Annotated in this window: 57 protein-coding genes and 1 pseudogene (1 of these 58 cut by a window edge); 29 read left to right on the top strand and 29 right to left on the bottom strand. The window is 56.0% G+C overall.

Going from position 1 to position 55,870, the window contains the following annotated elements:
• The 3 genes from PGQ95_RS08570 to PGQ95_RS08560 all read right to left on the bottom strand — a co-directional run.
• Positions 1 to 275: 4Fe-4S dicluster domain-containing protein (locus PGQ95_RS08570; protein WP_430917728.1), on the bottom strand; the 275-nt coding region annotated here is incomplete at its 3' end.
• Between the two features lie 10 nt (positions 276 to 285).
• Positions 286 to 2,721: a selenate/tellurate reductase subunit YnfE gene (gene ynfE, locus PGQ95_RS08565; protein WP_430917726.1), complete on the bottom strand. Its 2,436-nt coding sequence runs from the start codon at positions 2,719 to 2,721 to the stop codon at positions 286 to 288.
• 147 nt (positions 2,722 to 2,868) lie between these two features.
• Positions 2,869 to 3,141 (bottom strand): DUF1161 domain-containing protein, encoded by a 273-nt coding sequence (locus PGQ95_RS08560; RefSeq protein ID WP_087860674.1) that lies wholly within the window; start codon positions 3,139 to 3,141, stop codon positions 2,869 to 2,871.
• Positions 3,142 to 3,244: 103 nt separating this feature from the next.
• On the opposite strand from PGQ95_RS08560, the gene PGQ95_RS08555 reads away from it, so the two are divergent.
• The gene (locus tag PGQ95_RS08555; protein WP_087860675.1) at positions 3,245 to 3,955 is read left to right on the top strand and encodes a YnfC family lipoprotein; all 711 of its coding nucleotides are present in this window, start codon (positions 3,245 to 3,247) and stop codon (positions 3,953 to 3,955) included.
• On the opposite strand, the gene speG is transcribed toward PGQ95_RS08555, so the two are convergent.
• Together speG and PGQ95_RS08545 are read right to left on the bottom strand one after the other, a co-directional pair.
• Positions 3,949 to 4,509 carry a spermidine N1-acetyltransferase gene (gene speG, locus PGQ95_RS08550; protein ID WP_015366764.1) on the bottom strand — a complete coding sequence of 187 codons (561 nt, stop codon included), beginning with the start codon at positions 4,507 to 4,509 and terminating at the stop codon, positions 3,949 to 3,951. The two genes, PGQ95_RS08555 and speG, sit on opposite strands and share 7 nt — an antisense overlap.
• 51 nt (positions 4,510 to 4,560) lie before the next feature.
• Positions 4,561 to 4,902, bottom strand: a complete 342-nt coding sequence (locus PGQ95_RS08545) for a DUF1283 family protein (RefSeq protein ID WP_015366763.1) — start codon at positions 4,900 to 4,902, stop codon at positions 4,561 to 4,563.
• A 113-nt stretch (positions 4,903 to 5,015) separates the two neighbouring features.
• Here PGQ95_RS08545 and PGQ95_RS08540 point away from each other — a divergent pair.
• The 7 genes and pseudogenes from PGQ95_RS08540 (at position 5,016) to PGQ95_RS08510 (ending at position 12,958) form a co-directional block, all read left to right on the top strand.
• Positions 5,016 to 5,377 (top strand): annotated as a pseudogene (locus PGQ95_RS08540) (YnfA family protein).
• 132 nt (positions 5,378 to 5,509) lie between these two features.
• On the top strand, positions 5,510 to 6,793 hold the full coding sequence (locus PGQ95_RS08535; RefSeq protein ID WP_047048077.1) for an MFS transporter: 1,284 nt from the start codon (positions 5,510 to 5,512) through the stop codon (positions 6,791 to 6,793).
• A gap of 142 nt (positions 6,794 to 6,935) precedes the next feature.
• On the top strand, positions 6,936 to 8,150 hold the full coding sequence (manD, locus tag PGQ95_RS08530) for a D-mannonate dehydratase ManD (protein ID WP_087860676.1): 1,215 nt from the start codon (positions 6,936 to 6,938) through the stop codon (positions 8,148 to 8,150).
• 10 nt (positions 8,151 to 8,160) lie between these two features.
• Positions 8,161 to 9,180: a Zn-dependent oxidoreductase gene (locus tag PGQ95_RS08525; RefSeq protein WP_430915203.1), complete on the top strand. Its 1,020-nt coding sequence runs from the start codon at positions 8,161 to 8,163 to the stop codon at positions 9,178 to 9,180.
• A gap of 42 nt (positions 9,181 to 9,222) precedes the next feature.
• On the top strand, positions 9,223 to 10,605 hold the full coding sequence (locus PGQ95_RS08520; RefSeq protein WP_430917724.1) for an MFS transporter: 1,383 nt from the start codon (positions 9,223 to 9,225) through the stop codon (positions 10,603 to 10,605).
• 208 nt (positions 10,606 to 10,813) lie between these two features.
• On the top strand, positions 10,814 to 12,277 hold the full coding sequence (locus tag PGQ95_RS08515) for a mannitol dehydrogenase family protein (protein ID WP_430917722.1): 1,464 nt from the start codon (positions 10,814 to 10,816) through the stop codon (positions 12,275 to 12,277).
• Between the two features lie 249 nt (positions 12,278 to 12,526).
• A complete protein-coding gene (locus PGQ95_RS08510) occupies positions 12,527 to 12,958 on the top strand; it encodes a universal stress protein (RefSeq protein WP_430917720.1) in 432 nt (143 codons plus the stop codon).
• Between the two features lie 44 nt (positions 12,959 to 13,002).
• On the opposite strand, the gene PGQ95_RS08505 is transcribed toward PGQ95_RS08510, so the two are convergent.
• A complete protein-coding gene (locus PGQ95_RS08505; protein WP_087860681.1) occupies positions 13,003 to 13,689 on the bottom strand; it encodes a GntR family transcriptional regulator in 687 nt (228 codons plus the stop codon).
• A gap of 93 nt (positions 13,690 to 13,782) precedes the next feature.
• Complete coding sequence (gene ydfG, locus PGQ95_RS08500; protein ID WP_113373456.1) at positions 13,783 to 14,532, bottom strand: bifunctional NADP-dependent 3-hydroxy acid dehydrogenase/3-hydroxypropionate dehydrogenase YdfG; 750 nt, start codon at positions 14,530 to 14,532, stop codon at positions 13,783 to 13,785.
• A 172-nt stretch (positions 14,533 to 14,704) separates the two neighbouring features.
• Between ydfG and dcp the strand changes: the two genes are divergently transcribed.
• The 3 genes from dcp to PGQ95_RS08485 all read left to right on the top strand — a co-directional run bounded on the left by dcp (position 14,705) and on the right by PGQ95_RS08485 (position 18,500).
• Positions 14,705 to 16,744, top strand: coding sequence for a peptidyl-dipeptidase Dcp (gene dcp / locus PGQ95_RS08495; protein WP_430917749.1), 2,040 nt, complete (start codon positions 14,705 to 14,707; stop codon positions 16,742 to 16,744).
• Positions 16,745 to 17,099: 355 nt separating this feature from the next.
• A complete protein-coding gene (locus PGQ95_RS08490) occupies positions 17,100 to 17,360 on the top strand; it encodes a hypothetical protein (RefSeq protein ID WP_015705301.1) in 261 nt (86 codons plus the stop codon).
• A 24-nt stretch (positions 17,361 to 17,384) separates the two neighbouring features.
• The gene (locus PGQ95_RS08485; RefSeq protein ID WP_087860684.1) at positions 17,385 to 18,500 is read left to right on the top strand and encodes an AAA family ATPase; all 1,116 of its coding nucleotides are present in this window, start codon (positions 17,385 to 17,387) and stop codon (positions 18,498 to 18,500) included.
• 4 nt (positions 18,501 to 18,504) lie between these two features.
• Here PGQ95_RS08485 and PGQ95_RS08480 read toward each other — a convergent pair whose 3' ends face one another.
• Complete coding sequence (locus tag PGQ95_RS08480; protein ID WP_087860685.1) at positions 18,505 to 19,770, bottom strand: MFS transporter; 1,266 nt, start codon at positions 19,768 to 19,770, stop codon at positions 18,505 to 18,507.
• Between the two features lie 41 nt (positions 19,771 to 19,811).
• Entirely contained in the window at positions 19,812 to 22,919 is a 3,108-nt protein-coding gene (locus PGQ95_RS08475) for a beta-galactosidase (RefSeq protein ID WP_430917716.1), read from the bottom strand.
• Between the two features lie 207 nt (positions 22,920 to 23,126).
• On the opposite strand from PGQ95_RS08475, the gene PGQ95_RS08470 reads away from it, so the two are divergent.
• The 3 genes from PGQ95_RS08470 to PGQ95_RS08460 all read left to right on the top strand — a co-directional run bounded on the left by PGQ95_RS08470 (position 23,127) and on the right by PGQ95_RS08460 (position 25,820).
• The gene (locus PGQ95_RS08470; protein ID WP_113373451.1) at positions 23,127 to 24,191 is read left to right on the top strand and encodes a LacI family DNA-binding transcriptional regulator; all 1,065 of its coding nucleotides are present in this window, start codon (positions 23,127 to 23,129) and stop codon (positions 24,189 to 24,191) included.
• A 382-nt stretch (positions 24,192 to 24,573) separates the two neighbouring features.
• Positions 24,574 to 24,822 (top strand): hypothetical protein, encoded by a 249-nt coding sequence (locus PGQ95_RS08465; protein WP_045394583.1) that lies wholly within the window; start codon positions 24,574 to 24,576, stop codon positions 24,820 to 24,822.
• Positions 24,823 to 24,863: 41 nt separating this feature from the next.
• The gene (locus PGQ95_RS08460) at positions 24,864 to 25,820 is read left to right on the top strand and encodes a sensor domain-containing diguanylate cyclase (RefSeq protein WP_316423851.1); all 957 of its coding nucleotides are present in this window, start codon (positions 24,864 to 24,866) and stop codon (positions 25,818 to 25,820) included.
• A 120-nt stretch (positions 25,821 to 25,940) separates the two neighbouring features.
• Here PGQ95_RS08460 and mgtS read toward each other — a convergent pair whose 3' ends face one another.
• The 3 genes from mgtS to ftrA form a co-directional block, all read right to left on the bottom strand.
• On the bottom strand, positions 25,941 to 26,036 hold the full coding sequence (gene mgtS / locus PGQ95_RS08455) for a protein MgtS (protein WP_004102377.1): 96 nt from the start codon (positions 26,034 to 26,036) through the stop codon (positions 25,941 to 25,943).
• A 139-nt stretch (positions 26,037 to 26,175) separates the two neighbouring features.
• A complete protein-coding gene (locus PGQ95_RS08450; protein WP_015366741.1) occupies positions 26,176 to 26,391 on the bottom strand; it encodes a DUF4177 domain-containing protein in 216 nt (71 codons plus the stop codon).
• A 61-nt stretch (positions 26,392 to 26,452) separates the two neighbouring features.
• Positions 26,453 to 27,457 (bottom strand): transcriptional regulator FtrA, encoded by a 1,005-nt coding sequence (gene ftrA, locus PGQ95_RS08445; RefSeq protein ID WP_113373450.1) that lies wholly within the window; start codon positions 27,455 to 27,457, stop codon positions 26,453 to 26,455.
• Positions 27,458 to 27,525: 68 nt separating this feature from the next.
• Between ftrA and PGQ95_RS08440 the strand changes: the two genes are divergently transcribed.
• Positions 27,526 to 27,939, top strand: a complete 414-nt coding sequence (locus PGQ95_RS08440; protein ID WP_430917713.1) for a rhodanese-like domain-containing protein — start codon at positions 27,526 to 27,528, stop codon at positions 27,937 to 27,939.
• A gap of 142 nt (positions 27,940 to 28,081) precedes the next feature.
• The gene (locus tag PGQ95_RS08435; RefSeq protein ID WP_015366738.1) at positions 28,082 to 29,185 is read left to right on the top strand and encodes a cobalamin-independent methionine synthase II family protein; all 1,104 of its coding nucleotides are present in this window, start codon (positions 28,082 to 28,084) and stop codon (positions 29,183 to 29,185) included.
• 29 nt (positions 29,186 to 29,214) lie between these two features.
• Here the strand turns inward: PGQ95_RS08435 and PGQ95_RS08430 are convergent, their stop codons facing one another.
• Together PGQ95_RS08430 and ydeE are read right to left on the bottom strand one after the other, a co-directional pair.
• Entirely contained in the window at positions 29,215 to 29,685 is a 471-nt protein-coding gene (locus PGQ95_RS08430) for a helix-turn-helix domain-containing protein (RefSeq protein WP_113373448.1), read from the bottom strand.
• Between the two features lie 116 nt (positions 29,686 to 29,801).
• Entirely contained in the window at positions 29,802 to 30,986 is a 1,185-nt protein-coding gene (gene ydeE, locus PGQ95_RS08425) for an efflux MFS transporter YdeE (RefSeq protein WP_430917710.1), read from the bottom strand.
• 193 nt (positions 30,987 to 31,179) lie between these two features.
• On the opposite strand from ydeE, the gene eamA reads away from it, so the two are divergent.
• Positions 31,180 to 32,079 (top strand): O-acetylserine/cysteine exporter, encoded by a 900-nt coding sequence (gene eamA / locus PGQ95_RS08420; protein ID WP_411324856.1) that lies wholly within the window; start codon positions 31,180 to 31,182, stop codon positions 32,077 to 32,079.
• Between the two features lie 42 nt (positions 32,080 to 32,121).
• Here eamA and PGQ95_RS08415 read toward each other — a convergent pair whose 3' ends face one another.
• The 5 genes from PGQ95_RS08415 to marR all read right to left on the bottom strand — a co-directional run bounded on the left by PGQ95_RS08415 (position 32,122) and on the right by marR (position 34,226).
• The gene (locus PGQ95_RS08415) at positions 32,122 to 32,613 is read right to left on the bottom strand and encodes a YbjP/YqhG family protein (protein WP_308957938.1); all 492 of its coding nucleotides are present in this window, start codon (positions 32,611 to 32,613) and stop codon (positions 32,122 to 32,124) included.
• Positions 32,610 to 32,981 carry a hypothetical protein gene (locus PGQ95_RS08410; RefSeq protein ID WP_430917708.1) on the bottom strand — a complete coding sequence of 124 codons (372 nt, stop codon included), beginning with the start codon at positions 32,979 to 32,981 and terminating at the stop codon, positions 32,610 to 32,612. Before PGQ95_RS08410 ends, PGQ95_RS08415 begins: the two co-directional genes overlap by 4 nt.
• Before the next feature lie 173 nt (positions 32,982 to 33,154).
• Entirely contained in the window at positions 33,155 to 33,361 is a 207-nt protein-coding gene (gene marB / locus PGQ95_RS08405; RefSeq protein ID WP_087860698.1) for a multiple antibiotic resistance protein MarB, read from the bottom strand.
• 29 nt (positions 33,362 to 33,390) lie between these two features.
• Complete coding sequence (gene marA / locus PGQ95_RS08400; protein ID WP_015366733.1) at positions 33,391 to 33,774, bottom strand: MDR efflux pump AcrAB transcriptional activator MarA; 384 nt, start codon at positions 33,772 to 33,774, stop codon at positions 33,391 to 33,393.
• Between the two features lie 17 nt (positions 33,775 to 33,791).
• Positions 33,792 to 34,226 carry a multiple antibiotic resistance transcriptional regulator MarR gene (gene marR / locus PGQ95_RS08395; RefSeq protein ID WP_015366732.1) on the bottom strand — a complete coding sequence of 145 codons (435 nt, stop codon included), beginning with the start codon at positions 34,224 to 34,226 and terminating at the stop codon, positions 33,792 to 33,794.
• Positions 34,227 to 34,488: 262 nt separating this feature from the next.
• Here marR and PGQ95_RS08390 point away from each other — a divergent pair, with 262 nt between their 5' ends.
• Positions 34,489 to 35,157, top strand: coding sequence for a MarC family NAAT transporter (locus tag PGQ95_RS08390; protein ID WP_045394562.1), 669 nt, complete (start codon positions 34,489 to 34,491; stop codon positions 35,155 to 35,157).
• 99 nt (positions 35,158 to 35,256) lie between these two features.
• Here the strand turns inward: PGQ95_RS08390 and PGQ95_RS08385 are convergent, their stop codons facing one another.
• Positions 35,257 to 36,456 carry a sugar transporter gene (locus PGQ95_RS08385; RefSeq protein ID WP_213316010.1) on the bottom strand — a complete coding sequence of 400 codons (1,200 nt, stop codon included), beginning with the start codon at positions 36,454 to 36,456 and terminating at the stop codon, positions 35,257 to 35,259.
• Between the two features lie 194 nt (positions 36,457 to 36,650).
• Here PGQ95_RS08385 and PGQ95_RS08380 point away from each other — a divergent pair, with 194 nt between their 5' ends.
• On the top strand, positions 36,651 to 37,448 hold the full coding sequence (locus PGQ95_RS08380; RefSeq protein WP_430917706.1) for a PhzF family phenazine biosynthesis protein: 798 nt from the start codon (positions 36,651 to 36,653) through the stop codon (positions 37,446 to 37,448).
• Between the two features lie 41 nt (positions 37,449 to 37,489).
• Here PGQ95_RS08380 and PGQ95_RS08375 read toward each other — a convergent pair whose 3' ends face one another.
• The 6 genes from PGQ95_RS08375 to PGQ95_RS08350 form a co-directional block, all read right to left on the bottom strand.
• Complete coding sequence (locus PGQ95_RS08375; RefSeq protein WP_430917704.1) at positions 37,490 to 38,167, bottom strand: SDR family NAD(P)-dependent oxidoreductase; 678 nt, start codon at positions 38,165 to 38,167, stop codon at positions 37,490 to 37,492.
• Positions 38,164 to 38,637: a YhcH/YjgK/YiaL family protein gene (locus PGQ95_RS08370; protein ID WP_430917702.1), complete on the bottom strand. Its 474-nt coding sequence runs from the start codon at positions 38,635 to 38,637 to the stop codon at positions 38,164 to 38,166. The genes PGQ95_RS08375 and PGQ95_RS08370 overlap by 4 nt, the downstream gene beginning before the upstream one ends.
• Positions 38,634 to 39,800, bottom strand: coding sequence for a sialidase family protein (locus PGQ95_RS08365; RefSeq protein ID WP_430917699.1), 1,167 nt, complete (start codon positions 39,798 to 39,800; stop codon positions 38,634 to 38,636). The genes PGQ95_RS08370 and PGQ95_RS08365 overlap by 4 nt, the downstream gene beginning before the upstream one ends.
• 2 nt (positions 39,801 to 39,802) lie before the next feature.
• Positions 39,803 to 41,215: a sodium:solute symporter family protein gene (locus PGQ95_RS08360; RefSeq protein WP_113373440.1), complete on the bottom strand. Its 1,413-nt coding sequence runs from the start codon at positions 41,213 to 41,215 to the stop codon at positions 39,803 to 39,805.
• A 73-nt stretch (positions 41,216 to 41,288) separates the two neighbouring features.
• Complete coding sequence (locus PGQ95_RS08355; protein WP_087860705.1) at positions 41,289 to 42,173, bottom strand: dihydrodipicolinate synthase family protein; 885 nt, start codon at positions 42,171 to 42,173, stop codon at positions 41,289 to 41,291.
• Positions 42,174 to 43,340, bottom strand: a complete 1,167-nt coding sequence (locus tag PGQ95_RS08350; RefSeq protein ID WP_430917697.1) for an iron-containing alcohol dehydrogenase — start codon at positions 43,338 to 43,340, stop codon at positions 42,174 to 42,176.
• Positions 43,341 to 43,515: 175 nt separating this feature from the next.
• On the opposite strand from PGQ95_RS08350, the gene dtnK reads away from it, so the two are divergent.
• The 3 genes from dtnK to PGQ95_RS08335 are packed head-to-tail and all read left to right on the top strand — an operon-like array spanning position 43,516 to position 46,493.
• A complete protein-coding gene (gene dtnK, locus PGQ95_RS08345; RefSeq protein ID WP_430917695.1) occupies positions 43,516 to 44,751 on the top strand; it encodes a D-threonate kinase in 1,236 nt (411 codons plus the stop codon).
• Positions 44,744 to 45,730: a D-threonate 4-phosphate dehydrogenase gene (locus tag PGQ95_RS08340; RefSeq protein ID WP_087860708.1), complete on the top strand. Its 987-nt coding sequence runs from the start codon at positions 44,744 to 44,746 to the stop codon at positions 45,728 to 45,730. Before dtnK ends, PGQ95_RS08340 begins: the two co-directional genes overlap by 8 nt.
• Before the next feature lies 1 nt (position 45,731).
• Positions 45,732 to 46,493, top strand: a complete 762-nt coding sequence (locus PGQ95_RS08335; RefSeq protein ID WP_430917693.1) for a DeoR/GlpR family DNA-binding transcription regulator — start codon at positions 45,732 to 45,734, stop codon at positions 46,491 to 46,493.
• A 10-nt stretch (positions 46,494 to 46,503) separates the two neighbouring features.
• Here PGQ95_RS08335 and ptrR read toward each other — a convergent pair whose 3' ends face one another.
• Positions 46,504 to 47,382, bottom strand: coding sequence for a putrescine utilization regulator PtrR (gene ptrR / locus PGQ95_RS08330; protein WP_015705323.1), 879 nt, complete (start codon positions 47,380 to 47,382; stop codon positions 46,504 to 46,506).
• A gap of 105 nt (positions 47,383 to 47,487) precedes the next feature.
• Here ptrR and sad point away from each other — a divergent pair, with 105 nt between their 5' ends.
• The 7 genes from sad to PGQ95_RS08295 all read left to right on the top strand — a co-directional run bounded on the left by sad (position 47,488) and on the right by PGQ95_RS08295 (position 54,617).
• Complete coding sequence (gene sad / locus PGQ95_RS08325; RefSeq protein WP_430917691.1) at positions 47,488 to 48,873, top strand: succinate-semialdehyde dehydrogenase; 1,386 nt, start codon at positions 47,488 to 47,490, stop codon at positions 48,871 to 48,873.
• Between the two features lie 80 nt (positions 48,874 to 48,953).
• The gene (gene glsB / locus PGQ95_RS08320) at positions 48,954 to 49,880 is read left to right on the top strand and encodes a glutaminase B (protein ID WP_045394518.1); all 927 of its coding nucleotides are present in this window, start codon (positions 48,954 to 48,956) and stop codon (positions 49,878 to 49,880) included.
• Positions 49,880 to 50,248 carry a DUF4186 domain-containing protein gene (locus PGQ95_RS08315; RefSeq protein ID WP_087860711.1) on the top strand — a complete coding sequence of 123 codons (369 nt, stop codon included), beginning with the start codon at positions 49,880 to 49,882 and terminating at the stop codon, positions 50,246 to 50,248. The genes glsB and PGQ95_RS08315 overlap by 1 nt, the downstream gene beginning before the upstream one ends.
• Positions 50,249 to 50,362: 114 nt before the next feature.
• The gene (locus PGQ95_RS08310; protein ID WP_430917689.1) at positions 50,363 to 51,784 is read left to right on the top strand and encodes a diguanylate cyclase; all 1,422 of its coding nucleotides are present in this window, start codon (positions 50,363 to 50,365) and stop codon (positions 51,782 to 51,784) included.
• A gap of 81 nt (positions 51,785 to 51,865) precedes the next feature.
• Positions 51,866 to 52,405: a GNAT family N-acetyltransferase gene (locus tag PGQ95_RS08305; RefSeq protein WP_087860712.1), complete on the top strand. Its 540-nt coding sequence runs from the start codon at positions 51,866 to 51,868 to the stop codon at positions 52,403 to 52,405.
• A 103-nt stretch (positions 52,406 to 52,508) separates the two neighbouring features.
• On the top strand, positions 52,509 to 53,960 hold the full coding sequence (locus tag PGQ95_RS08300; protein WP_430917686.1) for a tagaturonate reductase: 1,452 nt from the start codon (positions 52,509 to 52,511) through the stop codon (positions 53,958 to 53,960).
• A gap of 216 nt (positions 53,961 to 54,176) precedes the next feature.
• The gene (locus tag PGQ95_RS08295) at positions 54,177 to 54,617 is read left to right on the top strand and encodes a GNAT family N-acetyltransferase (protein WP_430917684.1); all 441 of its coding nucleotides are present in this window, start codon (positions 54,177 to 54,179) and stop codon (positions 54,615 to 54,617) included.
• Positions 54,618 to 54,776: 159 nt separating this feature from the next.
• Here the strand turns inward: PGQ95_RS08295 and denD are convergent, their stop codons facing one another.
• Together denD and PGQ95_RS08285 are read right to left on the bottom strand one after the other, a co-directional pair.
• Positions 54,777 to 55,760 (bottom strand): D-erythronate dehydrogenase, encoded by a 984-nt coding sequence (gene denD, locus PGQ95_RS08290; RefSeq protein WP_271032479.1) that lies wholly within the window; start codon positions 55,758 to 55,760, stop codon positions 54,777 to 54,779.
• Positions 55,761 to 55,779: 19 nt separating this feature from the next.
• Positions 55,780 to 55,870, bottom strand: the final stretch of a protein-coding gene (locus PGQ95_RS08285) for an MFS transporter (protein ID WP_430917682.1). 1,226 nt of this gene lie beyond the right edge of the window; 91 of the gene's 1,317 nt are visible here — the last part of the coding sequence; its start codon lies off the right edge, out of view — the gene reads right to left on this strand; the stop codon is at positions 55,780 to 55,782.

Below are 55,870 nucleotides of genomic sequence, written 5' to 3'. Positions count from 1 at the left end.
ACAAAACCATCTTCGCGCTTGTGCATTGCCCCGCTCGGGCAGACCTTGGTGCACGCCGGGTCTTCGCAGTGGTTACAGGCGATAGAGAGGTAGTAGGCAAAAACGTTCTGATTCCAGACGCCGTTGTCCTCCTGCCAGTCGCCGCCGGCATACTCGTAGATACGACGGAAGCTGACGTCCGGCGTCAGGTTCTTGTAGTCTTTACAGGCCAGCTCGCAGGTTTTGCAGCCGGTGCAACGGGCGGAATCGATAAAAAATCCGTATTGAGCGCTCATGGTTTACTCCTTAAACCTTCTCGATTTCGACCAGGTTGGTATGCTGCGGGTTTCCCTTCGCCAGCGGTGAAGGCCGCTGGGTGGTGAGGGTGTTCATGCAGGCGCCATGGTCGACGCGATCGCCGGCCATATTGGCATCGTGCCACGCTCCCTGGCCCATCGCCGTTACCCCTGGCATAATGCGCGGCGTGACCTTTGCCGGAATACGCAGCTCGCCGCGCTGATTAAAGACGCGCACCATGTCGCCGTTTTTAATCCCGCGTTTTTCAGCATCGATGGGGTTAAGCCACACTTCCTGACGGCAGGCCGCTTGTAAGACATCGACGTTGCCGTAGCTGGAGTGGGTACGCGCCTTATAATGGAAGCCAAACATTTGCAGCGGGAACTGGTTGCGCAACGGATCGTCCCAACCTTCAAAGGTGGAGGCATAGACCGGCAGCGGGCTGATGACTTCGCCTTTTTCCAGTTGCCAGCGGGCGGCAATCTCGGCGAGGCGGCTGGAGTAAATCTCAATTTTGCCGGAAGGCGTTTTTAGCGGATGCGCTTCAGGGTCGCGACGGAAATCGCGATAGGCGACGAAATGGCCGTTCGGATCTTTACGCTTGTAGATGCCCATTTTTTTAAGCTCGTCATAGCCCGGCAGCGCTGGGTCTTTGGCGACCATTTTGGCGTACAGATACTGTAACCACTGCTCCTGAGTCCGTCCTTCGGTGAAGCGCTGATGCACATCGTCGCCAAGGCGTTTTGCCACTTCACTTAAGATCCAGTAGATAGGCTTGCGTTCGAACTTCGCCTTAGTGGCGGGCTGGATGAAAATCAGATAGCCCATATTGCCGGCATAGTCGTTAGGAATAATATCTTCCTGTTCTACGGTCATCAGGTCCGGCAGCAGAATATCGGCATATTTTGCCGACGAGGTCATAAAGTTTTCGATAACCACGATCGTCGAGCATTTGCTCTCGTCCTGCAGGATATCGTGGGTTTTATTGATGTCGGAATGCTGATTAATGATGGTGTTGCCAGCATAGTTCCACAGAAATTTGATAGGGACCGTCAGCTTCTCTTTGCCGCGCACGCCGTCGCGGGTGGCGGTCATCTCCGGCCCACGGGCGATAGCGTCGGTCCAGCTAAAGCAGGAGATGGCGGTTTTTACCGGATTCTCCAGTACCGGCAGGCGCTCAATGGTGATGGTATAGGTCGATTCGCGGGCGCCGCTGTTGCCGCCGTTAATGCCGACGTTGCCGGTTAAAATCGGCAGCATGGCGATAGCCCGCGCGGAGAGCTCGCCGTTCGCCTGGCGCTGTGGGCCCCAGCCCTGGCAGATATAGGCGGGTTTGGTCATACCAATTTCGCGCGCCAGCTTAATGATGCGATCGGCGGGAATACCGGTAATGCGCGAGGCCCACTGCGGCGTCTTGGCGGTAGCGTCGTCCCCCTGGCCAAGAATATAGGCCTTATAGTGGCCGTTGGCCGGCGCGCCGTCCGGCAAGGTTTTCTCATCGTAGCCGACGCAGTATTTATCGAGGAACGGCTGGTCTACCAGATTTTCATTAATTAATACCCAGGCGATACCGGCAACCAGCGCGGCATCGGTACCGGGACGAATCGGGATCCACTCATCTTCACGCCCTGCCGCGGTATCGGTATAGCGTGGGTCGATGACGATCATACGGGCGTTGGAGCGCTCACGGGCCTGCTCCAGGTACCATGTAATGCCGCCGCCGCTCATGCGGGTTTCCGCCGGGTTATTGCCGAACATCACCACCAGTTTACTGTTTTCAATATCCGAGGTGCTGTTGCCGTCGTTACTGCCGTAGGTATAGGGCATGGCGCAGGCGATCTGCGCCGTACTGTAGGTGCCGTACTGGTTGAGCGATCCGCCGTAGCAGTTCATCAGCCGCATCACCGGCGAGGCGGAAGGGGAAGAGCGGGTCATATTGCCGCCGACAATTCCGGAAGAGTAGTTAATATAGACCGCTTCGTTGCCGTACTCTTTCACCACGCGTTTCAGACTTTCTGCGATGGTATCCAGCGCTTCGGTCCAGCTAATGCGCTCGAACTTTCCTTCGCCGCGTTTGCCGACGCGTTTCATTGGGTAGTTTAGACGATCGGGGTGGTTGATACGCCGGCGAATAGAACGCCCGCGCAGGCAGGCGCGAACCTGATGATCGCCGTAGATATCGTGGCCGGTATTATCGGTTTCCACCCACACCACTTCGTCGTCGCGGACGTGCAGGCGCAGCGCGCAGCGGCTGCCGCAGTTAACCGAGCAGGCTCCCCAGACGGTTTTTTCTTCTGCCCCGGTGGCTTGCTGCACGGCGGCGGCCGCGGCGCGTAGACTGAAAGGCAGGGACAGGCCGCCGGCGGCCAGGGCCAGTGAACCGATTGCTGAGGATTTTATGAGGGTGCGACGGCTGACGCCGCCGGGATGTTCAGGGTTGGACATTGTGCTCACTCCATGATTTTTATTATGCAAAATGCCGCTGGCAACCGCGGGGCTCTGGCGCATGGGTGAGGAATAATACTTAAATAGGGGTAGGCGAATCTTATCTCCGGTCAACCAGAGATAAGATCCTTCACTCGAAAGCGGCGGTTATTGCCCGTCTGAATCGGTCGCCGCCGCGTCGCCGCTGCGGGTATAGATTATCTTGAAGGTGTCGTTAGCGCAGTGGCCCACCACCTGAGCGCCGGGTTGGTCAGGCTGATCGTTCGGCACTATGGCCAGGCTAAAACCGTCGGCCGGTACGCCGTTGTTGATAATCTTCTGCTGGATCTCGCCTTTTACCCGCTCGCAGGAGTCCGGCGCTGCCAGAGCGGATGCCGAACCCAGCAGCAGGGCCGCGCACAACCATGGGGATAGTTTCATCATAAGCTCCTTATTGATGTCATCCAGTTTTAAGCATAGCAGAATTGGTGTAAACAATTGTATTTGCTAAAATGATTGGAATGTTCCCAAAAAGGTAGCGGCTGTGAATAAACTGTTTTTGCTGATCCCGGCGGCGTTGCTGCTCAGCGCCTGTGACAAGCCGTCAACGCCGGCGGCGTTTACCCCGGAGATGGCCAGTTTTTCCAATGAGTTTGAGTTTGACCCGCTGCGCGGCCCGGTTAAAACCTTTACCCAAATTCTGTTTGATGACCAGGGGGAAATGGTGAAGCGGGTGCGTGCGCAGGTGTCGGCAGAAGGCTGTTTCGATCTGCTGGATTTTACCGACCTCGAAAACAAAACCGGCGCCACGCTAGTACTGGACGCGAATTACTATCTCGATGCGCAAACGCAGGAGAAACGCCTGCGGCTGCAGGGGAAATGCCAGCTCGCCGAGATGCCGGCGGCGGGCGTCAGCTGGGAGACTGATGACAACGGGTTTGTGGTGAAGGCTCTTGGGAAAGAAAGCACTTCCAGCTATCGCTACGACAGCGAAGGCTATCCGCTGGGCAAAACCACCACCGCGAAAGATGAGCGCTTCAGTGTCGTATCGACGCCGTCCACCGATCCGCGTAAAAAGCTCGATTACAGCGCGGTGAGTGTATTTAACGATCGCGCGTTAGGTAAGGTGAATCAAACCTGTGACTATGACGATCACGACAACCCGATCCGCTGCGAGATGCAGGTTGTCGATGAAAGCGTCCAGCCAGCGGTGACGCGACACTACAGCATCAAAAACACTATCGACTATTACTGAGCCGTGGGCTTGAGTAGCGTCTGGCCTTGAGGACGATGTTTCTCAAGGTACTGATGCTGGAACAGGCACATGCGAATGGTATTGCGGTATTCGCCGTTGATAAAGAACTCGTGAATCAGCTCGCCTTCGACCATAAAACCGAGTTTGCGGTAGATGTGGATCGCTTTTTCGTTTTCTTTATCGACAATCAGATACAGCTTATACAGATTCAGAACGGTAAAGCCGTAGTCCATTGCCAGCTTAGCGGCGCGCGTCGCCAGCCCTTTTCCCTGATATTCCGGGGAGATAATAATCTGGAACTCGGCGCGACGGTGAACGTGGTTTATCTCCACCAGTTCAACCAGCCCGGCTTTTTCGCCATCACATTCGATGACGAAACGGCGTTCACTTTGATCGTGAATATGTTTGTCGTAAAGGTCAGAGAGTTCGACGAAGGCCTCGTAAGGTTCTTCAAACCAATAACGCATTACGCTGGCGTTATTATCAAGCTGGTGGACGAAGCGCAGGTCTTCGCGCTCAAGCGGGCGGAGTTTGACGTGAGGGGCGTCAGACATGGGAAATCCTGTGTGCATTAATAGAGGATGGCGCCCACGGGCGCCGGGGAATTATGGCGTAATAACGCGACCGGTACGGCGGTCAAGACAGCGCAGGGTGTTAGGTTCCCAGTAGGCGTTGACGTTGGCGCTCTTCTGGCAGTTATCCTGCGCATCGAAGGCGACGTCGGTTTTGTCCCACTCTTTCTCCGCGCGTTTATTCACCTTCTGCCGTAGCGAGCGGGTATCGTTCCACTGCTCTTTTTCCATTGCGGCTTGCTGACGGCTCTGCGCGCTGTCGCCGGACTCGATCACCAGTTTGTCGGTTTGCGCGAAGGACGAAGCGGTATAGACCATTGCGCTTGCCGCCAGCAGGGCGGTCAGGCACCAGCGTTTATTGCGTGTCATTTTCATCACGATTTCCTTTGAGTGATAAAAAGGGTTATCCAGTTGGACAAGTTTACTACAACTCGCCACCCGCGCCTACCGGACAAAATGGCATGGGTTCAGGCACATTATCGCGTACACTGGTGCAACAAATTGTCTCATTTACCAAACTTTAATGCTGAAAACCACGTTACTTTTCTTTGCTACCGCGCTGTGCGAAATCATCGGTTGTTATCTGCCGTGGCTATGGCTGAAGCGGGAAGGTTCGCCGCTGCTGCTGATCCCGACCGCGATGGCGTTGGCGATGTTCGTCTGGCTGCTGACCCTGCACCCGGAGGCCAGCGGCAGAGTGTATGCCGCCTATGGCGGCGTCTACGTCTGTACTGCGCTGTTGTGGCTGCGTTTCGTCGACGGCGTGAAGCTGAGCCACTATGATTGGGCGGGCGCGGCGATTGCGCTGTGCGGCATGCTGATCATCGTTGCTGGCTGGGGGCGGGCTTAACGTCACGCAGCAGGATAAAAAATCGCCCTTTGTGATCATCCACGCTAATTTTAACCTTGATTCTTGTATGGTAGCCGACTAGTTGCCTTACTTACCCTAACCGCATCGTGCTGTTTATCGTAAGAGGCAATTATGGCTACACAAACCCTTGCCAGCGAAGCTGGCGCCAAACCCGTGCGCATTGGCCGGGTGCAAAAAGTCACCCTGACGCTGCTGTTTATCGCCGGTATCGTCAACTTCCTCGATCGTTCGTCATTAAGCGTCGCCGGAGAAGCCATCCGTGGCGATCTCGGGCTCAGCGCGACCGAATTTGGCGTACTGCTTTCCGCCTTCTCGCTATCATATGGTTTCGCGCAGCTGCCCTCGGGTATTTTGCTCGATCGCTTCGGCCCGCGAATTGTATTGGGGGCGGGGCTTATTTTCTGGTCACTGATGCAGGCGCTGACCGGGGTAGTGAACTCCTTTAGCCACTTTATTTTGCTGCGCATTGGCCTTGGTATTGGCGAAGCGCCGTTTATGCCGGCGGGGGTAAAATCCATTACCGACTGGTACGTACAAAAAGAGCGCGGCACCGCGGTCGGCATTTTTAACTCGTCAACGGTGCTTGGCCAGGCGATCGCGCCGCCGGCGCTGGTGCTGATGCAGATTGCCTGGGGCTGGCGCACCATGTTCGTGGTTATCGGCCTTGCGGGGATCGTAGTGGGCCTGTGCTGGTACGCGTGGTATCGCAACCGCGCGCAGTTCGACCTGCAACAGGAGGAGCGCCAGTATCTGGCGGCGCCGGAAAAAGCGCGCCCAACGCTGGTATTCAGCGAGTGGCTGGCGCTGTTCAAACGGCGCACCACCTGGGGCATGATTTTAGGCTTCTCCGGGGTTAACTATACCGGCTGGCTGTATATTGCGTGGCTGCCGGGTTATCTGCAGGCGCAGCAGGGATTGAGCCTCGCGAAAACCGGCTGGGTGGCGGCGATCCCGTTCCTGGCCGCGGCGGTGGGCATGTGGGTCAACGGGCTAGTGGTCGATGCGCTGGCGCGCCGCGGTTACGATCTGGCGAAAACGCGCAAAACGGCGATTGTGGTTGGCCTGACGCTTTCCGCGCTCGGCACGCTGCTGGTGGTGCAATCGAGTTCGCCGACCCAGGCGGTGGCGTTTATCTCCATGGCGCTATTCTGCGTCCACTTTGCCGGGACCTCGGCCTGGGGGCTGGTACAGGTGATGGTTAGCGAAAATAAAGTCGCGTCGGTGGCGGCGATCCAGAACTTCGGCAGCTTTGTTTTCGCCTCTTTTGCGCCGGTCGTCACCGGTTGGGTGGTGGATACCACGCACTCCTTCAACCTGGCCTTGGTTATCGCCGCCTGCGTGACCTTTACCGGGGCGCTGTGCTATTTCTTCATCGTAAAAGACCGCATCAATTAATCGCTAACGGGGGGCGCCAGTCGCCCCCCGCAACCAAACCCGTTTGTGATCCTTCGCATCTTTTTTAAATATCATACTTGTATGGTAGTAGGTCTGGTGATTTAATTTTGATCACTAACCGTACAGATGCAAGGAATTACCCATGAAGATCGTTGCCGCCGACGTGTTCGTTACCTGCCCAGGGCGTAACTTCGTCACCTTAAAAATCACCACCGATGAAGGGATTGTCGGCCTCGGTGATGCCACGCTCAACGGCCGTGAATTGTCGGTCGCCTCATACCTGAAAGATCACCTTTGCCCGCAGCTGATTGGCCGTGATGCTCACCGCATCGAAGATATCTGGCAGTTCTTCTACAAAGGTGCCTACTGGCGCCGCGGCCCGGTGACCATGTCGGCGATTTCCGCCGTTGATATGGCGCTGTGGGATATCAAAGCCAAAGCCGCCGGAATGCCGCTTTACCAACTGCTGGGCGGCGCCTCGCGCGAAGGAGTGATGGTCTACTGCCACACCACCGGTCATTCCATTGATGAAGTACTGGACGACTACGCCCGCCATCAGGAAATGGGTTTTAAGGCGATTCGCGTGCAGTGCGGTATTCCGGGGATGAAAACCACCTACGGCATGGCCAAGGGTAAAGGTCAGGCGTACGAGCCGGCGACCAAAGGCGTGTGGCCGGAAGAGCAGCTGTGGTCAACGGAAAAATATCTCGATTTCACCCCGCGGCTGTTTGCCGCCGTGCGCGAACGATTTGGTTTCAACGAGCACTTACTGCACGACATGCACCATCGCCTGACGCCGATCGAGGCGGCGCGCTTTGGTAAAAGCGTTGAGGAGTATCGTCTGTTCTGGATGGAAGATCCGACACCGGCAGAGAATCAGGACTGCTTCCGCCTAATTCGCCAGCATACCGTCACGCCGATTGCCGTCGGCGAAGTTTTTAATAGCATCTGGGATTGCAAACAGCTGATTGAAGAGCAGCTCATTGATTATATCCGCACCACCATTACCCACGCCGGCGGGATCAGCGGCATGCGGCGTATCGCCGATTTTGCTTCGTTGTACCAGGTACGTACCGGTTCTCACGGGCCGTCCGATCTCTCTCCGGTATGCATGGCGGCGGCGCTGCATTTCGACCTGTGGGTGCCAAATTTCGGCGTGCAGGAGTACATGGGCTATTCCGAACAGATGCTGGAGGTCTTCCCGCATAGCTGGCGTTTTGACAATGGCTATATGCATCCGGGCGATAAACCGGGGCTGGGCATCGAATTCGACGAGAAGCTGGCGGCGAAATACCCCTATGAACCCGCCTGTCTGCCGGTGGCGCGCCTCGAAGATGGCACGCTGTGGAATTGGTAAGGAGAGAAAAATGAAAAGCATTGTTATCCAACAGCCAAACGCGCTGGCGATTGAAGAACGGCCGCTGCCGCAGCCGGGAAATGGAGAAGTGCGGGTAAAGGTGAAACTGGCGGGAATTTGCGGCTCAGATAGCCACATCTATCGTGGACATAACCCGTTCGCCAAATATCCGCGGGTCATCGGCCACGAGTTTTTCGGCGTGATTGATGCCGTGGGCGAGGGCGTAACGGATAAAATCGTAGGCCAGCGGGTGACGGTTGATCCGGTTATCAGCTGCGGCCACTGTTATCCCTGCTCGGTCGGTAAGCCCAACGTCTGCGCTTCGCTGGTGGTGCTGGGCGTCCATCGCGATGGCGGGTTTAGCGAATACGCGGTGGTACCGGCCAAAAACGCCTGGCCGGTACCGGAGAACGTGAGCGACCATCACGCGGTAATGGTGGAGCCCTTTACTATTGCGGCGAATGTCACCGGCCAGGCTAAACCACGCGAACAGGATATCGCGCTGGTCTACGGCGCCGGGCCGATGGGGCTGACCACCATTCAGGTGCTCAAGCGCGTCTATAACGTGCGGCAGGTGATCGTCGCCGATCGGATCCCCGAGCGGCTGCAGATGGCGCAGCAAAACGGCGCCGACTGGACCATCAATAATCAGGAACAGCCGCTGGCGCAGGCGCTGGAAGCGCAGGGGATCCGGCCGACGCTGATTATCGACGCCGCCTGCCACCCGGCGATTTTCGCAGAGGCCATCGCACTGGCCTCGCCAGCGGGCAGGATCGTACTGATGGGTTTTTCTACCGAACCTTCAATGGTGGCCCAGCAGGGGATCACCGGCAAAGAGCTCACTATTTATTCATCCAGACTTAATGCCAATAAATTCCCGCTGGTTCTCGAATGGTTGGCAAACGGATTAATTAATCCGGATCGGCTAATCACCCATCAGTTTGCTTTCGAGCATGTTGTCGATGCCATGACGTTATTTGAAGAAGACCGCAAGCATTGTTGTAAGGTGTTATTAACCTTCAACGCATAAATATAAATAACCTCGCTGTATCCTACTTTAGAGATTATTATTATGACGACAGCTAAAAATGAGAGAAGTACCACGGATCTTATCCGCGCCGCGGTATCCGGTTGGCTTGGCACGGCACTGGAATTTATGGATTTCCAGCTTTATTCTTTAGGCGCCGCGCTGGTCTTTCATGAGATATTTTTCCCGGAACAGTCGGCGGCCATGGCGCTGATATTAGCGATGGGAACCTATGGCGCAGGATATATTGCGCGGATCGTCGGCGCTTTTATATTCGGTAAAATGGGGGACCGCATCGGGCGTAAAAAAGTTCTGTTTATTACCATCACCATGATGGGAATTTGTACCACGTTAATCGGCGTTTTACCTACCTATGCACAGATTGGCATTTTTGCTCCAGTGTTACTGGTGACCCTGCGTATTATTCAGGGGCTGGGGGCGGGTGCTGAAATTTCCGGCGCCGGCACCATGCTGGCGGAGTATGCGCCAAAGGGCAAACGCGGCATCATCTCTTCTCTGGTGGCGATGGGCACCAACTGCGGGACGCTGAGCGCCACGGCCATCTGGGCGATAATGTTCTTCCTGCTCGATCGCGAACAGCTCATCGCCTGGGGCTGGCGTATTCCGTTCCTCGCAAGCGTCGTGGTAATGATCTTTGCCATCTGGTTGCGTTTGAATCTGAAAGAGAGCCCGGTATTTGAACAGGTCAATGAAGCCGATGAAATTCAGGCTAAAGCCGCCGCCGCGCAAAATACGTTCGGCGCGATGTTAAAAAGCAAATCATTCTGGTTGGCGACCGGGTTACGCTTTGGACAGGCCGGTAATTCCGGTTTGTTGCAAACATTCCTCGCTGGATATCTGGTACAGACTCTATTATTTGATAAGGCTATTCCGACCGATGCCTTAATGATTAGCTCAGTGATTGGTTTTATTACTATCCCGCTGTTAGGCTGGCTGTCGGATAAAGTTGGGCGCCGTCTGCCTTATATTATCGTGAATATTTCGGCCATTATTCTGGCCTGGCCGATGCTGGCTATTATTGTCGATAAAAGTTATAGCGCCAGCACGATTATGCTATCGCTGATTGTCATTCATAACGTGGCGGTGCTGGGCTTGTTCGCGCTGGAAAATATCACTATGGCGGAAATGTTCGGCTCGCGTAATCGCTTCACCAGAATGGCTATCTCAAAAGAGGCCGGCGGTCTGGTGGCGGTGGGATTCGGGCCGGTACTGGCCGGTATCTTCTGTAACGTAACCGGTTCGTGGTGGCCGATTGTCGCGATGCTGATTTGCTATTCAGCTATCGGTCTTATCTCGTCATTACTGATGCCGGAAGTGTGCGACCGTGACCTGAGTCTGGACCATGATGCGGCGGATGCCGGTACGCGCCAGGCGCTAAACGCGAATGGCCAATACGCGAAATCATAATCATATCGTTAACCCTTGATAGCCGGGTTTACTCCCGGCTTCATTCCCGCCATTGCGCGCAGGATCACGAAACGCGACAGCGCTGAATCTTCTTGTATGGTAGTTGATGGAAATCAAAGATGTCATACCAATTGCGTGCGATGGTTTACCTCACCAAAACATTCTGTTTGAGAATGATTTATCAGTCATCATAAAAATGAGAGACACCATGGAAAACACGCTTTTAAACGCCAGGGCAACGCTTCCTTCTTACGATCGCAGCAAGCTGGTTTCTCGCATCGTTCATCTCGGTTTTGGGGCTTTCCACCGCGCCCATCAGGCGGTTTACGCTGATATCCTTGCCGCCGAACACGGCAGCGACTGGGGCTATACCGAAGTGAACCTCATTGGCGGTGAGCAGCAGATTGCCGATTTGCAACAGCAGGACCTGCTCTATACGGTGGCTGAAATGTCCGCCGATGCCTGGACCGCGCGCGTCGTCGGCGTGGTGAAGCAGGCGATGCATGCGCAGGTCGACGGCCTGGAAAGCGTGTTGGCAAAAATGTGCGAACCGCAGGTGGCGATTGTCTCGCTGACCATCACCGAAAAAGGCTACTGCCACTCTCCGGCCACCGGCCAGCTGCAGCTCGATAACCCGCTGATTGCCGCCGATCTGCAAACTCCACACCAGCCGAAATCGGCTCCGGGCGTGGTGGTAGAAGCGCTGGCGCGCCGTCGCGCCGCCGGTCTGCCGCCTTTCAGCGTCATGTCCTGCGATAATATGCCGGAAAACGGCCACGTAATGCGCAACGTAGTTTGTGCGTATGCCCGCGCCGTTGATGACGAACTGGCGCAGTGGATTGAGCAGAACGTGACGTTCCCTTCCACAATGGTCGACCGGATCGTTCCGGCCGTGACCGCAGATACGCTGGATAAAATTGAACAACTCACCGGAGTGCGCGATCCGGCCGGTGTGGCCTGTGAACCGTTCCGCCAGTGGGTTATCGAAGATAACTTCGTCGCCGGTCGTCCGCAGTGGGAGAAAGCCGGCGCGGAGCTGGTCACTGACGTGGTGCCGTTTGAGGAGATGAAGCTGCGAATGCTCAACGGCAGCCATTCGTTCCTCGCTTATCTGGGCTATCTCGCCGGTTATCAGCATATCAATGATTGCATGCAGGATGATAACTACCGCCGTGCCGCGCAGGCGTTAATGTTGCAAGAGCAAGCGCCGACGCTGAGTGTACAGGGCGTGGATCTGGCGCGTTATGCGGGTTTGCTCATTGAGCGTTATAGTAATCCGGCGCTTAAGCATCGCACCTGGCAGATTGCGATGGACGGAAGCCAGAAGCTCCCGCAGCGTATGTTGGACTCCGTTCGCTGGCACCTGGCGCATCACAGTGATTTCAGCCTGCTGGCGCTGGGTATTGCCGGCTGGATGCGCTACGTGAGCGGCGTCGATGATCAGGGGCAGGCGATTGAAATCAGCGATCCGCTGCTGCCGGTCATTCAACAGGCGGTGCAGGGCAGTAAAGAGGGTAGCGAACGCGTGCAGGCGCTGCTGGGTATTAAGGCCATTTTCGGCGATAGCCTGCCGCAGGAAGCGCGTTTTGTCGATGCGGTGACGGCGGCGTATCTCTCTTTACAGATTCACGGCGCGAAGGCGACCGTTGCCGAATGGGCTAAAGCCCAGTAAAAAACCATCATTCCATTAGTAGCCCGGTAACGTATAACGTGCCGGGCTATTTTTGTATTAGCAATACGAATACCTTTTGATATTTCCCGCCTGTACATCACTCTAAAAATCTATAATTAATTATACATTGCTGAAATTTATTTTTATCTCTGAAGTATTTATTTGGGTGATTGATCGTATTCCCATACGTTTAAATATGGCAGAATAAAATCATCCCAACGGTTTCTTCAGGACTAAGGAGCTCAGGCTATGTACAAAAAAATACTGTTGCCGGTCGATGTTTTTGAAATGGATTTAAGCGATAAGGCCGTTCGTCACGCGGATTTTTTAGCATCTGCCGAAGAGGGTGAAATCACGTTGCTGAACGTGCTGCCAAACAGCACCAGTTCCCTGCTGCGCGGCTTCACGGCGGATATTCGTAAATTTGAAGCCTTCATGAAAGAGGAGTCGGAAAAGAAAATGCGCGATCTCTCGCGGTTGTTTTCTACCCCGGCGACGCGGATCCATACCCGCATTGTTTTTGGCAATGTGCGCGATGAAATATTAGCGCTGAGCGAAAAAGAGAATTTTGACGTTATCGTTATTGGTTCTCGCAAACCGGGTATTTCAACCCATCTTCTTGGTTCAAACGCCGAATCCGTTTTACGCTATGCCAAAGTTCCGGTGTTAGTGGTGCGGTAATCTATTTTACGGCAGCTACGCGACGTTGGCTGCCGTTTATCCCATTATTCTTCGCTGAACCACTCGCTATTTTCCTGACGAATCAACAATACCGACTCGCTAATTTCATGTAGATGGATATTCATCGCCTGTTCTACGGCATCAAGATCGCGTTTTTCCAGCGCTTTAAAGATATCGAGATGTTGACGCAGCAGCATATCCGGCGGGGTCACGTGATCGAGACTCATATAGCGCACCCGGTCGATGGTTGCTTTGATATTTTCAATGGTGTCCCACGCCAGCTGGCAGTCGGCGATAAGGGACAATTTCTGGTGAAATTCGTCATCGAGCTGGAAAAAATCATTGAGCTGCTGACGCTCTACCGCCACCCGCTGCTGATTGAGGTTTTGCTCCAGCTGATAGAGCTGTTCATCGTTTATCATCGATCCCGCGCGGCGCACTACCGCGCACTCAATGGCCTGGCGCACGAAACAGCCGTTACGCACCTGGGTCATCGAGATTTTATTCACATAGCTGCCGCGCTGTGGGCGGATCTGAATCAGCCCGTTTTCCGCCAATTTGATAAAGGCTTCGCGTACCGGCTGGCGGGAGACATCAAATCGCACCGACACCTCTTTCTCCGACAGCGGGGTTCCCGGCGGGATCAGGCAATGGACAATATCCCGGCGAAGGATGCGATAGATTTGCTGATTGACGGGCTGGGTCGGATTCAGTTGCGTTTCTGCGGCCATTGATGATTACTTTTTAATGGGTTATGAGCATTATTTTACTCGTTTTTTGCCGTTCCGCCCAGACCTGGCCCGCAGGCCAGGCCGCAGAGGACGTTAGCCCTCACGATGGACGCTGAGACCGGCAAAGCTCTGGCTGACCGGCATCATCTCCAGCGTGTTAATGTTGACGTGTTTCGGCAGATTCGCGACCCACCACACCGCTTCGGTGACATCTTCCGGCGTCAGCGCCTGGGTGTTCTCATAAGTTTTACCGGCTTTCGCATCGTCGCCTTTAAAACGGACGTTGGAGAACTCGGTGCCGCCTACCAGGCCCGGCTCGACATCGGTGACGCGAATCGCGGTACCGTGCAAATCGGTGCGCAGATTTAGACTGAACTGGCGCACGAACGCTTTGGTCGCGCCGTAGACGTTACCGCCAGCGTAGGGCCAACTGCCGGCGGTCGAACCGATATTAATAATATGGCCGCGATTACGCTCAACCATCCCCGGCAGCACCGCGCGGGTCATGTACACCAGGCCTTTATTATTGGTATCGATCATGTCTTCCCAATCTTCAACGCTGGCGCGATGGGCGGGTTCCAGACCTAACGCCAGGCCGGCGTTATTCACCAGAACATCGATAGCCTGCCACTGTGCAGGCAACCCGGCGATCATCTCTTCAATGGCGGCGCGATTACGCACGTCGAGTTGCGCGGTATACAGGTTATCGCCAAGCTCCTCTTTGAGCGTCTTCAGGCGCTCTTCACGACGCCCGGTGGCGATAACTTTGTGGCCATTAGCGATAAAACGACGAGTAATACTTTCGCCAAATCCAGCAGTTGCACCAGTCACCAGAATAATCATCTTACTGTTCCTCAACGCTTTTTGTGTTGTCATAACATAGCACGCGATAACGCCGCGCGGTAAAGGAAAATCGTATCGTCATCTGTTGGTATAACGCGCTGGCTGGATAAATCATTGCGGCCAATCAATGAGTTGCCTAATCTTAGTGGATACCCGCGTTCAGGAGAGAATGATGTCGGACAATAACCCCTTTTTACACGTCAGCCTGCTGCCGTACCAGGCGCCGCATTTTGATTTGATTGAAGATAGTCATTATCGCCCGGCTTTTGATGAGGGTGTACGGCGCCAGCGCGAGGAGATTGCGGCGATAATCAATAACCCGGCGCCGGCGGATTTTGACAATACCCTGGTTGCGTTGGAACAGAGCGGCCAACTATTAGGCCGGGTAACCCGAGTCTTTTTCGCGATGGCCGGGGCGAATACCAATCCGCTGATACAGCAACTGGACGAACAATTCTCAGCCGAGCTCGCCGAGCTTGGCAACGATATCTGGCTCAACGATGCGCTGTACCAGCGAGTCAAACAGGTTTGGCAGCAGCGCGACGCCCTGAGTCTGGATCCGGAGTCGCGTCGTCTGCTCGAGGTGAGCTGGCAGCGTTTTCAGCTGGCGGGAGCCGCGTTGGCGCAAGAGCAGAAAACTGCGCTAAAAGCGTTGAATACCGAGGAAGCGTCACTGCAAAGTCAGTTCCAGCAGCGTCTGCTGGCGGCGGTGAAGTCCGGCGGTCTGGTCGTTGATTATCAACACCAGCTTGACGGACTGGCCGCGGATGAGATTGCCGCCGCCGCCGATGCCGCGCGCGACAAAGGCCTGCACGACCGTTGGCTGCTGGCGCTGACCAATACCACCCAGCAACCGGCGCTACAGGCCCTTGCCGATCGCCAGACCCGGCGCAATTTGTTCGCCGCAGGCTGGACGCGTAACCAGAAGGGCGATGCCAACGACACCCGTGAACTGGTTTTGCGGCTGGCGGAAATCCGCGCGCGTAAGGCTGAATTGCTGGGCGTCGCCGATTACGCGAGCTGGTCGATGGCCGACCAGATGGCGAAAACGCCGTCTGAGGCTTTGGCTTTTATGCGCCGCATCGCGCCTGCGGCCCGCCGCCGCGCCGAACAGGAGCTTGCCGACATCCAGCGAGTTATTGATGAAGAGGGCGGCGATTTTCAGGCTGCGGCCTGGGACTGGTTATATTACGGCGAGCAGGTGCGGCGCGCTAAATTCGCCATCGATGAAGCGCAGCTAAAACCCTATTTCGCTCTGGACCGGGTGCTGGAAGATGGCGTTTTCTGGACCGCCTCCCAGCTGTTTGGCATCCGTTTTGTCGAACGTTTTGATATTCCGCTTTACCATCCCGATGTGCGGGTATGGGAAATCTTTGATGCCAACGGCGAAGGCATGGCGCTGTTTTACGGCGATTATTTCTCGCGTGACAGCAAAAGCGGCGGGGCCTGGATGGACGTGTTCGTCGAGCAATCGACGCTGCGTGCCCAGCGTCCGGTCATTTACAACGTTTGCAACTACCAGAAACCAAAAGCCGGCGGCTGCGCGCTGCTATCGTGGGATGACGTCATCACGCTGTTCCACGAATTTGGCCATGCGCTGCACGGCCTGTTCGCTAACCAGCGCTATGCGAGCCTTTCTGGCACCAATACGCCGCGCGATTTCGTCGAGTTTCCGTCGCAGATTTATGAACATTGGGCCCGCGAGCCGCTGGTCTTCGCCCATTATGCGAAGCACTACCTGACCGGCGACGCTATGCCGGACGATCTGCGCGACAGCATGTTCCGCGCCTCAACGTTCAATAAGGGTTATGACATGAGCGAACTGCTGGCGGCGGCGCTGCTGGACATGCGCTGGCACAGCGTCACCACGCAGGCGCTGCCGCAGGATGTCGATGCTTTTGAACAGCAATCGCTGCGCGAGGAGCAGATGGATCTGGCGGCGGTTCCACCGCGCTATCGCAGCAGCTATTTCTCGCATATTTTCGGCGGCGGTTATGCGGCGGGCTACTATGCCTATCTGTGGACGCAAATGCTTGCCGACGACGGTTATCAGTGGTTTGTCGAGCAGGGGGGATTAACCCGGGAAAACGGTCAACGTTTCCGCGAGGCGATCTTATCGCGCGGTAACAGCAGCGATCTCGACGCGCTGTATCGCGACTGGCGCGGGCACGATCCGCTGAACGAGCCGATGTTGAAAAATCGCGGTTTGTAGATACTGTGCTACCCGCCGCCGCCAGGTTTTTTCCCGGCGGCGGCGCTTTGCGCCTTGTAGGAGTTACCAAATCGCACGGCATGCCACTGTCACCAATGTACATTTTGCGACCATTCTCAATGCCAGGCGCAACAAATAAGAGTTGTTAAGATTCACAATTCCACTTTTTTCCTTCATCATTTGTCGGCCTTTACTACTAATAATGCGTGCTTACAAAGTGCAATTTGTTTTTTTTTATATTCCAGGCCGCTATGAACTATAAAAAAGTACTTACGACGATGTTTTTTCCTGCGACGCTTGGGCGTGGCCTGGGACTTGTTCAATGACATTTTTGACCCCACTCGGGAGGAACACAGTGCACCCGTTAATTAAGGTCATGCTGGTAGGTGGCAAAGCAGATGGTCTGCTGGTCAGCGTCGCCGACACCGCGACGGAAGTTTCCGTCACCCCTGCGCAGTACGGCGCGCCATCCGGGCTGCCGCTGAACTACCGGGTGGTGTCGCAGGTTATTGATAATGAACGCCTGTTTTTCGGCGTGTTTAGTGATACACACCTGGATGCCGATAAGCTCGCCAGAGTCGCCTTAACGCGTGGCATGAAAAAATCGCTCAGTTGAGCGTCGGCGCGCCTGAGGAATGGCATGATTAACCGTATTCGTATTAACAACTTCCGTTCAGTCAGAGAGATTGAACTGGAACTGGGGCCGCTGAACATTGTGTTCGGCCCTAACGGTTGCGGAAAATCGAATATCTACAAAGCGATCCATCTGTTAACCGCCTCGGCTGACGGCCAGTTTTCCAGCTATGTCAGCGAGGAGGGCGGACTGGAGAATATCATGTGGTCGGGAAAGCAGGCGCCAACCGATCGCCATCCGCGGCGTCTGCAAATCGCCTGCCTGACCGATGAATTTGAATATGAATTGCAGGTCGGGTTTCCGGAAAAACTGCCGTACCCGACGCAATTCATGCTCGATCCGATCGTTAAAGAAGAGAATATCTGGCTGTCGGGCTTTAACCGCCGGCCGTCGTCGCGTGTACTGCAGCGGAAAAACCAGGCGGCGTTCCTGGTCGACGTCAACGGTGAAAAAAGTACCTTCACCGATACTATTTACGAAAACGAGTCTATTTTCGGCCAGCTAGGCGAGCCGCATCGTTTCCCGGAAGTGTCGCGCGTGCGGGAGACCATGCGCCGCTGGCGTTTTTACCATGAGTTTGCCATCGGCAGGCTTTCACCGCTCCGCCAGCCGACGGTCGGCTATCGTTCGCCGGTGCTCGATAGCGATGGCGGCAATCTGGCGGCGGCCTTTCAGACTATCGTCGAAATCGGCGCTGAGGAGTTGCTGCATGAAATCCTCGGCGAAGCGTTTCCCGACTGTACCTTTTTCTGCGAGAACGAAAACTCGCGTTTCGTGATGAAGATGCGCCGGGAGGGGATTTATCGGCCTCTGCTGGCGGCGGAGATGTCTGACGGCACCCTGCGTTTTTTGTGCCTGGCGGTAGCTTTGCTCAGCCCACGGCCGCCGGCGTTTCTCGCCATTAATGAGCCGGAAAACAGCCTGCATCGCCAGATGTTCCCGGCGCTGGCGCGACTGATTGTCGAGGCATCACGCTATAGCCAGATCTGGCTCACCAGCCATTCGGCTGAGCTGGCGCAATTGATCTCGGCGCGAGCGGAGTGCCGCCTCTACGAACTGGAAAACAACGGTGGGCAAACGCAAATTAAAGCGGCGTTGCCGTCATCCCTGACGGAACGTTAATCTCTCAGGCCGCGTTGTTATACTCTGCCGCGGGTAGCAGCGTCTTACCGCCCTTTAAGGTAAACAGCGATATCAGGGTAAAGCTCAGGGTGATTGAGCCGAGGATAAGGTAGGCCTGGTGAAAACCCACGGTGTCGTACATCCTCCCGACCCAGGCCGAAAGCACTACGCCGGAAAGCTGTTTCGACAGGTTAAAGCCGATTAAAAATAGGGTGGCGGAAAGCTTAGGGTTAAATGCGGAAGATATATATTTGAAGGTCCCGACCAGCAGGAACGGTAATTCAAACATGTGCAGCATTTTTAAAATGACCACTTCCACCGCCGAAGTCGCAAATGAAGATCCGAGAATGCGCATCGACATAATTATGCCGGCCGTCAGCAGGGCGTTTTTCGCACCGATACGGTTAATAATTGCCGGGGCGCAGAACATAATCATTGCGTTGAGTAATTCACCGCCGGTAGTGACAAAGCCGAAGACCTCGGTCCCGCGCTGCGGCGTGGCGAAAAAGCCTTTAAAAAAGTTTGCGAACTGCTGGTCGAAAACGTCATACACGCTGGCGACGCCCACCACATAAATAATAAATCCCCAGAAGCGCGGCATTCGCAGCAGTTCGGCCGCCGTACGTAGAGAAAAGGCCTGGCGGTTGGCGCCGATGGCGTCAATAACCTGCGCGCTGCTGCTGGCTTCCGGACGCGATAGCCATAACAACACGCCAAGCACCAGCGCAAAACCGGAGGCTATCCAGAAGGTAATATTCGGGTCGATGCCGAATAAGATACCGGTAATTGACGCGCAAAGCGCCCAGCCGACGCAGCCCGAGACGCGCACTTTGCCATATTCAAAACGGTTGGCGCGGCTGACGCGTTCAATATAGGCCTCGACAGCGCCAGAACCGCTGGAAAATACCACGCCTAAATAAACGCCCCCCACCAGAGCGCCGGCGATAATGTTTATTTGCAGCAGCGGCGAGAAGACAAAAATAAAGAAGGGGGCGAATAAAATAAGCAGTACGGTAATGGTCCACAGCAGATGTTTACGCAGCCCGAGCTTATCGGAAATCAGGCCAAACACCGGTTGGAAAATTATCGCGAACAGCGAAATGGAGGAGAAAACAATCCCTGTTTCGGTTTTCGTTAAATGGTTTACTTCCGCCAGCCACACCGGAAAAAAGGGAAAGTAAGCCGACATAATGAAATAGTAAAAGAAAAAGAACAGCATGAAATAGATAAAATTGTGCCGTTCGCGGGGCGTGAGTTCAGAGAGTTTCATATCTTATTATACCTGTGCGGTGGGGGCCGAAGCCCCCGTTATTATTGACAATGAAGCGTAACCTGATAGCGCCATTGGGCCTCGAGCAGCAGCCACTGTGGCAGAACGCTTGGTGTCCAGGAATCATCGCCGCCCACGCCCATATGCTGGCCGTCGAGCGTGATCCAGACGCCTTTTTCCGGCGCCATGCGATGCCAGTGATCGGTCGTCATCAGCTGTTCCGTACTGTACGGCTGCACCGAAAAGTGGAACTGGCCTGCGACGTGCCAGCGTCCCCAGTCCAGCGCTTTGCAATCGCAGCGCAGACCGTTTTCGCTGGGGAAGATATAGGGCGTGCTCATCTCGCGCAGCGGCTGTTGCCAGCGTGAAAAACAGGCGCTACTTTTGCGATCCGGATAGTTTTCGTGCGGCCCTAATCCCAACCAGCTGACCTCAGCGTGCTGATCGGCGACCTGAAAGCGCAGCCCGACGCGCGCCAGCGGCGGTAACGTGGCGGCTCGTTCGCCATCAACGGTGAGCTGGAGCTTGCCGTCGGCGGTGAAGGTCATGCGCCAGTGGCTGGCAATGACCGTCTCTTCGCCGTGCAGATAGTGCCAGTAGCTATCAACTATCACCTCCCGCGGTAGCTGTTGCGCCTCGCATTTCACACAGCGGGTCGTCAACTGGTACAGACCGGCGTTCTTCCAGCGCTCGACCCAGGCGTTCGGATCGATACGTTCGACTTCGCTGACGCCAATATCATTGTCCAGCGGCGCACGGACAAACTGATCCTCCAGCGGCGTCAGCAGTTGCTGTTCTCCCGCGCAATACCATTCGCTTAAACGTCCGCTTTGGCGATCGATAACCCAGCGCTGGGATCCGACGCTGACCTGATAGAGCGTGGGCTCAATCGTCAGGACGGGCGCCGGGCCTTCGGCGGAGGTCTCAGCTAGCGCCAGCGGCGCGGCAAGCGTTAGCTGCTGCCAGGCGACGCGATGACCGGGCTCAGACCATGACGTCGCCTGCGGCTGAATCACTTCGAGCTGCAGCCAGACATCGCGGGCGCCGCGCGGCAGGGACAGGCTGTCGCTAAGGGTGAATTCCGCCCGTTCTTGCGGCGCCAGCGTCAGCGCTAAGTCGCCGCTGGCTATCGTTTCTCCGGCGCACTCTACGCGCCAGCGCAGCGTTTCGTTATCGGTGGCGCGGAACAGGTATTCGCTGGTGATAGCAATCCGCAGCGGATTTTGTTCGAGCAAGGCGAATTGGAAATACTGTTGCGCATGTTTGGCCTCGATAAGCGAAGGATGGGCGCGCCGGTCGGGGAATACCAGGCCATTCATGCAGAACTGCCGGTCGTTAGGCTTATCGCCGAAATCGCCGCCATAGGCCCAGCCGACGCTACCATCCGGGAATGTTTTCTCGATTGCCTGGTCGGCCCAATCCCAGATAAAACCGCCCTGCAGGCGTGGATAGTCGCGGAAGGCTTGCCAGTAATCGGCGAAATTGCCCAGGCTATTGCCCATCGCGTGGGCGTATTCGCAGAGGATCAACGGACGCTGCTCGCCAGGCATCCCGATCCACTTTTTGATCGACCATTTGGGCACCGCCGGGAAGGGCTGGTCGCGCTCTACGCGGGCGTACATCGGGCAGATAATATCGGTGGCGCTGCTGTCGGCGCCGCCGCCTTCATACTGTACCGGCCGCGAAGGATCGTTGTGCTTCAACCATTGGTACATGGCCTGATGGTTGTCGCCGCAGCCGGACTCATTACCCAGCGACCAGATAATGATCGAGGGGTGGTTGCGGTTGCTTTGGACCATACGGGTGACGCGCGCGCTGTAAGCGGCAAGCCAGGTCGGATCGTCAGACAGCCGATTCATCGGCACCATGCCGTGAGTTTCGATATTGGCTTCGTCTACCACGTACAGGCCGTAGCGGTTGCATAGCTCGTACCAGCGCGGGGCGTTGGGGTAGTGCGAACAGCGCACGGCGTTGAAATTGTTCTGCTTCATCAGCAGAATGTCCTGCACCATATCCTCTTCGATGACCACCTGGCCGCGCTGATGATGATGTTCGTGGCGGTTGACGCCGCGAATCAGCAGCGGCTTGCCATTGAGTAACAGTAGCCCGTCACGGATTTCGACCTGGCGAAAACCCATGTCCCAGGCTTCCGCTTCCAGAAGCGTCTCGCCGCGCCATAGCGACACCACCGCGCGGTAGCAATGCGGCTGCTCGGCGCTCCACAGTCGCGGGCGCTCGACGTCGAGATTGACGATTGCCCGCTCGCCGTAGCTGCCGCGTTCATCAACAATCGGCGTACCCAGCGGCTGGCGCTGGCTGGCAATCCGTGTTTCGCCATCCCACAGCGCGACCTCCACTTCCAGCGCCGCCAGCGCTTCAGGCGCGGCCTCGACGCTAAGTTTGACCTGCAATTGCGCGTCGCGATATAGAGCATCGAGCTGCGGGGTTAATTGCACATCGCTGAGGCGGGCCTGCGGTTTATGCAACAGCCAGACCGAACGGAAGATACCGCTCATGCGCCACATATCCTGATCTTCAAGCCAGCTGCCCGCGCTCCAGCGCATCACCATCACGCACAGGCGGTTGGCGCCTGGCTGCAGATACGGGCTTAAATCAAAGGCGGCGGGCAGGCGGCTATCCTGGGAGTAGCCGACCCACTCGCCGTTGCACCACAGATGAAAGGCGGAGTTGACGCCATCAAAGATAATTTGCGTTTGCCCTTCGGCCCGCCACCCCTCATCGACGGTCAACTGTAACGAATAGCAGCCGGTAGGGTTGTCTTCGGGCACCCGCGGCGGCACGGTATCAATCGGATAGCGGACGTTGCTGTATATCGGCGCGTCATATCCCTCCATTTGCCAGTTTGAAGGCACCGGCGTCGGGCGGCTGTCGGGCAGGTCATGCAGTAGCCAGCTGGCATCCACCTGAAATGGACTGCGGGCATAGGAAAATTGCCATTCGCCGTCCAGCTGACGGCGGCGGTCGGAAGGGCGGTTGTCGCGCGCCGCATCGGCATCGCGCCAGCTGGCAAAAGAGGGATGAGCGGGCAGTCGGTTGAGGTGAGTGATAGTCTGGTTCTGCCAGTCCTGGCGGGCCAGAACTTCGTGAAAAGCGGGACCGCGAGCGGCGCCTGAATCATATCGTTGCATACGCATACCTGACGGATAATGGTAATAAATGTTATTCGCTAAACAATCTCATCGGGTTATCGGGTATTTTCCACCGACCCGCAATGTTGGCGAAAATGAAACCCATTCACGATCACGAATCACGGCTGAAATAGCAGATTTCTGTCGTAAGGAAGACATAAAATGTTAGCGTAAGACATTAAGCCTTTTCACTGACAGGAGTATGCGATGCAGCGCCGTTCAGCCACTTTAGAAGATGTCGCCCGCGAGGCGGGCGTATCGCAGCAGACGGTTTCGCGGGTGGTGAATAACCCGCAGATTGTGGCGCAGCGCACCCGTGAAAAGGTGCTGCGTGCGATGCAGACGCTGCACTATGTGCCTAACCGTTCGGCACAGCTATTGGCGGGCAAAGCGGCGGCATCGATAGGGCTTATCACCGCGTCGTTGACCTTACACGCGCCGTCGCAAATTGCCGCGGCGGTGAAACGGTATGCCGGCGAGCAGGGGCTGGAGGTCGCCATTGCCATGCCGGCGCAAAGTGATTATCCGGCGCTGCAGGCGCGGCTGGATGAGTTTCGCGCCCAGCATATTAGAGGCGCCATTATCAGCCTGCCGCTTGAGAGCAGCGTCGCCGAACGGCTGGCCGCGGAAAATACGGATATCGCCTGTCTGTTTCTCGATGTCTCGCCGGAGACGGATGTCTCCTGCGTGCGTTTCGATCATCGTGATGGCTGCGGCGCCTGCGTGCGCCACCTTTGGGAATTAGGACATCGCGAGTTCGGCCTGTTGGCCGGGCCGGAAAGCTCGGTGTCGGCGCGGATGCGCCTTGGCAGCTGGCGCGAAACGTTGCACCGGCTGGGGGTCAGTCAATCGATCACGGTATTCGGTGACTGGAGCGCCGCCAGCGGCTGGCAAAAAACCTTCGAGTTGCTGCATAAAAACCCGAAATTAAGCGCGATTGTGGTCGCCAACGATCAGATGGCGCTTGGGGTGTTAAGCGCGCTGGCGCAGCTTAATCGACGCGGCAGCCAGGCGATTTCGGTGACCGGTTATGACGATACGGCCGATAGCCTTTACTTTCAGCCGCCGCTTACCACTGTCGCCCAGGATTTTGATCTGTTAGGCCGCCGGGCGGTGGAATTACTGATGCAGCAGATGGCGGCGCCGACCGGCCGCCTGCGCGAACTGCTGCCGGCGCGGCTGGTGGTACGCCAGTCGACGTGGCCGCTCGGGACGCAGGATAATACCGCGCCGCTGATCGCGGAACTTAAAGCGCTGGTGGAGAAGCTATGAGTACGTCTGCGGTTTAAGATTTATTGAACAAGGGCGTGCTAGCCTGCGAGTCAGACGTAGGAAGTCCCGACGCTTTTCTACGAAAACGCTAAATACAATCTACGATCTATCCATGCAAGCATTTATTCACCGCCAGTCACATGGCGGTTTTTTTTTGCCCATTCGCCCCGGTCTCGTCGCTTGTCGATTTTATTATCTTCTGCTGGTTGCCGGTAATTTGCGCTGATAGCAGCGTAAACACGTTGTTTTTTATGGCATAGGTCTCGGGTTTTCCGCGGGCCGTATTTTTTAAGCCAGCATAAAATGCGGATAGCTATTGGGATGGAAAAAACGGCCAGGGCTAACCATACTGATGACAATGTAACAGGAGGTGGTGCTTTCAATGAACGATGATTTTCAGGCGATTAAGAACGAATTTGCTAAATACGCCGATGCGGCGCAAGGGACCGCGGTGGCTTTCGCCATGTATGAAGATTTAGCCCGACGGCTGGCGAATTACTTTCATAACCTCGATCAGCTCAACAAACGACGTTTTCTGCTGAAGCTGGAGGAGGGGGAGCGCGAAATTGGTACCCAGGGCAGCTATGACTGGTATGGGGCGCTGACGCGCTTTTCATCGGCTGCTCATTAATCCCGCCATCTGATTTTTTCGCTTTATTGCAATGAGGCTTTATGAAATTCCCAGGCGTACCGGAAAATGAAGAAGAAAGACTGAAATCGCTGTATCTGGCGGACCTGCTGGATACCCGTGACGATGAGCGTTTCGAACGCCTCACCCGGCTGGCTAAAAAAATTTTTCAGGTGCCGGTGGTACTCATCAGCCTGCTCGACCGTGAACGGCAGTGGCTGCTCGCCTGTCAGGGATTGGGGATTCGCCAGACCCGGCGCGATATCTCTTTTTGCGCCCACGCCATCTTGCAGGACGGCGCCTTCATCGTTAACGATGCGGTCAATGACGATCGTTTTTATGATAACCCGCTGGTGACGGGCGAACCCTATATCCGCTTCTACGCGGGCTATCCTGTCCATCTGCCCGATGGCGCCGTGGCCGGCACGCTATGTCTGATTCATACCACGCCGCGCGATTTTAACGATGAAGAGATCGCCGTACTCAAGGATCTGGCGTATATCGTCGAGGATGAGTTCCAGGTGATTGGCATGGCGATGACCGACAGTCTGACCGGCATCGCTAACCGACGCGGCTTTTACCGCATCGGCGATAAACGTTTCCGTACGCTTACGAGTAACTCAACCCCGTTTAGCCTGGTCTTTTTTGATCTCGATAAATTCAAACCCATTAACGATCTGTGGGGGCATGCGGAAGGCGACGAGGTGCTAAAAACCTTTGCGGCGTTTCTGGCGCAACATCTGCTGCCAGGCGAGGTTGTCGGCCGTTTAGGCGGCGATGAGTTCGCCGCGATGATTACCCGCAACGGGCGTGCCGACACATTCTTGCAAAAGCTGCGTGAGAGTGTCGATCATTACAACCAGACGTCAGGTAAGCCCTATAACATTAATTACTCTTACGGCGAGCTACAGAGCGATGCCAGCCGTTATCCGACGCTTGGGGATATGCTTAAACAAAGCGATGAAGTGATGTATTCGCGCAAGCGTAGAAAAACCTTATAAGCGGCAGTAAACAGGCGGTGGGGATGATGTGGCAGGCGTTCGAAGAAGTGACTTAAAGCAGAACGCCCCCTGGTGCAACAGCAGCAGGGGGCGCTTACGGGTGGGGATTATCGTCGTTCATCAGTCATCCCATTTGTGGCTTAGATACGCGGCCAGAAAACCAAAGAACAGGATTGTTCCCAGTACGGCCATAAAAACATGCATATTTCCCAGCATGGTCTACCTCCATCTTATTTATGCGCTAATGTTGTCCTCATTGAACAGGGTTTACGGTTGTTGAATAGATAGTATCCTGGTCAATCTAAACAAACGATTAACCAGAATGGCGTTATGTTATATGAAATAAATTAACGCATCAGATGGCGCGTTCGAGCACAAATAAATACGCTTCGCGCGACCAGAACAGGGCGCTGCGGCGGCGTTCGACCGCCATGGTTTTGACTTCCCAGCCCTGCTGCGTGTACTCAGTGAGGAACCGGCTCATTTTATCGGGATCGGCCTTGGCTTCGCCGAAAAACATACTGCCCAGCAGCCCCTCTTTATAGATAACGACGCGGCACTCTTTTTTCATCAGCTTAATCCTTGCAGGTGTAATTCAACGACGCGAATTATTGTCGCAGGCCATCTTAATATTACCACTGACCGGTGGAAAACTTTTTTCGATATTGCAGCGGGCTCACGGCGAATTGCTGGCGAAAGTGATGACGTAGCGTACTGGCATTAGCGAAACCGCAGATTTCGGCGATTCTGTCGATGCTGAGACGGCTATCGGTGAGCTGCTGGCGGGCACGAAGCAGGCGCTCATCGAGCAGCCAGCGGGCCGGTGATTTGCCGGTCGCCTGCTGAAAACGGCGCAAGAAAGTACGCGGGCTCATATCCATTCGCTGCGCCAGCGAGGCAAGGGTATGGCTCTCAGCGAGATGCTGATGCAGGTAATCAAACAGCTGGCCGAGGCGCTGGCTTTCACGCGCTGTCGCCACCGGGCGAATCACCTGCTGCGCTTGCCCACCGTCGCGGTGCGGCGACACCACCAGCCGCCGGGCGACGATATTCGCCGCTTCATGGCCGAAATCTTCGCGCACCAGATGCAGGCAGAGATCGATGCCCGCGGCGCTGCCGGCGGAGGTCATCAGCCGCGCATCGCCGACGTACAGCACGTCTTCCACCACCTCAATCAACGGAAAACGCTCCTGCAGCCGGGCAGTATAACGCCAATGGGTGGTGGCCTGCCGTCCATTGAGCAATCCGGCGGCGGCGAGCACAAATACACCGGAACAGATAGAGACGATTCTGCAGCCGCGCGCATACGCTGCCGCCAGCGACTGGCACAAAGCCTGAGGAACATCGCTTTCTATGCCTCGCCAGCCGGGTACGACGATGGTGTCCGCTTCATCAAGCAGCGCCAGCCCGCCATCGCTGACGATACGGATACCACCGGTGGCGCGAAGCTCGCCATCATCGACGGCGGCGACCGCGAACCGATACCAACTTTCGCCCATTTCCGGGCGCGGGAGGCCAAAAATCTCCACCGCCACGCCGAACTCAAAGGTACACAGGCCGTCATAGGCCAGAACGACGACTTTTGGTGGTGACAGTGTCACATTGTGGGTTGTCAGGATTTCAGCGTTTTCTGTCATCAATGGGGGCGGTGGTCCGGGTACGGTGGTGGTTAAAGTAGTGTTACCACAGACAAGGAGAATACGCCATGAGTGTTGTAAGCCAATTTACGCCAGCCACCCCGGCCGATGCCGCTGCCTGGTTTGCCCATAAACTGAGTGTCGAAACCGACTGCGCGGATGTCCATCACGCCATGCAGCATGGCGAACAGGACTTTGTGCTGCTGCACGTCATCGGCAGTCAGGATGTTTTCGCCCGTCGCCACCTGCCTGGCGCGCTGCATCTGCCGCATCGCGAGATCAATGCCGCGCGAATGGCGCAGTGGCCCGCGGAAACGCTGTTTGTTGTCTATTGCGCCGGGCCGCACTGCAACGGCGGGGATATTGCCGCCTTAAAGCTGGCGCAGCTTGGCCGACCGGTAAAAATGATGCTCGGTGGACTGACCGGTTGGGCGGATGAGGGGTTCGCATTTAGCGTCAGCGAAACGAGCAACATGAAATAAATTCAATAGCCATGAATTTTTCTCGTTTGCTGATGCTCCCTCTGCATGACAGTATCTGGACATATAGACATCCAGAAGTCTAAAAATTCAAATAATGAATTATCACGGCGGGCAACTACCTGTCTGCCGTTAAGGAGAGAACATGCAACGTCACCAGGCCCCGTTCCGCGCAGATATCGTCGGCAGTTTTTTACGTCCCAACGCCATTAAGCAGGCGCGCCTGCAGCTGGCGGAAGGCAATATTGATGCCGGCCATCTGCGTGAAATTGAGAATGAAGCTATCCGCCAACTGGTTCAGCAGCAGTGCGATTGCGGCCTGCACGTGGTGACCGACGGTGAGTTCCGGCGCGCGTGGTGGCACTTCGACTTCTTCGACGGTCTGGAAGGCGTTGAACGTTACGATTCAGAGAAAGGTATTCAGTTCAACGGCGTACAGACTAAAGCGCACGGCGTACGCGTGACCGGTAAACTGGGCTTCGGCAACCATCCAATGCTGGAAGATTTTCGCTTTTTGAAAAGCGTCAGCGGTAATGCGCAGCCGAAAATGACCATCCCCAGCCCCAGCGTGCTGCACTTCCGCGGCGGACGTAAAGATATCGATAGCACGGTATACCCGGACCTGGCCGAATACTTCGACGATCTCGCAACCACCTGGCGTGACGCGATCCGCGCTTTCTATGACGCTGGCTGCCGTTATCTGCAGCTTGATGATACCGTCTGGGCCTATTTATGTTCAGACGAACAACGCCAGCAGGTACGCGAGCGCGGTGACGATCCGGACGAACTGGCGCGTACCTATGCCCGGGTGCTGAATAAAGCGCTGGAAGGGAAACCACAGGATCTGACCGTTGGTCTGCACGTCTGTCGCGGAAACTTCCGTTCGACCTGGATTTCAGAAGGCGGCTACGAGCCCGTGGCGGAAATTCTCTTTGGCGGCGTCAATATCGATGCGTTCTTCCTCGAATATGATAACGATCGTTCCGGCGATTTTGCCCCGCTGCGTTTTATTCGTCCAGGTCATCAGCAGGTGGTACTGGGGCTGATTACCACCAAGAATGGCGAACTGGAAAACCCGGAAGGCGTGAAGGCGCGCCTGCAGGAGGCGGCGCAGTATGTGCCGCTGGAGCAGATTTGCCTCAGCCCGCAGTGCGGCTTTGCCTCCACCGAAGAGGGCAATTCGTTAAGCGAAGCCCAGCAGTGGGATAAAGTGCGGCTGGTCACAGGGATCGCCGCCCAGGTCTGGTAAGGAGATAGCCCGCTTTAAGCGGGCTTTTTCTATTTGCGCAGCAGGCGCTGTAGTCGCGCCTGTCGCCACTGGCGGATCCACCCGGCAAAGACAAACAGACGTAATCCCCGCAGCAGCAGTAACGCGCCCCAGACGATCGCCACCCACACTGACCAGTAGACATCGGGTTGGGTAAAACGGTTAATCACCAGCAACAAAACGCAAACCGTGACCGCCGCGCTCAGCGAGCGAAAAAAACGGCTCTCCTGATGCAGGCGGCTTTTCGCTTCTTCGATACGTAAATCGAGCGATGCTTCGTGACCGACGGGAGCATCGTCGCTGAGTTCGGCCACATTTATCTCAAACACTGCCGCCAGGGCGCTCAGGGTTTCTAACCCCGGACGATCGCCGTTTTCAATCCGTTGGATAGTGCGAACGCTGACGCCAGCCAGTTCGGCAAGCTGTTCCTGGGACCAGGCGCGCTGCAGACGTAATTGCTTTACTCGGGTGCTGCTGTTCATGATGTTAATCTCCGGATGGGAACCTGAGACCAGTGTGGTTTTTTAGCCTGCCGGGCGCCACGACGGGCACCCGACAGACAGGCGACAGCAACCCGACAGCCGTATGACGCCTGGGTTTACGCCTGTACGGTTTGCCAGGGACGCACGTTCATCCCGCGGAAAATCATCAGCCAGGCGGCGACTATCGCCAGCATTAAAATGAAGAATAGTGACCAGTGCGGCAGATGGGTAAGGATTATCCCCGTTAGCATCGGATTGAATGCCGCGCCTAACCAGCCTAACGACTGGGCGGAAAAATAGCTGGCTTTCATGCCGGGTGGGGCAATCTGATCGATCAACATATATTCTCCCGGTGCATAAATAACTTCGCCAAGGGTAAAGATAGCGGCGGAAACGCCCCACATCAGCAGATTATTACCGGAGAGGATAAATCCGCCGAGTCCTACTACATAGCACAGGGTGCCGAAGGTCATCAGCGGGCGGATGTTTCGCGCCGAAAGCCGTCGCCCGACGGCATATTGCAAGGCGACGACCACCGCGGCGTTGACCGGCAGCACTACCGCGACCACCTTTTCCGCGAAGTCGCTGGTGCCTGCGGCCAGCACATACTGCGAAATGCAGGAGGCGAAAGAGCCGCCGACAAACGACGCCAGCAGGCCGGAAAAGGTAAACCACAGCAAGGCGCGGTCGCGCAAAAGCACCGACGGCGTCCACTGCGGCGCGGCGCCTTCCACGCAGGCGGCAGAGGTGCGCTCGACGAAGAGCTGGATAAACACCAGCGGGAAGGCGGCGCACAGCGCGGCCAGCCAGAAAGGCAGGTTAATGCTCTGCATCACCAGCAGGGTGCCGATTGGCGGCCCAACGGTCCAGCCGATATTGAGGAAGGTATAGTTGAGCGAAAAGATGCGCGCTTTTTTCTCCGGCGTCAGCTCGTCGGCAAACCAGGCTTTCAGCACGGTAGAAAAAACCGAATAAGCGCAGTTGATTAATGAGAAAAAGAACACCACCAGCGCCACGCTATTGACCGCGGGGATGGCGATAAATCCCGCGATAAACGCCGCGATGGCGATCAGCATATAGCGTTTTTTGTCGAACTTATCGGCAAGAATACCGAAGCCCATGCTGAAGATAACGCCGACGACCAGCGCGACGGAGAGCGCATAGCCGATGACATCGACTTCCAGCTGGAACCGACGGGTGAGATAAATCGTCATAAAAGGAAGCGTTGCGCCGCGGCCGATGGTTAACAGCAACGACGACGCCAACAGCGCTATCGTTGAGCGCCTGATGGTGGTTGTCATTTTTTCCTTGCCCGATGTTGTGTTTTATTTTTGTTGTGCCCGATCACAAATAGCATGCTAACTGAGCCTTGTATAGCGGGCTCCGTGTCGGAAAGTGCCTTCAGTACCTGCTAAAAATAATGATCTGTTCGAGCGGCGGGAATTTGGTTACTTTGACGGTGGTCATCGTTGACCAGGAAGACAGGGGCTTCGTATGACGCGCAGAGATGGACTGCTGGCAATGCTGGTAGTGGTGGTGTGGGGGCTTAATTTTGTGGTGATTAAGCTCGGGTTACACAATATGCCGCCGCTGATGCTGGCGGGGTTACGTTTTTTGCTGGTGGCGTTTCCGGCGCTGCTGTTCGTTGCGCGGCCCAAAATACCGCTGCGTCTGCTGCTGGGCTACGGCCTGACCATCAGTTTCGGCCAGTTCGCCTTTTTATTCTGCGCGATCAACCTCGGTATGCCAGCCGGGCTGGCATCTCTGGTGCTGCAGGCTCAGGCCTTTTTTACTATCGTGCTGGGCGCTTTTGTCTTTGGCGAGCGGTTACAGGGAAAGCAGGTCGCCGGTATCGCGCTGGCGATTTTTGGCGTACTGGTACTGGTTGAAGCCAGCCTTGGTGGCCAGCATGTGCCGCTGGTCGGCTTTATGCTGACTCTGGCGGCGGCGTTTAGCTGGGCCTGCGGCAACATTTTTAACAAAAAGATTATGTCTCAGCAGCACAAGCCGCCGATTATGTCGCTGGTGGTGTGGAGCGCGTTGATTCCGGTTTTACCGTTCTTGCTGGCGTCGAGTATTATTGATGGGCCGCAGGCGATGGCGACAAGCCTGGTGAATATCGACGCGACGACCGTGCTATCGCTCATGTATCTGGCGTTTGTCGCCACCATCGTCGGTTACGGCATCTGGGGGGCGCTGCTTGGGCGTTATGAAACCTGGCGGGTAGCGCCGCTGTCGCTGTTGGTGCCGGTGGTAGGGATGGCCAGCGCGGCTCTGCTGCTCGGCGAACGGCTCAATGGTCTGCAGCTGCTGGGGGCGGCGCTGATAATGGGCGGGCTCTATATTAACGTGTTTGGCCTGCGGCTTTTGCGTACCACGGCAGGGCGGGGATAAATCAAGCCCCGGTATGTGCCGGGGCTTGACGCTGTCGACCCTTTAATACTTGTTTTGGGCAGCAGATTTTGCCTGGGCTATTGCTCCGGCATTAAATATCGGTTGCTCATAATGATGGCTTACATCCCTTACGCGATATATCTTCCACTTACCATTTTCGCAGCGCATATATGCTTCAAGGTGTAAAACATCACCGTTTTCAATACCGATCCATACCGGAATAACCGTTCCCCCCATTAAAGCGCGGGCATGACCAATCTTAAGATTTGCTATCCAGGACGAATCATAATCCTGAACATAAGTAAAATAATCAGATCCGACAATCTCTTGCTCAGGAATAGCCTCGATATTACCAAGTCTGCTCAGAGTATCAGCCGAAATATATTCTTGCAGCTGATAATATTCATCATTACTGCTTGCCAGAAACTCCAGATACGATGAGTAAAACGCCTCAGCGCGGTTAGCCGGACTCTCTTGAGGATGGCCCACACACGCTGAGAGTAAAAATAGTATCATTAAGGGGAGAGCTCTCATTGATTCATCCTGTATACCTTGAACGCTGGCTGTAGACGACGATAGCCAGGACCTGGATACATGCTTCGTTGGGTGAAGTCGGATATCCACTGCTTGCCGTCATACATTGTCATGTGCCCGCTAGGGTTGCCCCCCGCATAAGGCTGAATCACTGCGACATCGCCGCGCAGTATCGTCGAACCCGGTGGCACTTCTTTAAATCCGGCGCGCAATAATATTGGCCCATAATCTTTGGCGTCGCGCGTGCGCTCAAGTTTAATTCCTCCGGCTTCTATAGCCTGGCGGATGTATTTTGCACATTTATAATGAGATTGCTTATGGGCATGCGAGCGGAGATGGGTAATAGACGTTTGCTTATTCCAAGCCACTTTTATTCTTCCCTGTATCAAATTTACAAACAGGGAATTAATACATAAATGACCGCGTCAGGATATCTGAAAATGCAAAAAAGCGAGCAAGACTAAAAAAGCTGATGCGCTAAGGAGTGGAGAACCCTCAGCACATCAGCCGAATCAATAATTATTGGTGAATGATATGTGCGTCAGTTGTAATACGGTACGCCCAGCTCATCCGATTTGTCATTGCCGGCAGCCATGTGATTAAAATCAAACGGCGAGTCGTTATGTTCGGAAGGGATAATCATCGCATCCCGGTTATTGTGGCGAACCGGAGTGGTGGTTTGCTCCGCATAACTCTGACCGGTGGCCAGCGCCATTAGCACGATGGCGGCGGTAGCGAATAATTTCATGATTTCCTCAATACGTCTTTTGCAGGCGATTAACAACAATAATTATTTAGCGGCATCAGGTAGCGGGATTCACCCGGAACGTTGGTGATGCGATATTTATGCGGCGGTACATCGAAATAGTTTTTAAACGTCCGCGTCAGCGTCTGCTGCGATTCAAAGCCGTAGCGCTCGGCCAGATACAAAATCGGCTCATTACTCTGCTTGAGTTTTTGCGCGATTTCCGTCAACTTGCGGCTGCGGATATACTGGCCCAGCGAGTGGCCGGTCTCTTTCTTGAACATTCTTTGCAGGTGCCATTTGGAGTAACCTGAGCGCTCCGAAACTTTCTCCAGCGACAATGGAGATTCCAGGTTCTCTTCGATCCACGACAAAATACTATGGATAGTGATGGCGTCGTTATTGCGTCTGGACATCATCTTACCTCTTCTTATTACGGCAGGACTTTCTTGAGCAGTTGCTCAAGCATGACCACTTCGTCTGCCGTTAGATTTTTTGTTAGTTCCTGGTGCAATTTTTGACCCACAACCTGATGACAGTGCTCACAAAGGGCTGCGCCTTCTGGAGTCAGTTGCACCAGAATGCCGCGCTTGTCATTGGGGTTGGGCAACCGTTCTATCCAGCCTTTGCAGACGAGTCTGTCGAGCATGCGCGTCATTGCGCCTGGATCGACCGACAGAACGGTCTTCAGCTCAACGGGTGTCGTACATACCTCGCAGCGAATGGAACAGAGCACCCGAAATTGGGTAGCGGTGATATCCATGGGTGAAAGGTAGTCGTTGAGCAGTCGATCTTTTTTCTGGTTAACCATCTGGATCAATCGGCCGAGAGGGATCATCTCGTTGAACAGATTGTTAGTGTTTTCCATGATAGTTGCCCAGGCAATTATTTAGTTGCGATGGATATTATTGCCGCGGCAATCATAAGTCAACATTATGAATTCGCCGATGCCACGATTTGCTAAAGATTGATAGTTTGATGGCGGTCACTTTTTTTCATTTTACTAACGCTTGTTATTTTTTATCGACGTGATTTTTTCAGTGGGTGTGGCATCTGAGTCGCTGCTGTCGATATACTCACGGGGTGAAACTGTACTGAAAAAATGATACTTAACGGGATGTTGACTCACTATGCTGGAACTCTTTAAAGCAATAGGGCTCGGTCTGGCGGTGATTTTACCGCTGGCGAACCCGCTCACCACCGTGGCGCTGTTCCTCGGCCTGGCGGGCAATATGAACAATGCCGAGCGTAACCGGCAATCGTTGATGGCATCGGTATATGTCTTTGCGATCCTGATGGTGGCGTGGTATGCCGGCCAGGTGGTCATGAATACCTTCGGCATTTCCATTCCCGGCCTGCGTATCGCCGGCGGTCTGATCGTAGCGTTTATTGGTTTTCGCATGCTGTTTCCGCAGCAGAAAGCCCATGATTCGATGGAAGCGAAAATCAAATCGGAAGAACTGCAGGATGAACCCACGGCGAATATCGCCTTCGTGCCGTTGGCGATGCCCAGTACCGCCGGGCCAGGCACCATCGCGATGATTATCAGCTCCGCCTCGACGGTAAAACACGGCGTTGATTTCCCGGAATGGGTCGTGCTGGCCGCGCCGCCGATTATTTTTGCGCTGGTGGGGATCATTCTGTGGGGCTGCCTGCGTAGCTCAGGGGCGATCATGCGACTGGTGGGCAAAGGCGGTATCGAGGCGATTTCCCGCCTGATGGGTTTTCTGCTGGTCTGTATGGGCGTGCAGTTCATCATTAACGGCGTGCTGGAAATTATCACCAACTATCACGCCTGATCGCGGTAACTTTCTGAAAGGCCCGGCGACGTGTCTGTTTCGGGCCTTTTGGGGATAGGATGTCGGCGCCGCGAGCGGCATTGACCGCCCGCGGCGTTATCATGAGTGATGCGCTTGTTGTTCATCCAGCGGCGAAGGCCAGCGGCGAAAAATCATCACTGCCCAGACCAGCGCTACCAGCGCCGGCACTGCGCCAACGTAGCCTATCGCCGACATTGACAGCTGCGTACTCACCTGGCTGCCGACCAGCGCGCCGGCGCCAATACCAATATTGAAAATCCCCGAAAACAGCGACATCGCGACATCGGTAGCATCCGAAGCCAGCGCCAGCACTTTCACCTGCATGCCGAGGCCGATGACCATAATCGCGATCCCCCAGAATACGCTGAGCAGCATGAGCTGATTGGCGTTCCTTGAGGCGGGTAGCAGCAACAGCAGGCATATCAGCAGCATGGCGATAGCGGTCGTAATCAGTCCGGAAGCATGTTGATTGCCCAGCTTGCCGAAGACAATACTGCCGATAATACCCGCGCCGCCGAGCACTAACAGCAGTAGGGTGGCGAAGTTACCGCTAAGGCCTGCGACGGTTTGAACGAAGGGTTCAATATAGCTGTACGCCGTGTAGTGGGCGGTTACCACGATAACCGTCAGCAGATAAATGCCGAGCAGCGCCGGACGGCGGAACAGCACCGGCAGGCTCTTCAGCGAACCGGAATGTTCGCTTGGCAGCGCCGGCAAGAGTTTCGCCAGGCACACCAGCGTCGCTAAAGCGCCAAGACCAATGGCCAGGAAGGTGGTACGCCAGCCGAAATATTGCCCGACGATACGGCCAATAGGAATGCCGAACACCATGGCCAGCGCGGTACCGGTGGCGATAAGACTTAGCGCCTGGGCGCGCTTGCCGGGAGGGGCCATACGGATAGCCAGCGCGGAGGTTATCGACCAGAACACCGCGTGGGCGAAGGCGATACCAATGCGGCTCACCACCAGCACCGTGAAGTTCCACGCGAAAAACGACAAGACGTGGCTGGCGATAAATAACACGAACAGGCCAATGAGCAGGCGACGGCGTTCCATCTGGCTGGTCAACAGCATGAACGGCAGCGACATCAATGCCACTACCCAGGCATAAATGGTCAGCATGATCCCGACCTGGGCCGTTTCCATGCCGAAGCTGTCGGCAATATCGGACAGCAAACCGACCGGGGCAAATTCCGTGGTATTAAAGATAAAAGCGGCAATTGCCAGCGTGACGACCCGCAGCCACGCGACTTTGCGTGAGACCGTATTTGTAAGCATAAATTCCGGGCTGGTAGTAATGAGAAGAAGAGGAGGCGATCTTAAAACGAATGCTGCTGAAAATACAATCACTTTGTGATCTGTGTCTCATTTTATGCTGACGTCTGTGCCTGCTAACAACTTAATTTTTCAGCTAATAGTGTGCATCCGCGCTTTCTGTGTCATGTTGATAGACGATAAAAAAGGGGAGCACGATGAAAGAAATTAGTTTTTACCTGGTCGATGCCTTCAGCGATCGCAATTTTGGCGGCAACGCGGCGGCGGTGTGCCCGCTCAGTGAATGGCTGCCTGATGAAACGCTTTTAAAAATGGCGCAGCAGCATAATCAATCCGAAACGGCGTTTTTTGTCCGCACTGATAGCGGCTATGAGCTACGCTGGTTCACGACCCTTGATGAGATTAACCTCTGCGGCCACGCCACGCTTGCGGCATCGCACGTGATTTTTGAATATCTCGATCATCCCACGGCAACTATCGTATTCAGCACCCGTTTTGTCGGTGAACTGCGGGTGACGCGCAGCGGCGATTGGCTGACGCTGGATTTCCCGGCCTGGCAAACGACGCCGGTGCGTGACGTACCGCCGGCGCTGTTCGCCGGGTTGGGCATCGATGACGCGCTGGAGGTGCGGGAAGGGCGTGATTATCTGGTGGTTCTGCGCGACCGGGCGCAGGTTGAAGCGGTACGCCCTAATATGGCGCTGCTGGAGACGCTGGATAAAATGATTTGCATTAGCGCCGCCGACGAAGAGTATGACTTTGTCAGCCGCTTTTTCTGCCCCGGTGAAGCGGTACCGGAAGATCCGGTAACCGGTTCAACCCACAGTATGCTGATCCCCTACTGGGGAGCGAAGCTCAATAAAACCGAACTGCTGGCGCGGCAGGTGTCGGCGCGCAGCGGCGAGCTGCGCTGCCAGTGGCGTGATGACCGTGTATTGATTAGCGGCCAGGCGACCACCTATCTGCGCGGCACGGTCTATTTGCGCGAAAGTTAACGATAGTTTCCCCGGCTGACGCAGCGCTTAGCCGGGCAATCCTAACTAAGCGAGGCGCCGCCGCACATTACCAGCTCTTGTCCGGTCATGGCCGCGGCTCCTTCGCTAAGAAGCCAGCTCACCAGCGACGCCACCTCCTGTGGCTTAATCAATCTACCGAGCGGCGGCGCCTTCGGCGGCGAACTCTCGCGTCCTGGCTGGTGGAGCATTGGCGTATCGGTGGCGCCGGGGGCGACCACGTTCACGGTAATGCCAGCCGCGGCAAGTTCCGCCGCCCAGCTTCTCGCCAGCGCCACCAGCGCCGCTTTGGTTGCCGTATACTGAGAACGGCCTGCCGCTCCGCGAGAGGTTCGGCTACCCAAAAGGATAATCCGACCGCCGCGCCCCATAACGGGCGCAAAGCGGTTGGCTAAGGTCTGCGCCGCATCCACATGCAGACGCCATAACGTCTCGCCACGCTGTGCGTCAAGTTCTCCTAGCGGCGCCGCCGCCATCACACCGGCGGCATGGATAATCGCCTGCGGCGGCGGTACCGACGACAGAGCATCAACCAGCGCCTGGCGGTCGCTCACATCGACCGCCAGATGCGTGAAGCCTTCATGGGTAAGTGGCGGCGCGGAGCGGCTTAGCCCGAGCACCTGCCAGCCCTCCGCCAGCAGTTGCCCCACAATCGCCGCGCCGATCCCCGAACTGGCGCCCGTGACCAGTGCCTGTTTCATGGCGCCTCCAGCATGCTGCGCGGCACTTTAAACACCGCTTTTCTCACCGGGGCGGGTGTTGCAAAGGCGCATAGCGCCTGGTGCGGTTCGCCGGGGAGAAAGACCGCGAAGTCGCCGACGCGCAAATGCAGCGTGACGCTGTGCAGCGTCTGCTGGCTGATAAAGAGATCCGGTTTGCGCTGTTCATCGTCGGGTTGGCCACTGTACAAGGTACCGGCATGAATTATCTCCTCGCCGGCTAAAATGACCTGAATATCGGCCCATTGGAGGTGATATTCGGTATGTCGCTGTTCTGCCGCCTGGGTTTGCGCGGTGCCGATGGTGCAGTACCAGTCGCCATCAGCAGGTTGGAAACGGCCATCTTCATGGGTTGTCAGGGCGCTAAGAGAACATTCAGCGCGGCTAAGGATTTGCCGCAACGCCAGCGGCAACCCCGCCTGAGGCAGGGCGTTCAGATTACCGATGATCACGCGATTTCTCCTTTCACCCACTGCGGCGACACGCGGACATACTTAATGGCCTGCCGGTACCAGGTATAGGCAATGTGTAAATCACCATCTTCACCCTGTTTAATACTGGGATAGGAGAATTCACGGTTTAGTTTTTGCTCTGAATTGTTGGTCATACAGTAGCCGTCGCCCTCATCAAGGTTGCGCATCCACGGCCAGCTTCTGCCGCCGTCGTCGGAGATAGCCACGGTCATTGGCGCACGCGGCGCGCCCCAGAAGGCGGTTTTGCCAGTGCATTCAGGCTCTTTACGGCCGTCATCATCTTCTATTTCATCGTATAACGACGCCCGACGCTCGCTGGCGCCTGCTGCGCTCATGTTATTGAATACCAGCGCCAGATCGCCGTTGCTCAACGTGGTAGCCTGAATGGACGAGTTATTGTTTGGCAGCGTGGTGGGGATAGGCGCTGACCAGCTTTCGCCAAAATCTGTCGACCGGCTGTACCAGATATGATCGGCCCAGCGGCTGCGGAAGAAGGCGGCCAGCGAGCCATCGGCCAGCGGGGTGATATTCATATGCACGCAGCCGAGGCTCTGCGGTACCGCCACGTCGCGCCAGCTCTTGCCGCCATCGGCTGAGATTTTTACCGCGCTCACATCATCGTTACCGACCCATTTCTCCCCCGGCCGGGTACGACAATAGAAAACCGGCAGCAACCAGTTACCGTTGGGCATTACGGTTATGGGCTGCCGGATAAAGGTGCCGGGTTCATCGAGCAGGGTGGCGATTGCGCCCCAGTGCTTTCCGCCATCGCGCGACTGGCGATAACGCACAATAGCGGTGTCCTGATTACCGGCATACTGCGCGGTCCATAACAGCCACAGTACGCCATCAGGATCCTGAAACAGTACCGGGTTTTGTTCCGAACGCTGCGGATCGTCGGATAACTTTGTCGCTTCACTCCACGTTGTGGCGCCCGGAGCTAAACGCGCCCCCCAGACTGAAATATCCGCTTTTCCTTCCTGCGAACCGCCGAACCACACGCACATCAGCGTGCCATCGGGCAGCGGCAGAAGATTGGCGGCATGGTTTTGCGGGCAGCCGGAGGGCAACATTGCCCATGCCAGATGAGGATCCAGTTGGTGTTGGCGAATTACGCCGTCAAAAATTGGGGTGGTGGTCATTTTTACACTCCACGTTGTTCAATGGGGGCCGGGGATGATTGTTGCGTTTTATTGGGGATCAGGCGGTCGATAACCATAATCAGGGCCGGGGTGATCAGCGCGATGTACATGTTATTGATGCCGAACGGATCGCCGAGCAAATACCACACCGAGGTCACCACACAGGCGCCAATGAGGCCCGCGTTCGCGCCGCGAGCGCTTTTAAAGAACGGCGCATAGAAAGCGATGACCGCGACCACGGTGATAGAAAGCCTGATGGCGCGGGTAAAGAAGGAGAGCTTCAGCACTTCCGGTACCAGCAGCACAAAAATAAGCGGCAGAAAACCGATGATAAGCGAGGCCCAACGGGTGGCTTTAAACTCTTGCTCCGGCGTTGGATTGCGCCACGGTACGTAAAAATCTTTTACCACCAACGAGGCAATCGCCAGGGCAACGGTACTGACGCTAACGAAAATTGAAGCTACAAGTGACGTTGTCACCAACCCGGCAAGCCATGGGTTCATATCCTGCAGAAACACCGGCAGGGCGTACAGGCTGTTGATTTCCGGGTGAAGAAACTTCGCCGCCACGCCGATAATGGCGATCGCGAAGGCGATAGGTAGGCAGAAGAAAAAGGCAATCCAGGTAGAGCGTTTCGCCGATTTTACGTTTTTTGTCGAGCTGATAGCCTGAATGACAAACTGGGTGCAGAAGATGGAGCCGATGGTGCCGATAAGCCAGGCGCAGATCGTGCCGGCGCCAAAATTACCATCCCAGGTCCAGTAGTAATCAGGCATCTTCTCGATCATCGGCGTGAAACCGCCGGTTTTTGCCAGCGCGAAACCCATAATAATGAGTAGACCGGCATATTTTAATGCGCTGTGCAGCATGGTGACCCAGGCCACGCCTTTCATACCGCCGAAGGCAAAATAGAAAGTACTGACAATGGCGGTAATAAACGCCGCGAGGGGTAAATTGATCTTTAATACCGTGGAAATTGCCGCCGCGCCGCTGACGTAGTTGCCGACGTTCACCAGCAACAGGGCGTAAATCATAATGATGGAAATAATATTCTTGGTGCTGGTGCCGTATCGCTCGGCAATCGCCCCGGAGATAGTAATTTTGCCAGTGTTATAGATGCGTTTAACCAGTATCAGGCCAAACAATGGAAAGCCAATAGCGGCGCCCAACACCGACCAGGAAGCGGCAATCCCGCTCTCAAACGCGGCCTGTGCGGTTCCGATAGTCGACTTGGCGCCGATATATTCCGACATCAGCAGGATACCGACGATAAAGGCCGGCATCGCGCGCGAGCCCTCCATAAAATCCCCGGAGTTTTTACTTCTAATGCGGAACGTCAGCCAGGTGGTAAATAAGATATAGGCGATAACAATGCCGACAATAATAAAGGTATCTTCAGTGGTAAAATGATTCATCTTAGCCTCTCTTTGGGCGTACGAATCCTGGGCACACAGGTACCCGGTCTATTTTGTTGAAGAAACGCAGCGTTTAATTAAGATACTGCGCGATGATTCCACGTATTTGCTGCAGTTGAGATGCGCTAAACTGAACCGCGTAGCGGCTATCGCCGACCTCATGGCCCATCAGCTGCAATGCTTTTTTCACCGCAGCGGGGGAAAAGGCGACTTTGTAGAGATCGGTACGCAGGCCGGTGACGTTTTCCTGCGCCAGCCTTGAGGCTTCAATATCGCCGGCCTGGAAGGTTGACCAAATCGCGTTAATCTCCCGTGGCGCAACGTTAGCCAACCCGGAAATGCACGCTGAACAACCATCAACGAACCCCTGATGAATCAGCGAATCCGGCCCGTTCAGGACATTAAAACCGTCGATACCCTTCACCGCATCAAGAAAGCCCTTAAGACTCTCATAACTACCGGCGCTATCTTTGATGCCAATGATGTTGCCATGCGCAGCCAACTGACGTGCGGTTTGCGGTTCAATGGTGTTACCGGTGCGCGCCGGGATGTTATACAGAAATACCGGTACGCTTAGCGCATCGGCGATCGCCGTGTAGTGGCTTACCAGCTCATCTTGTTTTAGCGGCACGAACCACGGGGTGATGACCGACACCGCGTCGACGCCTGACTTTGCTATCTGCTGGCCAAGACGAATGGTTTCCCGCGTCGACACTTCGCCAATATGCGCCACCACCGGCGCGCGTCCGGCAACCGCCTCGACGCAGGTTTCGGCAACCGCAATTTTTTCCGCCTCATTAAGGACGAAAAACTCGCCGTTGGTTCCGCCGCAGAAAATGCCATTACCGGCGGCCAGCTGACGTTCTACCTGTTGGCGCAGCGCCGTCAGGTTCAGTTCACCGCTGGCGGTAAAGGGGGTAACAATGGCGGTTAACACGCCGCGAATGGAATGATGCATTTATTTCTCTTCTCCCTGATGAGATGACTGTGGAAACAGCGTCTGGTAAATCGCCTGGACTTCGTCCTGGTTCACGCTGCATGGGGCATTGTTCATTAATCGTTTTACTTCCAGCGCCGCGGCGCTTAGCGTTTCAATACTCTCTGGCGGTACACCCAGCGCGGCGAGGTTGTCCGGCAGCGCCAGGCGTTTCACCAGTTGCGCCAGCCAGCGGACCAGCGCATGAGATTTCTCCTCATTATTCAAGGTCAGATCGGCGTCCGGGATCAGATCCCAGACCTGAGCGAATTTATCCACCGCGTGCGGGCGTACGACCTGCATACAGGGGGCCAGCAGAATGGCGTTCGCGACGCCGTGTGGTAAATGCCAGGTGCCGCCAAGCGGGTAGGAGAGCGCGTGCACCAGATGCGTGCCGGCATGATTGATAGCCACGCCGCCATAGTACGAGGCCCACAGCATCTCCAGTTTCGCCGTGAGATCCTGCGGGTGGGTCACGGAACGCTCAATATGCCGCACCAGCTTATGCAGGCCGATTAAGGCGGCGTTATCGCTCACCGGGTTCGCGACGGTTGAAGTAAAGCACTCCAGTAGATGACACAGCGCATCGATACCGGTGGAGGCGGCAATGGCCGCAGGCATGCTGGTAGTCAGTTCCGGCAACAGGGCCACGAAATCCGGCAGCAGTACCGGGGAGATAATCCCCACTTTGGTATTACGTTCGGGAATAGCCAGGATGGCATTTGGCGTCGCTTCCGAGCCGGTGCCGGCGGTGGCGGGTATCAACAGTGACGCCAGACGCAGACGCGGTTTCTCGCCGTCAATCAGCGCGTTGAGCGTAGGGGATGCGGGGTGTAGTAGTACCGAGAGCAGCTTCGCCACATCGAGGACGCTGCCGCCGCCGATACCGACAACCATCTGTGGCTGCGTTCCCGCGAGTTGGGCAACAATCTGCGCCACATCATGTTGACTGGGCTCTGCCGGCACGGAATCCACGATCCTCACATCAACGTTAGTCTCGTCCATCAGATGTCGGATCTGTTTGGTCGCTTCCAGCTTACCGACGTTCGCATCGGTGACCAGCAAAATGCTTTTTTTACCTGCCAGCACTGGCTTCAGGGCTGATATGGCGCCCGCGCCGCTGATAATCGTGCTGTTAATCGTCGCCACGTCTCACTCCTCTATTGTTATGATTGAATTCAATCAATATGCTTAGTGTTCACTCATTTCAATGAGCAAAAGTTATAATTTATACGGACGTTTAATAACTTGAGCTTGCTCACATTTAATCAAATATGATTGAATATAATCATTAACGGTTCAGATAAGTGATGAAGGAAAGAGAATGAGCTGCGGCGATAATCCTGTTCTGGTGCTGGCAGATGACTTTACCGGGGCCAATGATGCCGGTGTCAGTCTGGCAGAAGCGGGTTTAGCGGTTGAGGTGGCGTTTAGCGCCGGCTATCAGCCGACCACCCGGGCGTTGGTTCTCAATAGCGATAGTCGGGCGCTTTCCGGGGCGCAGGCAGCAGAGAAAGTGAACGCGATACTCCGTGATGCGACAAATTTCGACGCCGTCTGGCAGGTGAAGAAAATCGACTCCACCCTACGCGGCAACCCTGGTGCGGAACTGGAGGCGATGATGCGTGCGCGGGGCTGCGCCACCGCGGTCGTCGCGCCGGCCTTTCCGGCGGCAGGGCGCATAACCCGCGGCGGACGATGTTATGTCCACGGCGTGGCACTCGATGAAACGGAATACGCCAGCGACCCCAAAACCCCGGTCAGTAGCGCCGATATTGGGCAATTGCTCGCCATGCAGAGCCAGCTGCCGTGCCGTTCGCTTGACGTACAGCAGTTGACCGCCGCCCTCGCGGAAGAGAGCGACCAACCGCGTGTATTGATTATTGATGCTGAAGAAGACGCGCAGCTGGATGAGGTTATCGCTGCGGTAGCCAGCCGCGCGCGGCAAACGCTGCTGGTGGGCTCTGCGGGGATCTGCGAGGCGCTTTCGCGCTACCTGCGCCGGGATGCGGCCGGGCCGTTGCTAGCGGTGGTCGGCTCAATGAGCGAAATAGCGCAGGCTCAGGTCGCCGCTTTGGCCGGCCATCCGCGAGTCGGGCGGATCGGGATTGATGTTGCCCGCGCCTTTAACGGCGATGCGTTGGCCGATGCCCGGCGAATCGCCGAGGTGCTGGCGGCAAATCATCATTGCGTGGTCACCACCTGCGCGGATAACGCTGTCCGGCACGGTATTGAGACGCAGTGCCGTGAACGCGGCTTGAGCCGCGCTGCGCTGGGAGAACAGATCTGCGCTTATCTCGCGCAGGTCACCCAACTTGCCGTTGAGCTACATGCGCCGGGGGCGCTGTATCTATCCGGCGGCGATGTTGCGATCGCCGTCGCTCATGCGCTCGGCGCGCAGGGGTTTCATATAACCGGCCGGGTGGCGCAATGCGTGCCGTACGGCCATTTTCTCGGAAGTCGCTGGCCGCGTCCGGTGATGACCAAAGCAGGGGGATTCGGTACGGAGACCACGCTGCGGGATGTCGTGAATTTTATTGAGGAGAAACTGAGTGTCTAACATGATTGCGGTAACGATGGGCGACCCGGCGGGCATTGGTCCGGAAATTATTATTAAATCGCTGAGCGAAGGCGAACTGAGCGGCGCGCCGGTGGTGGTAGTGGGCTGCGCGCAGACGCTGCGGCGGATCCTGGCGCTGAACATAACCCCGCGCGCGGAGTTGCGAATTATCGAACACCCGCGCGAAGCGCAGTTTTCACCCGCAACGATTAACGTGATTGATGAACCGTTAAGCGATCCTCAGGCCCTGCGGCCCGGCGCAGTCCAGGCTCAGGCCGGCGATTTGGCGTATCGCTGCATCAAGCGCGCCACCGCGCTGGCGCTGGCGGGGGAAGTTAAAGCTATCGCCACCGCGCCGTTAAATAAAGAAGCGCTACATCTGGCCGGGCACCATTTCCCGGGACACACTGAACTGCTGGCCCATCTGACGCAGACCAAAGATTATGCCATGGTGCTGTACACCGATAAGCTTAAGGTGATCCACGTCACCACCCATATCGCGCTGCGCCGCTTCCTCGATACCCTAAGCCAATCGCGGGTAGAGACGGTTATCCGGGTCGCCGATAATTTTTTACGCCGCGTGGGGTATTCGCAGCCGCGCATTGCGGTTGCTGGCGTGAACCCGCACGCCGGTGAAAACGGTCTGTTTGGCGATGAAGAAATCCGTATTGTCGCCCCGGCCGTCGCGGCGATGGAGGCGCAGGGCGTTCATGTCGTCGGACCGTGCCCGCCGGACACCGTCTTCATGCAGTGCCACGAAGGTATGTACGATATGGTGGTGGCGATGTATCACGATCAGGGGCATATTCCGCTCAAGCTGCTCGGGTTCTATGATGGGGTGAATATCACCGCCGGGCTGCCGTTTATCCGCACCTCCGCGGACCACGGCACTGCCTTTGATATTGCCTGGACAGGTAAAGCGAAGTCTGAGAGCATGGCAACCTCCATTGAGCTCGCCATGCAAATCGCACAGGAATAACATGAAGGGATATAATCGGTTAGAGCAGATTATGGACTTCCTGAAAAGCCATAATCTGGTAACGGTCGACCAACTGGTTGCGGTAACTAACGCCTCGCCGGCGACCATTCGTCGCGATCTGATTAAACTCGATCAGGAAGGGGTCATTAGCCGCACCCACGGCGGCGTGACGCTCAACCGATTTATTCCCACACAGCCGACGACGCTGGAAAAAGCGCAGCGTAGCCCTCAGGAGAAATACGCTATCGCCAGGGCGGCGGCGTCGCTTATCAAGGCCGGCGATGCCATTGTGCTGGACGCCGGTACCACTATGATTGAACTGGCGCGACAGATTACGCATCTGCCGCTGCGGGTCATCACCAGCGATCTGCATATCGCGCTGTTTCTGGCTGAATTCAAACAGATTGAAGTGACGATTATCGGCGGTCGCATTGATGACAGCAGCCAGTCGTGTATTGGCGAACATGGGCGACGCTTGCTGCAGAATGTGTGGCCGGATCTGGCATTCGTCAGCTGTAACGGTTGGGATTTGCAAAAGGGCATTACCGCCCCGACGGAAGAGAAGGCGGCGCTGAAACGCGATCTGATCGCCAACGCCCGGCGGCGGATCCTGCTGGCCGACAGTTCGAAATACGGCGCCTGGTCGCTGTTCAATATCGCGCACCTCGGCTCGCTCACGGACATCATCACCGACGGGCATTTGCCGGGGGAAACCCGCGATGCGCTTCAGGAACTCTCGCCGCGGCTGATTATCGCCGATTAACGTCCGGCCATCATGTCGCGCTAGCCGCCTGACGATCCTCGTTCAGCAATTCAATAAATGCCTCCAGCTGGCGCGTCTTCGCGCCGCGTCGCCACACAAGCCAGGTCGTCAGCCAGCGCCACTCTTCGGCGAGCGGCCAGGCGGAAACCTGCTGATGCCCTGGCATACTCTCCAGCATACTGCGTGGGATAAGCGCCAACCCGGCGCCAGCGATTACGCAGGCTAACATGCCGTGATAGGACTCCATCTCATGGATCCTTCCGGGGGTCGCGCGGTCGGCGTGAAACCAACTCTCAAAATGACGACGGTAGGAGCAGTTGGCGCGAAATGCGTAGACGTTCGCGCCGTTGACCTCGCTGGCGCGGGTTACCGGGGCATGGCCATAAGGGGCGACGATCATCATCTCTTCCGGGAACACCGGTAGCCCCTCCAGACCGGGATGAACCAGCGGCCCGTCGACAAACGCCGCGCTGAGCGCGCCTTCCAGCACGCCGTCAATCATGGTGCCGGAAGGGCCTGTGGACAACGCCAGGTGGATTTTCGGGTAGCGCTGGTTGAAAAGGGCTAACGTGGTTGGGATGCGCACCGCAGCGGTGCTTTCCAGCGAGCCGAGGGAAAACAGCCCCTGCGGCTCATCGCCGGCGACCACCATCCGCGCTTCATCGACTAACGCCAGGATTTGCTGGCTGTAGCGTAAAAAGCTGTGCCCGGCGGGCGACAGACGCAGCCGTTGGTTCTCGCGAATAAATAGCTCGACGCCGAGGTCGGCCTCCAGTTGGCGAATACGGGTGGTCAGATTCGACGGGACGCGGTGCACCTTCTGCGCGGCCTGGGTAATACTGCCGGTACTGGCGACGGCGTTAAACATCTCAAGTTGGGTAAGGTCCATAGTATTCTTCTTTTGTGAATGCTTTGCTTAATATTATTCATTTTCAATGAAAGGAAGGGTAGGCCACACTATCCACACTTCGCAATCCCTACAGAGAGAATAACCATGAATTTATCTGCCACCCATGCGGTTTCCGTTAACCCGACCACTGGTGAAGTCGTGTCGTCTCTGCCGTGGTCAACCGAACAACAAGTAGATTCAGCCATTGCCCAGGCGCAACAGGGTTTTCGCCAGTGGCGCCAGGTAACGGTCGCCGATCGCGCCGCCGCACTGCGTAAAGTCGGCAGCGCAATGCGCGCCCGCGGTGAAGAACTGGCGCAAATGATCAGCCTTGAAATGGGTAAGCCCATCGCCCAGGCGCGCGGTGAAGTGAGTAAGTCAGCCAACCTCTGCGACTGGTATGCCGAACATGGCCCGGCGATGCTGGCGACCGAAGCCACCCAGGTAGAAGATAATAAGGCGGTGATTGAATACCGGCCGTTGGGGCCGATACTGGCGGTGATGCCGTGGAACTTCCCGGTATGGCAGGTTCTGCGCGGCGCGGTACCGATTCTGCTGGCAGGAAATAGTTATCTGCTGAAACACGCGCCGAACGTGATGGGCAGCGCGCAGCTGCTGGGCGAACTGTTTGCCGAAGCGGGACTGCCGACGGGCGTCTTTGGTTGGATCAACGCCACCAATGAAGGCGTCTCGCAAATTATCAATGATGATCGTATCGCAGCGGTCACGGTGACCGGTAGCGTACGCGCCGGGCGGGCAATCGGCGCTCAGGCCGGCGCAGCGCTGAAAAAATGCGTGCTGGAACTCGGTGGTTCCGATCCCTTTATCGTGCTCAACGATGCCGATCTGGACGAAGCGGTGAAAGCCGCCGTTGTCGGCCGTTATCAGAACAGCGGGCAGGTCTGCGCGGCGTCGAAACGCTTTATCGTTGAGGCGGGTATTGCCGACGCTTTTACTAAAAAATTCGTGGACGCCGTGGCGGCGCTGAAAATGGGCGACCCGCGCGACGAGCAAAATTACATCGGCCCGATGGCGCGTTTCGATCTGCGTGACGAACTGCATCAGCAGGTTGAAGCCACGCTGAAGGAAGGGGCGACCTTATTGCTTGGCGGCGAGAAAATCGCCGGCGCCGGCAACTACTACGCGCCAACGGTGCTGGCCAACGTTACCCCGGAGATGACCGGTTTCCGTCAGGAGTTGTTTGGTCCGGTGGCTACCATCAGCGAAGCCCGCGACGCGGCCCATGCCCTTGAACTGGCTAACGATAGCGAGTTTGGCCTTTCGGCAACCGTTTTTACGTCAAGCAGCGCGGAAGCGGAGCGCTTTTCTCGTGGTCTGGAGTGCGGCGGGGTGTTTATCAATGGCTACAGCGCCAGCGATGCTCGCGTGGCGTTCGGCGGCGTGAAGAAGAGCGGCTTTGGTCGGGAACTGTCGCATTTCGGTTTGCATGAGTTTTGCAATATTCAAACCGTATGGAAAGACCGTCGCTAATCGACGTTAGCGCCTGACGTCCGTCGTCACGCTCTGCTATACTCGCCACCCGAATTTCGATGGTGGGCAAGGAGCCGAGTGTGGCGACGGTTATTAATAATGCAATGCTGGATGCCGTTCTGGCAGAAATCAGGCCGCTGATAGGGCGCGGCAAGGTAGCGGACTACATTCCTGCCCTGGCGCGCGTCAGCGGCAATAAACTTGGCGTCGCCATCTGTACGGTTGATGGGCAGCACTATAGCGCCGGCGATGCCCACGAACGCTTCTCGATCCAATCTATCTCGAAAGTGCTAAGTCTGGTGGTGGCGATGAACCATTATCAGGAAGAGGAGATCTGGCAACGCGTCGGTAAAGATCCCTCCGGCCAGCCCTTTAACTCCTTACTACAGCTGGAAATCGAGCAGGGCAAACCGCGTAATCCTTTTATCAACGCCGGGGCGTTAGTGGTCTGCGACATGCTGCAAAGCCGCCTGAGCGCGCCGCGTCAGAGAATGCTGGAGATCGTGCGTCGGCTGAGCGGAGTGGACGATATTGCCTATGATTCAGTGGTCGCACGCTCCGAGTTCGAACACTCCGCGCGTAATGCCGCCATCGCCTGGCTGATGAAATCTTTCGGCAATTTCCATAATGATGTCGCCACGGTGCTACAAAACTATTTCCACTACTGCTCGCTTGAGATGAGCTGCGTCGAACTGGCGCGGACCTTCCTGTTTCTCGCCGATCGGGGGATTGCCCCGCATCTGGCGGACCCGGTTATCGCGCCGATTCAGTCGCGGCAGGTTAATGCGCTGATGATGACCAGCGGCATGTACCAGAACGCCGGAGAGTTCGCCTGGCGTGTCGGGCTGCCGGCAAAATCCGGCGTCGGCGGCGGCATTGTGGCGATTGTGCCGCAGGAGATGGCGATAGCGGTGTGGAGTCCGGAACTTGATGAAGCGGGTAACTCGCTGGCGGGGATCGCTGTACTCGAGAAGCTTACCCAACGTTTAGGAAGATCGGTGTTCTGATGTCTGCAATGGAAAATCTGTTCGCCCGGCTTGGGCGTTCAACGTTCCGCTCTCGCTTCCACCTCGGGGCGAAAGAGCGACAGTATTGTTATGATAAAGGGCCGGAGGTTATCGACAGCCACGCGGCGGATTTTATCGCCAAAAGGCTGGCTCCGGCGCAGATTGCTAATGATGGTAAGCAAACGCCGATGCGCGGGCACCCGGTATTTATCGCCCAGCACGCCACGGCCACCTGCTGCCGCGGATGTCTGGAAAAGTGGCATGCGATCCCGCGCGGGCGGGAACTGAGCGGCGAGGAGCAGCGTTATGTCGTACAGGTAATTCACCACTGGCTGGTGATGGAAATGAACGCGATTACCAACCGTTAACCTGTCTCGCTCAGGCATGGCAGTATGCCTAACAAATATTCTCATGCTATGATAATCCGCTAACTAATTATTTACATAATAATTGCCTGAAACAATTAGACGGATAATTACTGAATGTCTTCACTGTCGATTCGGTCATTCACGCTATTTCGCGAGGATCAACCGGTGCGCGATGCGCTGGTGTTATTCACGCTGACGATTCTGCTGCACTTTATGGGCGCTATGTTGCGTCTGGTGCAGGAGCTTTCGTTTTTTTGGCCGCTCAATGCCGTTATGGCTGGTATTTTCGCACGCTACGTCTGGCTAAATCGCAGCTATTTCTACGCTATTTGTTTTGCCGCGATGCTGGTTTATGACGGCCTGACTTCCCGTTGGGGCATGGGCTTTGCGTCGCTGCTGATTAACTTCTCCAATATCGTCTTTATCGTCATTCTGGCGCAGCTGGTGCTGTGGGATAAGCGGCGCGCCGATTCGATGCCGGGGCCAATTAACGCTCTGAATCTTTTTTGTTATTGCCTGCTGGCGGCGCTGGTGTGCGCCGCGGTAGGCGCATTGGGCTCGGTTGATGTTGAACGGGCGACTTTTATTCCGCAACTGGCGGACTGGTTTAGCGAGCAATTCTCGACCGCGGTCCTCATCTTGCCGTTTATTCTGACCCTGACGCTGCCATCGGTGCTGGGCCGCTTTCGCTTTAGCCAACTACTGCCGGTAATAGCGCTGGTGCTATCGATGGCGCTTGGGGTGGCGGTAGGCGGCGCCGGAAGCCTTACTTTCCCGCTGCCGGCGCTGATCTGGTGCGCGATTCGCTATCCGTTGCCGCTGACCTGCCTGCTGACGTTTGTTACCGGTATCACTGAGATTTTGCTGGTGGCGAACTCGCTTATCCATCTGTCGCCGGATGCGCGTCCGCAGCCGTGGCAGCTGTTTTCAACCCGTCTTGGCATGGCGGCGATGCTGATAAGCCCGGTTATCGTGGCGACCAGCGTCGAGGCTATCAACAACCTCGTCAAACAGCTGGCGCTCCGCGCTGACTTTGATTTTCAGACCCGCGTTTACTCTCGTTCCGGGTTGGGCGAAGCATTGAAACGCCAGGCGCCGCAGACGGATAAACTGCTCTCGGTGATGGTGCTGGACATCGATGGTTTTAAACGAGTGAATGATACCTGGGGTCATGAATGCGGCGACTGCGTGCTGGCCCAGTTCGCCCAGCGGGTGCGTGAACTGGCGGGCGATGAGGGAATGGTGGCGCGTATCGGCGGGGAAGAGTTTGCCGTCGCGGCGCTGCTCGATAATGCTCAACAATCCCATGTGCTGGCGGAAAAAATTCGCCAGGGGATAGAATCGGAAACGTTCACCTGGGGGCAGCAGCGTATTCGCCTGACGGTGAGTCTCGGCCTGCAGTGCCGTGAAGTCGGTGAAGGACGAATCGCCGAGCTGTTTAATCAGCTGCTAATGGAAGCGGATGACCTGTTAGTCAACGCCAAGCAGGCCGGGCGCAATCGTGTTTGCGTGCAGGCGCTGCCTGACGGCGTGTGATAAGAAAATCCAATGGTCTTTTTGCTTGAGTTAAATATTAGTTAAAAACATAGTGATGTGGTCATTTTCAGGGAGCAACCTATGGCCACACCTATTTCACTTCGCACGCTGACGCGTGAATCTATTCTTGAATCTCTTCCACAATTAAATGAAATCCTCGCCAGCTGCGTGAACGGCGGGGCTTCGGTCAGTTTTATGCAGCCGTTTTCGTCGGACACCGGCGAGCGCTTCTGGCAGCGGATGGCGCAAAGCGTCGCCGCCGGTGAGCGGATTGTGCTGGCGGCCGAAAACCAACAACGGCAGATAGTGGGGACCGTCCAGTTGATTATCGACCAGCCGGAAAACCAGCCGCACCGCGCCGATGTCGCCAAGCTTTTGGTTCACCAAAATGCGCGCCGACAGGGAGTCGCCGGGTTGCTGATGAGCGAGCTTGAGGCTATTGCACTGGCGTACGGAAAAACGGTACTGGTGCTGGATACCGCCACCGGCAGCGGCGCGGAACGCTTCTATCAGCAGTGTGGCTGGCAAAAAGCGGGGGAAATTCCGCAGTTTGCCTTAATGCCTGACGGGGAAATGACGGGCACCACGCTGTTCTATAAGATCCTCCCGGCGACAGAATAATGCGACGAGGTTTGATCAAAACGGGGTTTCGCCAACCATAAAACCTGATAACTTATTGGACCAATTACTCAGGTTGTATGACTACTCTAAGAGGGAACCCATTGTGAAAACCTTAAACCGTCGTGATTTCCCCGGCGCGCAGTACCCTGAACGTATCATCCAGTTTGGCGAAGGTAACTTCCTGCGCGCGTTTGTTGACTGGCAAATTGACCTGCTTAACGAGCATACTGACCTGAATGCTGGTGTGGTCATCGTCCGACCCATCGCCAGCGATTTCCCGCCGTCGCTGAGCATTCAGGACGGCCTCTACACCACAATTATTCGCGGACTGAATGAAAAGGGCGAAGCAGTCAGCGATGCGCGTCTTATTCGTTCGGTAAACCGCGAAATTAGCGCCTACGCCGACTATGAGGAATTTCTGCGTCTGGCGCACAATCCGGATATCCGCTTTGTCTTCTCCAACACCACCGAGGCGGGTATCAGCTACCATGCCGGGGACCATTTTGACGATGCCCCGGCGGTGAGCTATCCGGCGAAACTGACCCGGCTGCTATATGAGCGTTTCAGCCATTTTGCCGGCGCCGCTGATAAAGGCTGGGTTATCATCCCTTGTGAACTCATTGATTATAACGGCGAGGCGCTGCGTGAACTGGTGCTGCGCTATGCGCATGAATGGGCGCTGCCGGCAGCTTTCGACGCCTGGCTTGCAGAGGCGAACACCTTCTGTTCGACGCTGGTGGACCGTATCGTTACCGGCTATCCGCGCGATGAAGCGGAGCAGATTGAAACGCAGCTTGGCTATAAAGACGCCTTTCTTGATACCGCTGAGCACTTTTACCTGTTCGTGATCCAGGGACCGAAATCGCTTGCCGCCGAACTGCGCCTCGATAAATTACCGTTCAACGTGCTGATTGTTGACGATATCAGACCCTATAAAGAACGGAAGGTAGCGATTCTTAACGGCGCGCATACCGCGCTGGTGCCGGTAGCCTGGCAGGCAGGCCTGGATACCGTCGGTGAAGCGATGAACGACGCGGAAGTCTGCTCATTTGTCGAAAAAGCGATATATCAGGAGATTATCCCGGTTCTCGATCTGCCGCGCGATGAGCTGGAATCATTCGCCAGCGCGGTAACAGGACGCTTCCGCAATCCCTATATCAAACACCAACTCTTATCCATCGCCCTCAATAGCATGACGAAGTTCCGTACACGTATCCTGCCGCAGCTGCTGGCAGGGCAGAAGCAAAGCGGTAAATTGCCACCGCGCCTGACTTTCGCGCTGGCGGCATTGATCGCCTTCTACCGCGGAGAGCGTAACGGTGAAGTCTACCCGGTTCAGGACGACGCGGAGTGGATCGCTCGCTTTCAGACGCTGTGGGCGCAGCATCGCGACGGCCAGCTTGCAACGCGGGACCTGGTAACGTCGGTGTTGTCGGTAGAATCGCACTGGCAGCAGGATCTGACGCAGGTGCCAGGACTGACGGCGCAGGTAACGGCCGATCTGGATGCTATCTTACGTGACGGCATGCGCAGCGCCGTAAAACCGCTGTGCTAACACGCCAACTGAAGCGACCCGGCATGTAGCCGGGTTAATTTCTGTCATTAGTTACAACATTCTGGTTGTTATTAGCTGTAAGCCGTTGCAGTAACATCGTACCAGCATCGCTTCGCAGCGGGGAAAGGGATGAAATGTGCACTCGGCGCTTGAAGTCATTTTCAGAAAGCAAAATAATGACTTAACGATGACGTTTAGCGTGCGGAGATCCCATCAATGAATATCGACATACGTGAACCTACTGACCGGGATTACAGCGCCTGGCGAGCGTTATGGGAGGGGTACACGCAGTTCTATAATAGCCCGCAGCCGGACACCGTCACCGAACATACCTGGCGGCGTCTGCTGGATCCGCAGTCTCCGGTAATAGGCCGGGTAGCCGTGGTTGATGGTGAGGTACTGGGGTTTGCTATTTGCGTTCTGCACGAAGGCACCTGGGTGACGACGACTATCTGTTATCTGGAAGATCTGTTTGTCGCGCCAAAAGCCCGCGGACGGGGAGTCGCGAGAACGCTGATTCAAACCCTGCAGGCTGAAGGTAAAATTCAGGGATGGTCGCGGCTGTACTGGCACACCCGTCACGATAATCCTGCCCGCCGTCTGTATGATGAATTTACCCCTGCGGACGATTATGTTCGATATCTGATGAAGCTCTAGCTGTGCGACACAGGAGAAGCAACATGGAAAAACGAATCGAAACTACCGTTAATCTGATTATGTTTCTGTCGTTACTGGCCACCGCCTGGGATCTTTCGCTGGTTCACGACTTCCCCTGGTAACATGCAGCGGCGCCGTCGGGCGCCGCGGGTACCGAACCTATTTGAGGTAATCCGCCATATACTCTTCGATCATTTCGCTGAAGCTGTGGTTGGCGCTAAACCCAAGACGCTGAGCATAGCGCGTGTCGAAATCGCCGGGCCACGAATTGACAATGCGTTCAATGGCGGCATCGGGAGTGAAGGTGATACGCTGCGCGACTTCACTGCCGGCAACCTGGCGCAACGCCACGATCATCTGTTCGACGCTGACCGACAGCCCGCAGAGATTAATCACCCGACCGTCCGTCAACTGTGCCTCAGCCAGTTCGTGCCCGTGAATTAAAGCCTTAATTGCGTTACGGGGCGACAACAGCCACAGACGGGTATCCGCCGTGACCGGGCAAACGGCGGATTCTCCATTAAGTGGCTCGCGGATTATACCGCTGGCAAAACTCGATGCCGCCTGATTGGGCCTCCCCGGGCGCACGACGATGGTGGGCATGCGCAGGCTTCTGCCATTAAGCCAACCGCGACGGCTGTAATCCGCCAGTAACAGATCGCAAATGGCTTTTTGCGTGCCGTAAGAACTTTGCGGCAACCATACCTGTGAATCACTGACTTTTTCCGGTAAGTCGCCGCCGAAAACCGCCACCGAACTGGTGGTCACCAGTTTGACGTTCTTCGGCAACTGACGCAGATGCTCCAGCAGTTGACGGAAGGCATCAACGTTGATTTTCATCCCCAGCTCGAAGTCTTGTTCAGCCTGGCTTGAAACGATGGCGGCTAAATGGAAGACGCTATCGACCTGCGCTGGAATCGCGCTACGTAACCATTCGCTATCGCTGATGTCGCCGGTTAATACCTGTAAACGGCTATCGTCGATCCCCTGTAACGCCACGCGGTCGATAGCGATCAGTTTACCGATTTCTTGCGTTTCGCCCTGCGGGCCGCTCAACGAACCGCGCTGAAGCAGCGCCTTGACCAGTTGGGTGCCGAGAAATCCGGCGGCGCCGGTGACGGCAATCGTTAATGTATTATTCATGGTGATTTTCTCAATATTATTAATGGTTAACCATACGGGCAGGAATACGGAATATCGCAGCAGCGCCGATAAAAAGCGTCGCGGAGATGATTAAGGTGCCGGTTAGCGTC

It is taken from the genome of Klebsiella sp. 141240 (assembly GCF_050600805.1).
GTDB classification, from domain to species: domain Bacteria; phylum Pseudomonadota; class Gammaproteobacteria; order Enterobacterales; family Enterobacteriaceae; genus Klebsiella; species Klebsiella aerogenes.
Note: the sequence above shows the minus strand (reverse complement) of the source record. Positions and strands in the feature narration are given on the sequence as shown.

What these genes read in the sequence shown, in the direction of transcription:
- ynfE (WP_430917726.1), bottom strand. Translation starts at nt 2,721, where the DNA reads ATGTCCAACCCTGAACATCCCGGCGGCGTCAGCCGTCGCACCCTCATA.
- PGQ95_RS08560 (WP_087860674.1), bottom strand. Translation starts at nt 3,141, where the DNA reads ATGAAACTATCCCCATGGTTGTGCGCGGCCCTGCTGCTGGGTTCGGCA.
- speG (WP_015366764.1), bottom strand. Translation starts at nt 4,509, where the DNA reads ATGTCTGACGCCCCTCACGTCAAACTCCGCCCGCTTGAGCGCGAAGAC.
- PGQ95_RS08545 (WP_015366763.1), bottom strand. Translation starts at nt 4,902, where the DNA reads ATGAAAATGACACGCAATAAACGCTGGTGCCTGACCGCCCTGCTGGCG.
- PGQ95_RS08535 (WP_047048077.1), top strand. Translation starts at nt 5,510, where the DNA reads ATGGCTACACAAACCCTTGCCAGCGAAGCTGGCGCCAAACCCGTGCGC.
- manD (WP_087860676.1), top strand. Translation starts at nt 6,936, where the DNA reads ATGAAGATCGTTGCCGCCGACGTGTTCGTTACCTGCCCAGGGCGTAAC.
- PGQ95_RS08525 (WP_430915203.1), top strand. Translation starts at nt 8,161, where the DNA reads ATGAAAAGCATTGTTATCCAACAGCCAAACGCGCTGGCGATTGAAGAA.
- PGQ95_RS08520 (WP_430917724.1), top strand. Translation starts at nt 9,223, where the DNA reads ATGACGACAGCTAAAAATGAGAGAAGTACCACGGATCTTATCCGCGCC.
- PGQ95_RS08515 (WP_430917722.1), top strand. Translation starts at nt 10,814, where the DNA reads ATGGAAAACACGCTTTTAAACGCCAGGGCAACGCTTCCTTCTTACGAT.
- PGQ95_RS08510 (WP_430917720.1), top strand. Translation starts at nt 12,527, where the DNA reads ATGTACAAAAAAATACTGTTGCCGGTCGATGTTTTTGAAATGGATTTA.
- PGQ95_RS08505 (WP_087860681.1), bottom strand. Translation starts at nt 13,689, where the DNA reads ATGGCCGCAGAAACGCAACTGAATCCGACCCAGCCCGTCAATCAGCAA.
- ydfG (WP_113373456.1), bottom strand. Translation starts at nt 14,532, where the DNA reads ATGATTATTCTGGTGACTGGTGCAACTGCTGGATTTGGCGAAAGTATT.
- dcp (WP_430917749.1), top strand. Translation starts at nt 14,705, where the DNA reads ATGTCGGACAATAACCCCTTTTTACACGTCAGCCTGCTGCCGTACCAG.
- PGQ95_RS08485 (WP_087860684.1), top strand. Translation starts at nt 17,385, where the DNA reads ATGATTAACCGTATTCGTATTAACAACTTCCGTTCAGTCAGAGAGATT.
- PGQ95_RS08480 (WP_087860685.1), bottom strand. Translation starts at nt 19,770, where the DNA reads ATGAAACTCTCTGAACTCACGCCCCGCGAACGGCACAATTTTATCTAT.
- PGQ95_RS08475 (WP_430917716.1), bottom strand. Translation starts at nt 22,919, where the DNA reads ATGCAACGATATGATTCAGGCGCCGCTCGCGGTCCCGCTTTTCACGAA.
- PGQ95_RS08470 (WP_113373451.1), top strand. Translation starts at nt 23,127, where the DNA reads ATGCAGCGCCGTTCAGCCACTTTAGAAGATGTCGCCCGCGAGGCGGGC.
- PGQ95_RS08465 (WP_045394583.1), top strand. Translation starts at nt 24,574, where the DNA reads ATGAACGATGATTTTCAGGCGATTAAGAACGAATTTGCTAAATACGCC.
- PGQ95_RS08460 (WP_316423851.1), top strand. Translation starts at nt 24,864, where the DNA reads ATGAAATTCCCAGGCGTACCGGAAAATGAAGAAGAAAGACTGAAATCG.
- mgtS (WP_004102377.1), bottom strand. Translation starts at nt 26,036, where the DNA reads ATGCTGGGAAATATGCATGTTTTTATGGCCGTACTGGGAACAATCCTG.
- PGQ95_RS08450 (WP_015366741.1), bottom strand. Translation starts at nt 26,391, where the DNA reads ATGAAAAAAGAGTGCCGCGTCGTTATCTATAAAGAGGGGCTGCTGGGC.
- ftrA (WP_113373450.1), bottom strand. Translation starts at nt 27,457, where the DNA reads ATGACAGAAAACGCTGAAATCCTGACAACCCACAATGTGACACTGTCA.
- PGQ95_RS08440 (WP_430917713.1), top strand. Translation starts at nt 27,526, where the DNA reads ATGAGTGTTGTAAGCCAATTTACGCCAGCCACCCCGGCCGATGCCGCT.
- PGQ95_RS08435 (WP_015366738.1), top strand. Translation starts at nt 28,082, where the DNA reads ATGCAACGTCACCAGGCCCCGTTCCGCGCAGATATCGTCGGCAGTTTT.
- PGQ95_RS08430 (WP_113373448.1), bottom strand. Translation starts at nt 29,685, where the DNA reads ATGAACAGCAGCACCCGAGTAAAGCAATTACGTCTGCAGCGCGCCTGG.
- ydeE (WP_430917710.1), bottom strand. Translation starts at nt 30,986, where the DNA reads ATGACAACCACCATCAGGCGCTCAACGATAGCGCTGTTGGCGTCGTCG.
- eamA (WP_411324856.1), top strand. Translation starts at nt 31,180, where the DNA reads ATGACGCGCAGAGATGGACTGCTGGCAATGCTGGTAGTGGTGGTGTGG.
- PGQ95_RS08415 (WP_308957938.1), bottom strand. Translation starts at nt 32,613, where the DNA reads ATGAGAGCTCTCCCCTTAATGATACTATTTTTACTCTCAGCGTGTGTG.
- marB (WP_087860698.1), bottom strand. Translation starts at nt 33,361, where the DNA reads ATGAAATTATTCGCTACCGCCGCCATCGTGCTAATGGCGCTGGCCACC.
- marA (WP_015366733.1), bottom strand. Translation starts at nt 33,774, where the DNA reads ATGTCCAGACGCAATAACGACGCCATCACTATCCATAGTATTTTGTCG.
- marR (WP_015366732.1), bottom strand. Translation starts at nt 34,226, where the DNA reads ATGGAAAACACTAACAATCTGTTCAACGAGATGATCCCTCTCGGCCGA.
- PGQ95_RS08390 (WP_045394562.1), top strand. Translation starts at nt 34,489, where the DNA reads ATGCTGGAACTCTTTAAAGCAATAGGGCTCGGTCTGGCGGTGATTTTA.
- PGQ95_RS08385 (WP_213316010.1), bottom strand. Translation starts at nt 36,456, where the DNA reads ATGCTTACAAATACGGTCTCACGCAAAGTCGCGTGGCTGCGGGTCGTC.
- PGQ95_RS08380 (WP_430917706.1), top strand. Translation starts at nt 36,651, where the DNA reads ATGAAAGAAATTAGTTTTTACCTGGTCGATGCCTTCAGCGATCGCAAT.
- PGQ95_RS08375 (WP_430917704.1), bottom strand. Translation starts at nt 38,167, where the DNA reads ATGAAACAGGCACTGGTCACGGGCGCCAGTTCGGGGATCGGCGCGGCG.
- PGQ95_RS08365 (WP_430917699.1), bottom strand. Translation starts at nt 39,800, where the DNA reads ATGACCACCACCCCAATTTTTGACGGCGTAATTCGCCAACACCAACTG.
- PGQ95_RS08360 (WP_113373440.1), bottom strand. Translation starts at nt 41,215, where the DNA reads ATGAATCATTTTACCACTGAAGATACCTTTATTATTGTCGGCATTGTT.
- PGQ95_RS08355 (WP_087860705.1), bottom strand. Translation starts at nt 42,173, where the DNA reads ATGCATCATTCCATTCGCGGCGTGTTAACCGCCATTGTTACCCCCTTT.
- dtnK (WP_430917695.1), top strand. Translation starts at nt 43,516, where the DNA reads ATGAGCTGCGGCGATAATCCTGTTCTGGTGCTGGCAGATGACTTTACC.
- PGQ95_RS08335 (WP_430917693.1), top strand. Translation starts at nt 45,732, where the DNA reads ATGAAGGGATATAATCGGTTAGAGCAGATTATGGACTTCCTGAAAAGC.
- ptrR (WP_015705323.1), bottom strand. Translation starts at nt 47,382, where the DNA reads ATGGACCTTACCCAACTTGAGATGTTTAACGCCGTCGCCAGTACCGGC.
- sad (WP_430917691.1), top strand. Translation starts at nt 47,488, where the DNA reads ATGAATTTATCTGCCACCCATGCGGTTTCCGTTAACCCGACCACTGGT.
- PGQ95_RS08315 (WP_087860711.1), top strand. Translation starts at nt 49,880, where the DNA reads ATGTCTGCAATGGAAAATCTGTTCGCCCGGCTTGGGCGTTCAACGTTC.
- PGQ95_RS08310 (WP_430917689.1), top strand. Translation starts at nt 50,363, where the DNA reads ATGTCTTCACTGTCGATTCGGTCATTCACGCTATTTCGCGAGGATCAA.
- PGQ95_RS08305 (WP_087860712.1), top strand. Translation starts at nt 51,866, where the DNA reads ATGGCCACACCTATTTCACTTCGCACGCTGACGCGTGAATCTATTCTT.
- PGQ95_RS08295 (WP_430917684.1), top strand. Translation starts at nt 54,177, where the DNA reads ATGAATATCGACATACGTGAACCTACTGACCGGGATTACAGCGCCTGG.
- denD (WP_271032479.1), bottom strand. Translation starts at nt 55,760, where the DNA reads ATGAATAATACATTAACGATTGCCGTCACCGGCGCCGCCGGATTTCTC.